Origin of the sequence: Halapricum hydrolyticum (genome assembly GCF_025517535.1) — an archaeon.
GTDB lineage: Archaea > Halobacteriota > Halobacteria > Halobacteriales > Haloarculaceae > Halapricum > Halapricum hydrolyticum.
Map to the genome: position 1 here is coordinate 1 of NZ_JAOPKC010000007.1, position 57,671 is coordinate 57,671.

The 57,671-nt window shown below is 57.6% G+C and carries 52 protein-coding genes and 2 pseudogenes (1 of these 54 running past the window's edge); 23 read left to right on the forward strand and 31 right to left on the reverse strand.

The features are described 5' to 3' along the window. Positions 1-84 precede the first annotated feature (84 nt). Together OB916_RS08130 and OB916_RS08135 are read right to left on the reverse strand one after the other, a co-directional pair. Positions 85-1,257 (reverse strand): annotated as a pseudogene (locus OB916_RS08130) (hypothetical protein); the annotation flags it as partial. A gap of 21 nt (positions 1,258-1,278) precedes the next feature. Further along, positions 1,279-1,698, reverse strand: a complete 420-nt coding sequence (locus OB916_RS08135) for a hypothetical protein (protein ID WP_390884058.1) — start codon at positions 1,696-1,698, stop codon at positions 1,279-1,281. Positions 1,699-1,918: 220 nt separating this feature from the next. Between OB916_RS08135 and OB916_RS08140 the strand changes: the two genes are divergently transcribed. After that, positions 1,919-2,185 carry a hypothetical protein gene (locus OB916_RS08140; RefSeq protein WP_315908801.1) on the forward strand — a complete coding sequence of 89 codons (267 nt, stop codon included), beginning with the start codon at positions 1,919-1,921 and terminating at the stop codon, positions 2,183-2,185. A 209-nt stretch (positions 2,186-2,394) separates the two neighbouring features. Here OB916_RS08140 and OB916_RS08145 read toward each other — a convergent pair whose 3' ends face one another. Beyond that, positions 2,395-2,562: a DUF1931 domain-containing protein gene (locus tag OB916_RS08145; RefSeq protein WP_315908802.1), complete on the reverse strand. Its 168-nt coding sequence runs from the start codon at positions 2,560-2,562 to the stop codon at positions 2,395-2,397. A gap of 143 nt (positions 2,563-2,705) precedes the next feature. Here OB916_RS08145 and OB916_RS08150 point away from each other — a divergent pair, with 143 nt between their 5' ends. The 4 genes from OB916_RS08150 (at position 2,706) to OB916_RS08165 (ending at position 7,267) form a co-directional block, all read left to right on the forward strand. Next, positions 2,706-3,428 (forward strand): hypothetical protein, encoded by a 723-nt coding sequence (locus OB916_RS08150; protein ID WP_315908803.1) that lies wholly within the window; start codon positions 2,706-2,708, stop codon positions 3,426-3,428. 56 nt (positions 3,429-3,484) lie between these two features. Continuing rightward, a complete protein-coding gene (locus tag OB916_RS08155; RefSeq protein ID WP_315908804.1) occupies positions 3,485-4,027 on the forward strand; it encodes a hypothetical protein in 543 nt (180 codons plus the stop codon). 336 nt (positions 4,028-4,363) lie between these two features. Further along, complete coding sequence (locus OB916_RS08160) at positions 4,364-5,587, forward strand: competence protein CoiA (RefSeq protein ID WP_315908805.1); 1,224 nt, start codon at positions 4,364-4,366, stop codon at positions 5,585-5,587. A 465-nt stretch (positions 5,588-6,052) separates the two neighbouring features. After that, positions 6,053-7,267 (forward strand): hypothetical protein, encoded by a 1,215-nt coding sequence (locus OB916_RS08165; RefSeq protein WP_315908806.1) that lies wholly within the window; start codon positions 6,053-6,055, stop codon positions 7,265-7,267. A 57-nt stretch (positions 7,268-7,324) separates the two neighbouring features. Here OB916_RS08165 and OB916_RS08170 read toward each other — a convergent pair whose 3' ends face one another. From OB916_RS08170 to OB916_RS08205, 8 genes are all read right to left on the reverse strand, one after another. After that, the gene (locus OB916_RS08170) at positions 7,325-8,578 is read right to left on the reverse strand and encodes a tyrosine-type recombinase/integrase (RefSeq protein ID WP_315908807.1); all 1,254 of its coding nucleotides are present in this window, start codon (positions 8,576-8,578) and stop codon (positions 7,325-7,327) included. A gap of 27 nt (positions 8,579-8,605) precedes the next feature. Further along, positions 8,606-9,115, reverse strand: a complete 510-nt coding sequence (locus tag OB916_RS08175) for a DNA-binding protein (protein WP_315908808.1) — start codon at positions 9,113-9,115, stop codon at positions 8,606-8,608. Beyond that, positions 9,108-9,803, reverse strand: a complete 696-nt coding sequence (locus OB916_RS08180) for a nucleotidyltransferase domain-containing protein (protein WP_315908809.1) — start codon at positions 9,801-9,803, stop codon at positions 9,108-9,110. The genes OB916_RS08175 and OB916_RS08180 overlap by 8 nt, the downstream gene beginning before the upstream one ends. A gap of 100 nt (positions 9,804-9,903) precedes the next feature. Further along, positions 9,904-10,485: a DUF7342 family protein gene (locus tag OB916_RS08185; protein WP_315908810.1), complete on the reverse strand. Its 582-nt coding sequence runs from the start codon at positions 10,483-10,485 to the stop codon at positions 9,904-9,906. Between the two features lie 318 nt (positions 10,486-10,803). Further along, positions 10,804-11,211 (reverse strand): hypothetical protein, encoded by a 408-nt coding sequence (locus tag OB916_RS08190; protein WP_285254313.1) that lies wholly within the window; start codon positions 11,209-11,211, stop codon positions 10,804-10,806. Further along, positions 11,208-12,026: a ParA family protein gene (locus OB916_RS08195; RefSeq protein ID WP_179908262.1), complete on the reverse strand. Its 819-nt coding sequence runs from the start codon at positions 12,024-12,026 to the stop codon at positions 11,208-11,210. Before OB916_RS08195 ends, OB916_RS08190 begins: the two co-directional genes overlap by 4 nt. A 350-nt stretch (positions 12,027-12,376) precedes the next feature. Beyond that, positions 12,377-14,698, reverse strand: coding sequence for a DUF262 domain-containing protein (locus tag OB916_RS08200; RefSeq protein WP_315908811.1), 2,322 nt, complete (start codon positions 14,696-14,698; stop codon positions 12,377-12,379). 183 nt (positions 14,699-14,881) lie between these two features. Continuing rightward, entirely contained in the window at positions 14,882-15,988 is a 1,107-nt protein-coding gene (locus OB916_RS08205; RefSeq protein WP_315908812.1) for a hypothetical protein, read from the reverse strand. Between the two features lie 108 nt (positions 15,989-16,096). Between OB916_RS08205 and OB916_RS08210 the strand changes: the two genes are divergently transcribed. Beyond that, complete coding sequence (locus OB916_RS08210; RefSeq protein WP_315908813.1) at positions 16,097-17,002, forward strand: hypothetical protein; 906 nt, start codon at positions 16,097-16,099, stop codon at positions 17,000-17,002. 43 nt (positions 17,003-17,045) lie between these two features. Here the strand turns inward: OB916_RS08210 and OB916_RS08215 are convergent, their stop codons facing one another. The 6 genes from OB916_RS08215 to OB916_RS08240 form a co-directional block, all read right to left on the reverse strand. Next, complete coding sequence (locus OB916_RS08215) at positions 17,046-17,522, reverse strand: hypothetical protein (RefSeq protein ID WP_315908814.1); 477 nt, start codon at positions 17,520-17,522, stop codon at positions 17,046-17,048. A gap of 22 nt (positions 17,523-17,544) precedes the next feature. Beyond that, positions 17,545-18,120 (reverse strand): hypothetical protein, encoded by a 576-nt coding sequence (locus OB916_RS08220; protein ID WP_315908815.1) that lies wholly within the window; start codon positions 18,118-18,120, stop codon positions 17,545-17,547. A gap of 260 nt (positions 18,121-18,380) precedes the next feature. After that, positions 18,381-22,331: a helicase-related protein gene (locus OB916_RS08225; RefSeq protein WP_315908816.1), complete on the reverse strand. Its 3,951-nt coding sequence runs from the start codon at positions 22,329-22,331 to the stop codon at positions 18,381-18,383. A 17-nt stretch (positions 22,332-22,348) separates the two neighbouring features. Further along, positions 22,349-25,237: a DUF1156 domain-containing protein gene (locus OB916_RS08230; RefSeq protein WP_315908817.1), complete on the reverse strand. Its 2,889-nt coding sequence runs from the start codon at positions 25,235-25,237 to the stop codon at positions 22,349-22,351. A gap of 7 nt (positions 25,238-25,244) precedes the next feature. Then, positions 25,245-25,886, reverse strand: a complete 642-nt coding sequence (locus tag OB916_RS08235; protein WP_004594464.1) for a DUF7680 family protein — start codon at positions 25,884-25,886, stop codon at positions 25,245-25,247. Next, complete coding sequence (locus OB916_RS08240) at positions 25,886-29,185, reverse strand: ATP-binding protein (RefSeq protein WP_315908818.1); 3,300 nt, start codon at positions 29,183-29,185, stop codon at positions 25,886-25,888. The genes OB916_RS08235 and OB916_RS08240 overlap by 1 nt, the downstream gene beginning before the upstream one ends. 429 nt (positions 29,186-29,614) lie before the next feature. Between OB916_RS08240 and OB916_RS08245 the strand changes: the two genes are divergently transcribed. From OB916_RS08245 to OB916_RS08260, 4 genes are all read left to right on the forward strand, one after another. Continuing rightward, positions 29,615-30,523, forward strand: coding sequence for a hypothetical protein (locus OB916_RS08245; protein ID WP_315908819.1), 909 nt, complete (start codon positions 29,615-29,617; stop codon positions 30,521-30,523). A 100-nt stretch (positions 30,524-30,623) separates the two neighbouring features. Continuing rightward, positions 30,624-31,079, forward strand: a complete 456-nt coding sequence (locus tag OB916_RS08250; RefSeq protein ID WP_315908820.1) for a hypothetical protein — start codon at positions 30,624-30,626, stop codon at positions 31,077-31,079. A gap of 46 nt (positions 31,080-31,125) precedes the next feature. Next, positions 31,126-31,485, forward strand: a complete 360-nt coding sequence (locus OB916_RS08255) for a hypothetical protein (protein WP_103992933.1) — start codon at positions 31,126-31,128, stop codon at positions 31,483-31,485. A gap of 159 nt (positions 31,486-31,644) precedes the next feature. Then, positions 31,645-32,673, forward strand: a complete 1,029-nt coding sequence (locus tag OB916_RS08260) for a Cdc6/Cdc18 family protein (protein WP_310897866.1) — start codon at positions 31,645-31,647, stop codon at positions 32,671-32,673. Positions 32,674-32,691: 18 nt separating this feature from the next. Here the strand turns inward: OB916_RS08260 and OB916_RS08265 are convergent, their stop codons facing one another. Both OB916_RS08265 and OB916_RS08270 read right to left on the reverse strand, forming a co-directional pair. After that, positions 32,692-33,378: an SOS response-associated peptidase gene (locus OB916_RS08265; RefSeq protein WP_315908821.1), complete on the reverse strand. Its 687-nt coding sequence runs from the start codon at positions 33,376-33,378 to the stop codon at positions 32,692-32,694. A 312-nt stretch (positions 33,379-33,690) separates the two neighbouring features. Next, positions 33,691-35,007: an RNA-guided endonuclease InsQ/TnpB family protein gene (locus tag OB916_RS08270; RefSeq protein ID WP_390884060.1), complete on the reverse strand. Its 1,317-nt coding sequence runs from the start codon at positions 35,005-35,007 to the stop codon at positions 33,691-33,693. A 38-nt stretch (positions 35,008-35,045) separates the two neighbouring features. Here OB916_RS08270 and OB916_RS08275 point away from each other — a divergent pair, with 38 nt between their 5' ends. The 5 genes from OB916_RS08275 (at position 35,046) to OB916_RS08295 (ending at position 41,304) form a co-directional block, all read left to right on the forward strand. Continuing rightward, a complete protein-coding gene (locus OB916_RS08275; RefSeq protein WP_004514842.1) occupies positions 35,046-35,189 on the forward strand; it encodes a hypothetical protein in 144 nt (47 codons plus the stop codon). A 337-nt stretch (positions 35,190-35,526) separates the two neighbouring features. Then, on the forward strand, positions 35,527-36,366 hold the full coding sequence (locus OB916_RS08280) for a hypothetical protein (RefSeq protein WP_315908823.1): 840 nt from the start codon (positions 35,527-35,529) through the stop codon (positions 36,364-36,366). A gap of 2 nt (positions 36,367-36,368) precedes the next feature. After that, a complete protein-coding gene (locus OB916_RS08285; protein WP_299279652.1) occupies positions 36,369-36,674 on the forward strand; it encodes a hypothetical protein in 306 nt (101 codons plus the stop codon). A 2-nt stretch (positions 36,675-36,676) separates the two neighbouring features. Then, a complete protein-coding gene (locus OB916_RS08290; RefSeq protein ID WP_315908824.1) occupies positions 36,677-38,842 on the forward strand; it encodes a type B DNA-directed DNA polymerase in 2,166 nt (721 codons plus the stop codon). Between the two features lie 1,184 nt (positions 38,843-40,026). Beyond that, positions 40,027-41,304, forward strand: a complete 1,278-nt coding sequence (locus OB916_RS08295; RefSeq protein WP_315908825.1) for a Cdc6/Cdc18 family protein — start codon at positions 40,027-40,029, stop codon at positions 41,302-41,304. Positions 41,305-41,669: 365 nt separating this feature from the next. Here the strand turns inward: OB916_RS08295 and OB916_RS08300 are convergent, their stop codons facing one another. The 4 genes and pseudogenes from OB916_RS08300 to OB916_RS08315 form a co-directional block, all read right to left on the reverse strand. Beyond that, positions 41,670-41,993: a hypothetical protein gene (locus OB916_RS08300; protein WP_315908826.1), complete on the reverse strand. Its 324-nt coding sequence runs from the start codon at positions 41,991-41,993 to the stop codon at positions 41,670-41,672. A 65-nt stretch (positions 41,994-42,058) separates the two neighbouring features. Beyond that, positions 42,059-42,598 carry a hypothetical protein gene (locus OB916_RS08305; protein WP_315908827.1) on the reverse strand — a complete coding sequence of 180 codons (540 nt, stop codon included), beginning with the start codon at positions 42,596-42,598 and terminating at the stop codon, positions 42,059-42,061. A 133-nt stretch (positions 42,599-42,731) separates the two neighbouring features. Further along, a pseudogene (locus OB916_RS08310) lies at positions 42,732-43,658 on the reverse strand (DUF955 domain-containing protein). 491 nt (positions 43,659-44,149) lie between these two features. Continuing rightward, positions 44,150-44,914, reverse strand: a complete 765-nt coding sequence (locus OB916_RS08315) for a pirin family protein (RefSeq protein ID WP_315908828.1) — start codon at positions 44,912-44,914, stop codon at positions 44,150-44,152. A gap of 187 nt (positions 44,915-45,101) precedes the next feature. Between OB916_RS08315 and OB916_RS08320 the strand changes: the two genes are divergently transcribed. From OB916_RS08320 to OB916_RS08340, 5 genes are all read left to right on the forward strand, one after another. Continuing rightward, entirely contained in the window at positions 45,102-45,821 is a 720-nt protein-coding gene (locus tag OB916_RS08320; RefSeq protein WP_315908829.1) for an SDR family NAD(P)-dependent oxidoreductase, read from the forward strand. Between the two features lie 89 nt (positions 45,822-45,910). Then, entirely contained in the window at positions 45,911-46,894 is a 984-nt protein-coding gene (locus OB916_RS08325) for a glutathione S-transferase family protein (RefSeq protein WP_315908830.1), read from the forward strand. A 131-nt stretch (positions 46,895-47,025) separates the two neighbouring features. After that, on the forward strand, positions 47,026-47,709 hold the full coding sequence (locus tag OB916_RS08330) for a haloacid dehalogenase type II (RefSeq protein ID WP_315908831.1): 684 nt from the start codon (positions 47,026-47,028) through the stop codon (positions 47,707-47,709). A 97-nt stretch (positions 47,710-47,806) separates the two neighbouring features. Then, the gene (locus OB916_RS08335) at positions 47,807-48,457 is read left to right on the forward strand and encodes a HEAT repeat domain-containing protein (RefSeq protein WP_315908832.1); all 651 of its coding nucleotides are present in this window, start codon (positions 47,807-47,809) and stop codon (positions 48,455-48,457) included. Between the two features lie 5 nt (positions 48,458-48,462). Then, complete coding sequence (locus tag OB916_RS08340) at positions 48,463-48,921, forward strand: peroxiredoxin family protein (protein WP_315908833.1); 459 nt, start codon at positions 48,463-48,465, stop codon at positions 48,919-48,921. 76 nt (positions 48,922-48,997) lie between these two features. Here OB916_RS08340 and OB916_RS08345 read toward each other — a convergent pair whose 3' ends face one another. From OB916_RS08345 to merA, 3 genes are all read right to left on the reverse strand, one after another. Then, positions 48,998-49,774 (reverse strand): DUF63 family protein, encoded by a 777-nt coding sequence (locus OB916_RS08345; RefSeq protein WP_315908834.1) that lies wholly within the window; start codon positions 49,772-49,774, stop codon positions 48,998-49,000. Between the two features lie 60 nt (positions 49,775-49,834). After that, positions 49,835-50,074 (reverse strand): glutathione S-transferase N-terminal domain-containing protein, encoded by a 240-nt coding sequence (locus OB916_RS08350; RefSeq protein ID WP_315908835.1) that lies wholly within the window; start codon positions 50,072-50,074, stop codon positions 49,835-49,837. A 133-nt stretch (positions 50,075-50,207) separates the two neighbouring features. Continuing rightward, positions 50,208-51,665 (reverse strand): mercury(II) reductase, encoded by a 1,458-nt coding sequence (gene merA, locus OB916_RS08355; protein ID WP_315908836.1) that lies wholly within the window; start codon positions 51,663-51,665, stop codon positions 50,208-50,210. A 77-nt stretch (positions 51,666-51,742) separates the two neighbouring features. On the opposite strand from merA, the gene OB916_RS08360 reads away from it, so the two are divergent. Together OB916_RS08360 and OB916_RS08365 are read left to right on the forward strand one after the other, a co-directional pair. Continuing rightward, entirely contained in the window at positions 51,743-52,090 is a 348-nt protein-coding gene (locus OB916_RS08360; RefSeq protein WP_315908837.1) for a winged helix-turn-helix transcriptional regulator, read from the forward strand. An 82-nt stretch (positions 52,091-52,172) separates the two neighbouring features. Next, positions 52,173-52,433, forward strand: coding sequence for a MarR family transcriptional regulator (locus OB916_RS08365; RefSeq protein WP_315908838.1), 261 nt, complete (start codon positions 52,173-52,175; stop codon positions 52,431-52,433). A 17-nt stretch (positions 52,434-52,450) separates the two neighbouring features. Here OB916_RS08365 and OB916_RS08370 read toward each other — a convergent pair whose 3' ends face one another. From OB916_RS08370 to OB916_RS08390, 5 genes are read right to left on the reverse strand one after another with little or no spacing between them, the layout of a single operon-like run. Beyond that, on the reverse strand, positions 52,451-53,236 hold the full coding sequence (locus OB916_RS08370) for a sulfite exporter TauE/SafE family protein (protein ID WP_315908839.1): 786 nt from the start codon (positions 53,234-53,236) through the stop codon (positions 52,451-52,453). Beyond that, on the reverse strand, positions 53,233-54,501 hold the full coding sequence (locus OB916_RS08375; RefSeq protein WP_315908840.1) for a M20 family metallopeptidase: 1,269 nt from the start codon (positions 54,499-54,501) through the stop codon (positions 53,233-53,235). Before OB916_RS08375 ends, OB916_RS08370 begins: the two co-directional genes overlap by 4 nt. 17 nt (positions 54,502-54,518) lie before the next feature. Next, the gene (locus tag OB916_RS08380; protein WP_390884066.1) at positions 54,519-55,001 is read right to left on the reverse strand and encodes a dihydrofolate reductase; all 483 of its coding nucleotides are present in this window, start codon (positions 54,999-55,001) and stop codon (positions 54,519-54,521) included. Positions 55,002-55,053: 52 nt separating this feature from the next. Beyond that, complete coding sequence (locus tag OB916_RS08385; RefSeq protein WP_315908842.1) at positions 55,054-55,479, reverse strand: hypothetical protein; 426 nt, start codon at positions 55,477-55,479, stop codon at positions 55,054-55,056. Between the two features lie 48 nt (positions 55,480-55,527). Continuing rightward, entirely contained in the window at positions 55,528-57,225 is a 1,698-nt protein-coding gene (locus OB916_RS08390) for a glutamate synthase-related protein (RefSeq protein ID WP_315908843.1), read from the reverse strand. A 276-nt stretch (positions 57,226-57,501) separates the two neighbouring features. Here OB916_RS08390 and OB916_RS08395 point away from each other — a divergent pair, with 276 nt between their 5' ends. Beyond that, positions 57,502-57,671, forward strand: partial view of a hypothetical protein gene (locus OB916_RS08395; RefSeq protein ID WP_315908844.1) — the 5' portion only. It continues 235 nt past the right edge of the window; the window shows 170 of its 405 coding nt (coding positions 1-170); its start codon is at positions 57,502-57,504; its stop codon lies off the right edge, out of view.

A 57,671-nucleotide genomic window follows, 5' to 3' on the forward strand; every position in this document is an offset into this window, starting at 1 on the left:
TGTCGAACACGCGCGTGCACGACAGAAAGTCCGTAATCGGCATCATCTGTCCTTGCTACCGCCTACGTCACGCTCCTACTTCAACGTGCAAAGCTGAGTTACGACCTCGATATTGACGTTCTCACCGATGGTCCCCGCCGGAGAGGGCCGGTCAGTCCCCCACGTGTCGACAATCTCCGGGCCGTCCCGAACAGGCTCTGCACGCGGTCCAATTCGGGAGGGATACGCGTGGACGAACACAGGGATCGCGTCGGACTCTACTTCGGTACTAGCGGTTCGGTTGGACCGCACGAGCCCGTCCCAACTGGTGTCTCGGGCAGTGTAGAATCGCCAGACGCCACGAACTCTCGCGTCACCTTCCTCAGTAAGCGTGTACCCCTGCCAGGGGCGGGACTGGAAGATGGCAACGCCGGAATCCCCGTTCGGATATTCGGCGTAATAGGGGTACGCGGAGAGGTCGTAGACCTCAACGTCAAGTGAGTCCGAGACGTTTCGCCTCTCCTCACGGTAGACGACATCAACATTGGTTCCGTTGACAACGTCGGTCCGGGTCGTCTTCTTCAGTCGGACGTGGACCTCTGCTTCGAGGGTGAGGGTTGCGCTCCAGTCGTCGTCGATCTGGTAGTCGATCGCCGGCGTGTGTGATCCATCGGTCTTCGCGATGGTCTCCCCGTCCTTTTGCAGCCGAACTTCCTCGATCTCGTGATCCGTAAGCGACCACTGGATAGTGCTGTTACCCGAAGAGCTCCCGTTTGGGATACGAACGCGGTAATCGACGAACCCACGCATCGTGCCATTCGGGGCGATGTATAGTGGCGTTTCACCGGATTCGAGGTGGCCCCGAGTTGACGGCTGAACTGCGAACACTGTTGCGTGAGCGTCCTCGATGAATACGCCATCTTCGAGAGTTGAGTGGGGTGGATGGACGGACGTATCTGGTCCACCAGCTTCGAGATCCGCGAAATCGTTTCGAGTCCAGGTTGCGGCAGTCTCGGGCGGGCGCTTGAACGTAATATCCGTCCCGTTCGCAAGCTGGTGGATTGACGTCCGCTCGTCACCGTAGCGCTGGCGGTACTCCTCTTGACTGATGTAATTGTCCGCATCGCGAGACCAGAGTGTCGCTGACTCGTTCTCAGTGAGTCCGTTATCTTCCGTACCTGGTCGCGGCGGATTCGCCGAGACGATACCCGTGACTAGGCTAGCCACGCAGAGGGCTGCGATGAGTACGGTTAGTTCGCGTTGTTGTTGGGGTCTCACGATGAGAGAGGAGTGAATGGCTTACCAGGGGACGAGGTCAATACACTGCGCCAGTGGAAGTCCCATCATCGAGCCGGCGACGGTGTACAGAGGGCCGAGGATAACGAGAACCACAGCGGACTTCATTGCCGAGCGCTTGTGGCGCTTGAGCCCCTTCTTCTGATCTGGATTGAGCGTGAACATCTCGATGAGGGAGTCAGCTTGCCAGACGATGGCGAGACCGACGATGCCCAGCCCAGTAGTTAGCTGGAAGAACCCCTCAATCATTCCGGGAAGATTGTCAGCATTGCATACCGCGCTCTGTGATGTTTGTTGAGCGAGTGCTGGTTCAATCGCAATGAGGGAGAGGACTGCCATGGTGAGGGGGAACTTCAGTCCAACAGTACTCCATCGAGTGGTTTTCGGCTTTTCTTGCGGGGAATCGGTATCTGATACTTGCATACGTGTCTATGGTTAGCTGTTCCATCGTCCGATAGATCACGAGCTCGTACGGATGCGTGGAATCAGCGTTCAATTCTATCACAAACAGACCGGGTATATGAATCTGAACATTCGAACGTATTCTTGGGAATTTTTCTGTATCTCATAGCATCTGATAGAATGGGTAAGAAACGCATCGGGGGATATATACATCTCTTCGGACGACAGTGTAGGTATCCACATGTATCGGGAAGTTAATTGGGCAGTACCTGCCGACCCATACATTCTCGAAGAACTGGGCGAGTACGATGGCTGGCACACGGCAAAGAATCTCGAGATCAATACGGACTTCAGTCGCCAATGGATCTCTCAGCGCTGTCCGGTATTTGTTGATCATGAACTCGCTGAGCGCCACGAAGAGGAGCCTGCATACCGCCTCACTGAGTTCGGCGAGCAAATCCTCAACGGTGAAGCAGAGTACGAAGAGCTCAACGAAATAGAGGGCTGAGTCGTTCCTAACGGGTAGATTGGCGTGATTTCCGATCGTAGTTGAGACTGTAGAAGGTTCTCGCCCATAGAGGTTTAACCAACAACAGAGTTGTACCGCGGATTTTGTTGGTTAACTGGACTAATATCGAACCGTCAGATCTGAGAGATTCTGAATAGGTGCCTCAAAAAGCTACGTTCGAGTAACGAGTGAGCTCGCGAAATTCGGTGCTACAGATCGCGGGGCTGGACCGTCTTCCGGTCGTTGGCCTCGGCACGCTCTGCGGCGTCCTCGAGCAGTTCGGCGACCTCTTCGTTGAGGGCGTCGTAGAAATCCGCCGAGACGTTGTTGTCCGAGAGTGCGTCCTTCACGGCTGCTTTGACGATGAGGTCAGACATTCCATCGCGGACTTCTCTTGTCCACTATATAAAGGTTCGAAGATTTTACGCAGAATCTCGACCAGATACTGCCGATGGTACTGTATCCACTAGAGCGAACTTATAAAGACTATTTATACTACTCCGATAACAACACCCACACGATGAGTGATTCCGATGATTCACTCTTTGGACTATCTGAAGATACGCTCCGTGCGGCGACAGAGGCCCTCCCCTCACAGGAGGAAATGGAAGAACTGGTTCAAGCAGTACGTCAGGGCCAGGAACGATTAGAGCGATCAAGACAACACGCAGAAGAATACATCAACCTCGGTCCACCTTGGGACTACGACCCAGCGGACTACTCTCCAAGCGAAGAGGCTTCCTTCACAGCAATGAAGTGGACCTATGAAGGACGCGAATATCTCGAATCCACTGGGGTCCCAAATCTAAACACCATCGCAGAACGTATCGAAGAGGGATCTACGTCGCTCGCTGAAGAACTAGATGACTCTGAAACCGAGTACCCATACAAAGGGCTGCACCTGCTACTCTCCTCCCTTGATGGCCTGATCACCTGGCTCTGCGAGAACGACCCAGATATTGACCCTAACTTCTACAACGACGGCGGAAACCCCGTTTACTTCGGCGGACGAAAAAAATGTGCTCTAGAGAAATGGTACGATGAACACGCCATTTTCGGTGTCGAAGACGATGAGGGGGAGTCATTCAAACAACAATGGGACGACTTCTGGAATCACCGTCACCGAATAATGCACGGCTCACCTGACGCCTACTATGATGAAAACGTCGGCATAGCCACCCTATTCTTCGTCGGACTCACGGCTCACGTCGTAAAAGAGAGATACGATCAGCTAAATCAGTAAAAGAAATCGTTTCCCAGAGACCATAGGCTCTTATTTCACCGCTGATATCGCCGAGTATGAGTAACAGCGTGGAAGAGACAGAAAATCAGGAGGAGTCAAAGAAAGATTCTGACACCTCCTCAGAAGCTCGCCGCCACGCACTCGATGACGCTCGACGGGTACTCGATCAAGAACTCCAATCGCTAAACGATATTACTCAGAAAGCCTGGCGAGTCGTACAATTCAATGGACTTGTCGCTACAGTTTTCGCAAGCCTCGTACCCACCCAATCCAGTTTAACTCAGATAACAGTAATCTCAGGATTCCTACTCGGAGGGGCCGTTATCTCACTTGGCTATTCCACATACAGGGCCTTCCAAACACAACAACGAGAGAGTATCAGTACAGGCCCTGAAACCGATATGTTTCGAGCGGTGGCTGAACACGACTACGATGAAGTTGAATATCTTTCTCGTGCAATCAATATCCACTCAGACTGCTTCGACAAGGTACAGTCAAAAACAGAGGACAAGTCTGAAGATGTCGATAACGCACTCATCACATCGATCCTCGGCGTCATCCTTTTAGTGGCCGGGACGATACTCCTCTTCATACTATGAGTGAGGAAGGCAACTCTGGTGACTCCGGATCCTCTGGAGACGGAGAAGCCCCCGACCTGGGGCAGTTCGGATCCAACGAGACATTCAAGGGCAGCGACAGCCCCGATAACACACGGTCCGACGACTCATCAGACGAATAGAATCGCCGGAGATTGTTCTCTAGTTTTTGAATTCTGATTAGGAATACGGCCTGGAGGCAAGATCTGATCCGGGACATAGAACACTAAATACCGCTTAGAGAATCCCTCCATAGAGTCCGCTCTCGGAGTCTAGCTTCACTTATCTAGACCGATTAGCTGGGGGAGATACTTGCTTATTGAGATATTCTGTGGGGATATGCCCTTCCGCGGTCGTCGTGACGGTCGCCCGGTCGTCCCCGCCATTATCGACGATGGAGAAGAAGTCACCTGTCCGGTATGCGGCGGGACGATGTACCCGCGATCGGCGCCGGGCAAGTCTCGACACTTCTACCACGTATCAGACGACGCCGGCCAGCGCTGCTCGAATGGCGGCGAGTCAGAGACCCACGAACGCGCAGTCGCCCGTGTCGAGGTCGCTCTGCACCAGCAATTCGGAGAAAACGCCCGCATCGAGACGGAGGTGGACGTCGACGTGTCCGAGGTGCCGACACCTGTGACCGAACGCCGGGCCGACGCACTCGCGACCTTTGACGATTGGAATCCGTACTTCGGGGAAGGGCTTGCCGTTGAGGTACAGCACAGCCACGAGGACAAGGACGTCCATCAGGTGACGCATGACTACTTGGCTGCTGGGTACTCGGTCGTCTGGATACGCGCTGCATCAGTCCTTCTCGATACATTCAACTACGACACGATTGATGCCGAATTTGAGCAAGACGACGGTTCTGGATACGCCCAACGGACGAGCAAAGCTAGCCGATTTACGAACTGCCAAGCGCTCCTCTACGACGGCGAACACGCGTGGGAGCGCGTACCGCCCTATGCCCATCCTCGCGGACAGGATGACCTGATTACGTACGATATCTGTACTGCCCAGGGTTGCGAGCTACGCCGGATTCACGAGTCCGACGGCAGTTATACCTACACCGCGAGCGACGAGTACGGCCCCGACTTTCCCCTGAAAGCGCTCAAGAACGCAATTGTCCGTGAGTACGACCGAGACCCATTCTGGAAGTGGGCAGGAAGCCAGTACCATTCCGCACAGGTGGAGAAACTGCTTGCGACACGACCTGAGATAGAGCGCTGCCGGGGGCCGAAGGGGTTTCACGAATGGGGGCGGCGAGAAACGCTCTGGACGAACCATTCCGACCAGCCGTTAATCGAACTCCGCGAGTGTATGTACTGTCCCGTTCGGTTAGTGACGAACCACCGAGGGCGGTCAGGACACAGTACATTCTGTCTCTACGGTCGAGAGCCTGATCTCGACTGGGACGACGTGTATTTCCAAGCCAGTCCTCCCAGGTGTGACCACTATCTCTACGACGAGGACGCGATCGAAGATTACTGCCCAAAGTGCGGCGCGACAATGGAAACTCCCGATACAACGCTCCGCGACCACACGAGTTGGATTCCGCCGTAAAGGGAAGCTGGCCCTCATCCGAATTGTACGGAAAAACGGAATCCAGAATCGATTAACCGAGTTCGGGCTAGACATACACGGGCGAGAGACCCTCCTGGACGAGTCTGCACGAAACACACTGTACAGAGTTCGCTTCGACAGACCTCAAACGTGCTGACCAAGATGATCTACTCGATCTGCAAGGGTCAACGGAACAAGGGTTCGTTACGTATCTAGAGGAGAGGCCCGTCGAACGGGACTTCAGAGAAATGTTCTGATCAGTCACGAAGTTCGGCAATTGACTGACCGACCTCACGCACGTGCTCGCTTCGCTCGAGGTCGAACTCCTCAGCGAGGTAATCAACCGTCTCTTCGAGGTTCATACTGGAAAGAAGTCCGTCAGGCAGTATAAACCTAGAGCTGAAGCGCCCATGTAGCCCATCAGGGGAAGTGTCTTTTTACGCCGTACTACTTACCCTTCTGGTAATGAGTGAGGAAGAAGACGAGGAACCGAGCAGTGAAGATGATTTTGAGGATTTGATGGAGGCGATTCAGGAGGAGCGCCAGGAGCGTCAGGAGCAGGTGTCGTTTGAGTGGGTAGAGACGGTTCGTGAGGCCGGCGAATTATGGCGTGATATAGGAGATGTAGAAACGGTTGCTGACGAGACGGACTTGTCTGTGGAGACGACGAAAGAGGCACTCACGGTTTACCGTTTGATCTTCGAGGATCCCTCGGATGTGGCAACGAAGGCGTCGAGGCCATCACGAGCGTACTTTTCTCTGGAACGAGAGTTGAAGGAAGAGTTCGACGAGGAGAATGATGATGAGCCAGTTGAAGATCTGCTTCGAGAGTATGTCGGTGCGCTATACTTGGACCACGATATTGAGGATTTGTCGGTAGGTGAGCCACCAGAGGAAGAGACGCCACCGCTACCCTTTGATTGGGAAGAGTTGGATCTGGATATGAGTGAGATAGTTTCAAGTATTGAAATCCCGGCTTCCACGGTTGCTGCAGTGGCTAATATTTCGGACATCCACGATACGGTTCTTCAGAATCAGACTTCTCTTTTAGCTGGCGTCGTGGGTTCAGAGCTGTTTCGAACGGAAAAGATGGTGGCAAGTGCCCTTCAGCCGATTATTGCTCAGCAGGAGATGGCACTCGCACGGAGTTTGGCTCCATTGACTGCTGTCATTGAGGAACAGCAAAATATGGTTGCTCAATCAGCTGCATTGATGCTATCTGATGTGATTGCAGATATCCGGGTTCCTCAGTCTGTATTGGCTGATTTGGCGGCGATTCAACCGTCCGTAAGTGCGGCAGCTGCGGCCAGTAGCTATCCGTCTTCCCAGTTTGTTAATTCAACATCGACGACAAGTGTAGACGCTGAGCCATTGGAGGCTACTGCCGAGGTGGTTCCGGAGACAGGCCCTGCTGAGGCGACTGTGGATGCTACTCTGCCGGATGCAGGTAGTTTCTCTTTTGAGTTGGCGTTGGAGGTACCAACTCAGATTACGTATTTCATTTTAGCAGGTTCTGAGACCAGAGAGTGGTTTAATGAGCAGCCTACAAATTACCAGCGGGCAGTTATTGGAGGGATAGCGGGGTATATTGCTTACTCGATGACGTCGAAGTGGGGTGCTGCAGGTTACGCTGCCGCGGTTCTGACTCCGTTGATCCGGCAGATGCTCAAAAACGAATAGCCCTCGATTGGTCATCTACCCTGTCTTCTTCAAAAACGGATTGTGTTGAGAATGCGGCTACAATTGTGTAAGACTATCAATCTCTTCTAGTGCTTCAGTTGCGACGTCACCGAGTTCACCAGCTTCAATATGTGAGTACCGCTCTCTCACCATCTCCTCAGAGTTGTCTAAATACCGGGCAGCGACGGTGTAACCAAACGCACGAACAAGTACCTCGCCCATTCCACGTCGACCACCGTGCGGAGCAAGATAATCGTGTTTCGGATGGTCGATGTCGATCTCTGCGTTATCCGAGAGTCGCTGAAGAATCGACCGTGCTCCATCCGTTGTGATCGACGGCGGCCGAATATCCTCTTCAAGCGCTAGTATGAAGTCGCGAGCGTATTCGCCACGTCGCTCGTCGATTGCATTCGGGCGTTCCCCTCGGTCAGCTAGATCATCCTGTACGAGTGTTGCAAGCGTCCGTTGGTCGAACGTCGGAAACACCGGCCAGCGCTCCGTCGGTGGGTCCATCAGACGGCGATAGCTCCGCAGCGGCGAGATCACTGGGTCGGGGAGACTCGCGGCGTCCCACTGCTGTTTCTTCCGGTAGACGTCCATACTCCCGTCGTCGAGGGAGAGGTCCTCCCAGCGGACGCCGCGCCGGCGCGGGTCGTTCGGATCCCGGAGCAGTTCCCCGACGCGGACAGCTGTGTACGCGAGAACGAACACCAGCGCCCGGTCACGAGCCGCCTTCAGCGCTGCGTAGCGCGCTCGCTGCTTGTCGAGGGGGTCAGTATCCTCCGGGAGTGTCGTGTACGCCTCGACGGCGTCGCGAGCCCGTTCGTCGACGTAGCGGGTGAGGGCGTGGCGCTGTTCGGACGTCCAGGCCTGCTGGTCGCCGGGCTTGCGGCCGTCGTCCTCCGGCAGCGGCGCCATCGCACTCGCCCGCTGCGCGTAGTGCGCTTCGAGATATCCCTCGTTGACACACCACCCGCACCACGCAGAGATATAGCGATAGTAGGTTTGTACCGTGTTCTGTTTGAGTCCTCGATCGCCGGCGAGATGCCGGGCGTACTCCCGGAACACGCGTTCGTCGAGGTCCTCGAAGGTGGGGTCGCGGTCGACGTCGTCGGGGACGATCCCGGTCCAGTCGTCGCCCCCGCGGTCGCCGGCGGCCCACTCAGCGAATCGTTCGAGTTCGCGGGCGGCGTTGCGTCGATAATTCCCACCGTCGCCTCCACGGCCTTTCCCCTTGTCCTGGAGGTAGCGCTCGAACGACTCGGAGAGTGAGGTCAATGGCGTCCGTTCCGTCGGTGTATTCCGGTCCATAGTGCTCTCCTGAACTGTTGAACGTAGTCAGTCACACAGACAGACGCCGCCTTCCCGAATCTGGCTCACTGCGAACTGATGGACAGCGTCGGCGAGGTCAGTCATTGCTTCCGCCTGCTCTTCGGTTGGACGCCCCCCGCCGTAATAACTCTCTGTCCGGTTCTCGCTGTAGAGGTCCTTCATCGCCTCTGCAGTCTCCCGCTCAAACAGCCCGATCTGGTGGGCACGCTCGTAGCTGAACTGGTGGTCCTGAAAGTCCTGAAGCATATCGTTCGTCATCGCGAGCGCGTACGCCTCGATCGACCGTTCGATCGCGCCGAAACAGACCTCGATGACGGCCGTGTAGTACCCATCCTGTGACTGGAGAGTGTCAACGACCTCGAGGAGGCGGCACGCTTTCGTCAGCTGTGTCTTCCAGTCTTCGTCGGCACTAATCCCGTCCTCGAACGCTATTCGACCGCGTCCGACCATCTCGAAGGCATCCTGTGCACGGTCGAGTGCTGCGAGCACAGCGGTCGGGTCCGAGCCGTTACTCATCAGAGGCTCCTTCCTCCAAGAGGAGGTTCTCGACGGTTTCGAAGTCATTCGTCTTGTAGACCGGAATCCCTGAAACGACGATCTCTCGGATGTCTTCGGTGTACGCCGGGATCGCCTGGACGGCCTCGACATCGATATCGTAGGCGTATCGGTCACCATCGAACTCCGTGTCTTCGAGGTCACGGGCAATGGTGTTCGCTTCTCGTTGGCTTTCGGCCCGCCCAGACCGTGTTAGCACCCAGAGATCGATATCGCTCCGTCGGTCAGCCTCGCCCCGAGCCACACTCCCATAGAGGATGATGCCGACGACGTCGTTGATGTTCTCACGAAGCTCCGTAACCGCAGCTTTGACGGGTTGATGATACTCTGGTTGGGGGATCCGGAGGATCGGATCGTCTGGAATCGACAGGCGCTGTCTGTTGATCTGGACGAGTCGCTGGTTGCTTTCGGGCGATTCGACGACCAAGTCGTTCGCGCTGAGAACGTTTACTGCCCGTCGGACGGACTGGTGTGAGTGACCGATCTGTGTCGCGAGTTCTCGCAGTGAGAAGTCACTGAATCGGTGGTTTGTTAAAAAGAGAAGGACGTCGCTCGTCGCCTTGTGTTTGAATAAAGTCGGATCTAAAGGGGGTATTGAAAGAGAAATAGCTACTCCAGACGAATTCGTACTATCCGTCTCGCGGTTCATGTGCCGTATCACGGACCACTACTATAAAAACATTATACGTGAGTCGGGATCAGCCTAAATATTCATCTGCCAGCAATGGACGTGCGGAGAACGAGGTCCGTCACCTCCGGGCCCCACCACGTTCGGTCGCTGGGGCTAGAAAGTCCCACTCTCGGATGGCAAAACCCACAATTTCGATTCGCCGTTGGAGCTGTTCCCACTCGCGCGCGATCTCTCGGCGACGATCCTCTTCGGTGACGTCGAGTACCTGGTCAGCGATCGTCCCGCGAAGTTGGTTCGGTGACTCGACATCAAACTCGTCCTTCCATCCTCGGATCTGAGCGTTCATCTCGGTGAGCCGTTCGGTGAGGTCTTCGACGGTGTGGTCGCTGTCCCGAAGGCGTATGGCCTCCGTGAGTGCTTGACGACGATAATCGGGGAAGTATGTCGTGTGGCCCCCGGTGTCGTCACGGTGGAGGATGTCGTCGTCGACGAGATGTTCGAGGACGCGCTTGGTCGGCCCGTGTGACCAGTCTGCTTCGGAGGCGATCCAGTTTGCTGTCCGCGGCTCTGAAACCTGTCGGGCAACCATCCGCACCCGGTCTTCACCCGTGGGTTGGCGTTCCATCGGACCCTCGGAAATCGATTCACCTCCAGTCATACAACCCCGTTCGTGCTGTGTCATAAAATAGGTCACAGGCATTTAGTCTATCACGAGGACTGCCCTCGCTATCTCCGCGGACTTGGCTGAGGCGACCCAGAGAAATCTCGAAACCCGTTCTTGGCGGGTCTACCCCGGGGGAAGCGTCTTTCTGAGCCGATTGCAGCATCCGTGCTTCACCGACGGCGTCGGGGTACTTCAAAGTGGTCGTGATTATTGGCATAATCAGGACCACTTGTTGTTTTCGAGCCATCGGGAGAATTCGGGGGTCTAGAGTCTCTTAGCGCCGGAACTCCGCACTACAGTAGAATGTATAGCGTATATCGCTATACAAAAACTCGGGCCTCGCTCTGCGCGAGGTCATTCGTCTCCGAGTTCCGAAAGCCGAGCCTTTATTTCCTCGGCATCCGCCTCAGAGAGCGCCTCAACACCAAACTGAACGAGTAGCGGGTAGAAGTGGCGGTTCTTCTTGAACTCGTCCTGGCCCGCCTTGCGGAGCTTTAGCTGGGACTCGAGGTAGGTATCCTCCATCTCGTCGAGGACATCGTCGGGAATGTAGATCGTCCGCCCATTCCACTCGTCCTTGATGTTCGTCTTCGTTTTGCTCGTTTCGTTCGTTTCACTCGTTGAAGTCGATTCGGTCGTTTCGGTCGATGAACTTGTTTCCACCGTTTCACTCACCTCGCTCGTTTCGCTGGAATCGACCTCATCGTCCTCCTCTTCGTAGTTGCCCTCGATGCCGGAAGCATCACCCCAGCCGTCGCTCATGCTTTCACCTCCTCAGGCGCAGTCTTCTCGAACGTCTCGTCGAACAGGTCGGCAATCTCGTTGAACAGGTCGCGTGCATCCTCGACGCGCTGGTTCTCCTTGCCGAAGCCGAAGACGGACACCCCCTCGCCGATCGACTGGGAGAGGTCGGTCCGCTTCGGGATCTCGAACACCGGGAGGGAGTACGCCGACTTGATCTCCTCGATGGTGTCGCGGTGTTCAGCGTTCTGCTCGACGCGGTTACAGACAATCGCGAGCCGATTGATGTCTCCGTACGCCTGTTCGAGGGAACTCAGCTGCTTTGCGAAAATCTGGAGGCTGTTGGCGTTGAGCTTCTCGGGAATGACGGGGATGACGACGTTGCCGGTTGCGACGAGGGCGTTGTCGGTGAGGACGTTCAGGGATGGCGGCGTGTCGACGATGATGTAGTCGTAGTCCTTCTCGAGTTCGTCGAGAGTCATCTCCAACCGCTCGCGACTCTTCGGCGCCTCAAGCAGCGTCTGGATGTTCTTGTTGTTCGCGAGTTTCTCGCTGGCGGGAAGGATGTCGAATTCCTCGTGCTCGACGATGATGTCGTTCACCGACTCCATCTGGTCGAAGTCGAGGACGTCGAACAGCGTTGTACGGTCGGTATCGTAGTACAGATCGTTGTAGCCAAGAGAGCACGTGAGCCCTCCGTGGTAGTCGATGTCGACCAAGAGGACGTCGTGACCTCGGGCGGCGAGTGCGCCGCCAGTATGAATGACGTCGGTTGTCTTCCCCGCGCCTCCCTTCTGATTCGCCACCGTGATTCGTGCGGTATTGGTGTCGGTCATTGTCTTCGTTTCTCTCGTTGTGTTCGTTTCGTTCGTTTTGGTCGTTTAGTTCGGTGCGTTCGGTGAGGGTGTTTCACTCGGTGAGAGGATTACTACGATGTTAAAACCAACTGTTCGTTTCGCTCGTTGAACTAATTGCGTTCATTTCTGTCACTCAATTCGTTCCGTTCGTTTGGAGAATTCAATTCATCAATCTCATTTACTTCATTCCATTCATTCTATTCGTTTCGTTCGTTCCTTTCGTTTCGGCCAAGGAGGTCGGCACCCTCTGTGGGGATGGCGAAGCTGGATAGGATAGTCAGCTGAGAAGGCTTCGACAGATACTCGCAAAACCGACTTCTCAGAGGGGGTTAAAGCGATCGGACGGACAGACGTTTCTCAAACTCTTGGTCCGTCTTCTCTCGAATTTCGTGGCGTACCTCATCTTGGTCGGATTCAATCCCGAACTCGTCCTCAAACGAATCGAACCCAAGCGTCGACAGAATATCCAAGAGGAGCTCGATTCGTCGATCCTGCAGAGTCTCGTAGGTCCAGAAGGAGTTGAAATACGCCACTACATCGGCGTCCACATTCGAAACGTCACCGCCATCGTGCTGCTCACGGAGATTGTCGAGGGAGTCGCGATCGACGTTGCCGTATTCGGCCGTGAAATACCGATTGGGGTAGATACTGGCGAAACCGTCGATCTCGGAGTAGTACTGCGTCATCTTCTCGGCGAGTGGCCGATTACTCGCCCCGATATTATCGGTGTCACGGAGCAGGAGGAAGTTCCCGATATCGTCGATGAACCCCTGCGTGATGAACTCCGAGATATTGTCTTTCAGTCGCTCCTCCTCTTCGTCGAGATCAGAGCGCTGCACCAGCTCGATATAGCGTTCGATCTCTGACGCGATCTCGATGTCCGGCTCCGAGTCGAGTTTGAAAAACTCCCGAAGCCACGTCGGGTCTTCCGGGTCGCTGACGGGAGTCTGCGGGAGGACGTGTTCGAGATGGATGTTCCCCATGTTCAGGTCTCGCTCGACGGCACGACTACTGTCGTCGAAGTGATCCTGGGCGATCTTCCCGAAGAGCAGTCGCGCCGTTCCGGTACTCCAGGACTGCGTCTGAACGACCGTATCGACGAACCGGTCGCCGAACAGCGTCGGCGTAGAGGAGCGCATCTCGGTGATGAGGTACTCTCGAGAAGCCTCGTATACACTATCTGGAGTGGCGTCGGCAGTTGGTGCGAGATTGAACTCCTCGACGGCCTCGATGAAGACCTCGCGGAAAATACTCGGACGTTCAGAGATGAGGAGGCGTCGCAGGTTGAGTTTCTCGATGGTCTCTAGTACGCGGTGGAACTGTGCTGCATCCCGTTCCGATTCAGGATTGGTGTGATAGTAGAGCGCCAGGACGAATGGCCGCCACTGGTCCATCTGTTGGTTATTGAGGCGAACAAGGATTTCCCGACACTGCTCTCGGTGACTGGCTAACTCAAGGTCCTCGGCGGCGAGCTCCGTGGTTGTGATATCTTGGTAGTAGTCGACGAGGTCGTGCGCGTAGTCGAGGAAGGCCTTCGCTTCATCGAGATTCCGAAGGCGCGGGACGACATCCGAGTCGATGTTCCTCGTGTCGAAGGCGTTGGTCAGTTCGGCGCTGGCGTCACCAATCCTGTCGATGCCATCGTCGACGATACTCAGATAGATCGAGAGATAGTCGTCGATGGCGTCACCATCGGTTGCGAACGCCACCACGATGTCCTCCCACTTGTCGACGTACTCGTCTTTCACGTCGGTATCGAAAAACGCGTTCACGACCGCCGCCCTGATACGGTCGATCTTCGTCAGATCGACGCCGCGGTCGTTCAAAATCTCGAAGATCTGCATCCGGAAGTCCGACTCCGCCTCTCGAATCAGGTACTCCCCGACGTGGTAGGAGTTGTAGACGTAGTTAAGGATATTCACGAGCGCTCGCACAGTCTCGTCCGGCGTCTCGGCGTCGGCGACGACGCCGCTAATCTTCTCGTCGTAGAACTCGTAAGCGTTCAACAACCGCCGGTGTGAGCGGTACAGTTTGAAGAACGCCCCTGAGGACAGCGAGTCAGTATCCAAGTCCGCGAGTTCATCGTCCGTGGTACCGAACCGGTCCAGACATTCCGAGACTTGTACTGCATCGCTGTTGTTCCCGTGAATGCTGAAGTCGGCCTCGTTCTTGAGGTAGTCCACCTGGGCGGAGGGCCCCATCATGAGGGCTTTGAAAAATTCAGCGTCGTGTTTGTTCAGCGTGAGACGAGGCTCACGTTTGCCGAACATCTCCTCCACATAGAGGATATCGGTGATTCGCCCGATCCCGTAGTCCCGAAACTCCGCCAGGGTATCGTCCTCGATAGAAGCTGGGTCGACGTCCTCGAGGTGCTCCATAAGGACGCGCAACAGCAGGTGTGTCGTCGTCAGGCGCTGTTGGCCGTCGATGACCTCGTACACCTGTTTGTCGTCGTTGACCGCGAAGTACATCGAGCTGAAGAACACGTCCGACACTTCGCGTCGGTCAGCGACCAGGTCGGCATTCACGAACTGCTCGATGTCCGACCAATACTGTTCGTGGTGGATATTCTTCCACGAGTACAGTCGCTGGTACTCTGGTACGTTGAACTTCTGATCGGTGAGGACCTCCCCCAGAGTCCGTTTCTCCATCTCGAAATTCTCGGCCGTAATCGGCCGAACTACCTTCCCATCACCGACATTCCGGGTATCGAGATCTCTGCCATCGTAGTCGATGTACTTATCATACAAATCGTCAGCCTCGTCCGACATTATTGACTGCTGTTTGTAGTCCGTCCATTTACCGTTGTGGGCGGGTTTCCGGGCCGCGTCAGGTCATCCCAACAAGTTAGCCAGTTCGTGGAGGTTCTCTTTGAGATTACGCTGGAACTCGGTAGAGACGGTAATGAATTCGCCGTCGTCGCTGTGTTCCTTGTACTTTCCCAGCGAAAGGGCGAGCTCCCCGCTCGGGGTTGCAACGAGCTTGAAGATAACTGAAGTGCTCTGTAAGCCGGTTTCCAGCCACGCCTTTTCGATATCTGCCCATTCGCCAGCGGAGGTATCTGCTGAATCAACCTCGTAAGCCAAGCTGTGAACCTTCCCCCGATTCCGAGAATGTCCAGTCTGAACTGGAGCGAGCACGTGTTCAGTACCGCGGACCTGCTTCCCGAGCTGAAGCATCGTCCGCCCGTCAGGCGTCTCGGTGAGTTTGAACCACTTCTGGTACGGGTCATACGAGGCACTCAACCACCAGAATCCGAGATCGTTCCAGTCCGATTGCCCTCCCTGATCGAACTTCCCGTACTCCCATGCTCGACGAAGACCCTCGCTGTGTTCAGCTAGATATTCTCGCGGCAGGACGACGTCCATCGAGGGATTGGCTGGCTTTGATTGTCGGAGCCAGTGGATGACGCCGTGATACCCGTCGCTGAAGTCGTGTTGGACCGCGTGAGGCCAGGTCGGGAGAATGCCAGAGAGATCGACGTTGAATCCGGAGAAGTCCTCTTCTCCCAACCAGAGGACGCTGTACTCTGCAGCAAGATACTCAGCGGTTACTGCGTCGACATCCTTGTCCTCGTGTTTGTGCTGTACTTCGACGCCGATGCCCCGGCCTTCAGGAAATCGAGGCTGAGGAAACTCAACGAGAATATCGGCACGCCGTTCTCCCAGTTGCTGTTCTAATCCTATTGTGGCGTCGGGATACTCGGTCGTGAGCTTCGAATACGCGATTGACTTCATCCGCAAATGAGGTGGAGATTCACCGCCACAGTCAGTCTCCTCTTCAGCAGCGTGGTAGAAATGCCGCGCGACGAACGATCCCTTCCGGCGATGGGAGTCGCGAATTTTCAATTGATCGCCGCACTTCGGGCACTCGAGGAGATCCCCTTTCTGTACCTGATTCGGAATAACCTCGGTACCGTCGTGGAGGGCCAAGAACGGCATACTAGTTGTCGCAGTTTAGCAGCCCACCTATAGAATAATACCCCTGTTGTGCCCCTCGCTTGAGAGGTATATCTATTTAATCCGAGAGTCAGTCAGCCAACAGTGAGAATGGTATCAGTCTCACTTCTCGAATTTGCCAACACCAATCGACTCATCTACTTCAAACCAGAAACCGACATAGAGGTATTTGACGATGACGAGGAAGAGTGGAATCCGCTGTTCAAATCCTCATACTCACTTTCAGCACTCATTGAAGCGCTCAAAGCGAACAGAATAGAAGCTGGGAACGTCCGCTTCGAGGACTCGGTCGCCCAGGAGTATCTTCACCACCTCAAGGAAACAGGGATTGATGACCAGCTGCATCACGAGGACCTAATGAATCGTGACCGGCTCGTGGCGTTTGCTGACGCAGGATACACAACGGTCGACGACCTCCTGGGGACAGCGGATCCGATCGATATCTCCAAAGATACCGGTGTGGACCGCGATGTCGTCTCCAGTATCGCGACGAACCATCTCGACGGCTTCTCGACAGGGAGTTCATTCGGTGATACAGGCCCGCTACAACAATTGAATCCAAAAGATTCGTTCACTGGATGGGACCTCGTGGAGGCGTCCTCAAACCGGATTCGATGGGTTTCAGCCGGGCGATTCAACCTTACCATCAGTCCGGCGCCGGACGGGAGTACTACAATCGCGTGCAACGCACCAGAAGCAGAGCGGAACGCCTGGTATCGGAAAGGCCGTTCAATCGAAGCGGGACCTGATGAGTCGTTAACCCCCGAGGAAGCCCTAGAACAGTCTCACGAATGGTTGAAAGCGCATCAGCTGGAATACGAGGACGATCTCGCCGAACTCCCTCGAATCGGGGCGGCGACCAAGGATTACCTCGCGCTCGAATACGGGATCACATCACGAGAGGAACTCCGAACATTTGCAGAGGACCAACCTGATGAGTTCGACGACATCTTTGGCTCTCCTGGAAGTGACCTCAGAGAAGCACTGGAACGGTAACTCGGCCACCGCACACCCTTCCGATGTCTATCGAGAACAGATGTCACAAGAGAGACGCAGCAATCTGGAGCAAGAAGCCGAATAAGAGGAGAGAACTGCCAGCCCGAAGAGACCACTCGCGGGCCCGCTGTTCAAGCTGGTGAACGTGGCGTTCGATATATCGATCGACGAGTGTTCGAGAGATTCGTCCGTCGCGAGCGTGAATCGAATCCCCATCGGTGTGATATCGAACTTCGACAGCGTCGGGCTCATCCTCCAGGCTTACGACGACGATCTCCTTTATTGGGCCATGTACCTCGACTCGCCCGTCGAGTGCCTCACATACGGCCTCAAATCCAGAATCATCCGAGGTCAGTTTCCCTTCGCTCAGGAGAGTTACCCGGCCCCGTTCGATTTGTTGGATTTCATCCTCAGGTGTTTTGTATGCCCGAAATTGTTCGAACTCAGGAAGGACGACCATTAGGGCACCAGCAGCATCTAGGCCTAAGCCTACGGTAGCAAGCGTTTCTATCCCGACCATTTGTTGATTCCAAAAGATTTCATCAGTTTTCAAGAACTTCATTAACAGCTGGGATCAATTCAGACCGATAGCCAGCAGACACAAGGAGCTCCTGGATGTGCTCAAACTCCTGCTCTCCATCTGGAGAGTTTGTCAGGAGTAGTTCTTCGATCACCTGCTCACCGTCATCGCAAAGAGCTACAGATTGGGCGAGAGGAGTGTCCTCAAGTGGATTTCGTCGCTCATCAATCACAATCGGCTGCCACCCGCCCTGGTACTGGTATCGGTAGAGGGTGATAGTGCGGACGGTGTCATCGTCGACAAAGAAGCTCGTTTGCTCGCGCTTGCTGGCGACCGCGATCTTCCCGCTGTCGAGATCCGCAGCAAAGTCCTCGAAATTGTGAAACTCAGCAGGAACCGGCCCATCGACGACGTGAGTGATGATTCCCGGCCAAGTGAACCCAAAGACACGCTCGAAGAAGCTGACACTATTGTCATCGGGAGAATCAAACACGAGAAGAAGATCGCCCAGCTGGAGTTCTGTACCGTCTACGCTGATATGCGACGAATATGGATAGGCGTCGCCGTCGTCGAGGACTTCAATATCCGGCTTCGGCATATTGTCCGAATCTAATCGGAGCCACAAAGAGATAGCTAATGGAGCACGCCAGATTTCCCCGAGCACTCAAAAAGTGTATCTCTCCCACCATCCGGACCCCTCACGGCGGTTGAACGACGTCGTATCCTTCTCGATCAAGCAAGTCAACAGCTAACTGTTCCAGTCTCGTACCGTCCCCGATAGCGCGGAGATTTGCTTCAAGAGCAGTATTTGGCATCTATTGGTTCATCTGGGAAGTCCATGCTTACAAAACTACCCAGCTACTGTGGCTGCTTTGTTGACTTCTCTCGGTTATCGAGGAATTGATCACACCACGTCGGAAGGGAATCCATCGGTCCATTTTCAGTCACTGTCCCATCGCCTGCAATCCGGGTAAACACGCCGTCCCGCCCCCATGCACACACGACTGGCTCTTGGTCTTGATCGGGTCGAGTTACGATTCGCTGTTGGAGTCGCGACGGATCCTCACTCGCATCCTGGAGTACTGTGAGGAGCTGCACGAGAAGTGGATGACCTGGCGCAAGATGCTGAACGGATGGGAACTCGTCAGCACATACAGCCGAGAACGTCACCGCCACTTCGTCAGCACCAGTCGCAATAGCCTGTGCAATCGTCTGTTCCCCATCCCCGGCTGGGACCTCAATCGGTGCGTCACCTACCGAGAGACGATATGTACTGTCCGCAAAGTCGAAGTCTCCATCATCGTACTCGAAATCAATCTCGTGAACCGGAGTGAATTCGACACCGGCCTCGGCAAGGGCGTCGTTATCGACCAACACTAACTGAAGACTCGGTGTCTCGAACGGGGGTTGATACTCGTACTCCTCCTCGCCGACGTCGACGAGATCCGGGTGACTGTAGGACTGCCACGCATCGAGTTTTGCTTCGTCGACGACATCCTGAGCGACGAGGTCGTCGACGTCCTCGAGTGACTCTCCGACATCGACGCGGTCGCCCTGATCGCGTTCTTCGAGTTCTTCAGAGAACTCGCGGTCAGCTGATTCGACCGCAGACTGGTCGTCAGCGCTGTCGGCGTTCAAGGTCGCATCTCGAATCTGTTGGCTGACGCCGGAGAGTATGGGTTGCATCTCACCGACGACGTTTTCGAAGAGGCCAATCCGGTCGTCAAGGCGATCGTAGATGTCCGTCTCAACCGTATCCTCGTAGCTGTAGTTGAGAATACGAATCTCGTCGAATCGTTGGCCGATGCGGTCGATCCGACCGATACGCTGTTCAACCCGCATCGGGTTCCACGGCAGGTCGTAGTTGATGAGCGCCCCACACTCCTGGAGGTTTAGCCCCTCACTCGCGGAGTCGGTACAGACGAGGATATCGACCTGCCCATCATCACGTGAGAATTCACGCTTCACGCGCTCTTTCCCGACGTGTTCCCACGTTTCAGAATCGGGGTCGTACAGCTCGCCGCCACGACCGGAGTACGTCGCGATTGTTGCACCAAGAAGGTCCGCGAGACTGTCCCGGATGAAGTCCATTGTGTCCGCGTACTGCGTGAAGACAATCACCCGGTTGTGGCCAGCACGGTCCAGCTCGTCGAGGTCGTTGTACAGCTGCTGAATCTTCGGGTCTGTATCAACCAAGTCTAAGTCGTTGACGAACGCTTCCAGGGCCTCGATTTCTTCCTCGATAAGCTGTTTCCCCTCTTCAGTCACGCTCGGGATGAGTTCAGAGAGGTCCAAGTCGTCGCTACTAGCGTCGAGTTCATCCAGAACGTCCCCGTCGTCGAGGTCCGCGTTTTGTAGCGTTTCGAGGACGACCTGCTCCGCATCACCATAGTCCCGATCACGAGCGCGTTCCCGTCCGGCAAGCACGGTTCGTTGAGCCCGAAGCGTCTCAAGCCGGTGTTTCAGGCTCTGACTGATCGCATAGACACTCGACGTGAGTCGCTGTCGGTACGTGGTCATCACGAACCCGATGGCGCGTGTTTGGGCTTCGTCAGTCTGTTGGGCTCGCTTGTAGAATTCACGTGTGTACTCGTCGATCTGGTCGTAGACCGCCCGTGCCTCCTCGGTGAGTTCGATTTTCCGTTGTTCGGGATTTCGGTTCGGAACGGTCGTATCGAGGAGACCGACTGCCTCGTACTTCCGGAGTGTATCCCGTGTATTCCGGTGAATGAGCGCGTCGACGGGCGTGGACTCTGCGAGAACATCGCGGATGACTCGCCAACCGCCCGGGGAAAGTTCGTCAAGTGCGTCCTGTCGGTCGCTGCGGGACGCCATCAACCACTCGTCGGCGTCTTCGGGATAGAGGAGCCGTTTGAGTTTCGTATCCTCGCTCGCCTCGAAGCGGTCGATGTCATAATCTGCCATCGCGTCGTCGACATGGTCGAGATAGCCGTCGTAGGCGTCTCCATAGGCTCGTGCGAGCCGGCACGCAGTCAGCACGCGCTCTTTGGCAATGGCACGGTCCTGTCTGTCCTCATTGATCTCGAGTTCGTCTGCAAGGTGCTGGAAGACTTTTGAGGAGAATGGTCGGTCCGTCGGGAGCCGGTCTTGGTGTTCCAGTCCATCGAGCGTGGCTTGCGTGTCCCAGGAAGCCTCCGCTTTGTCGGACTCTGAACTAGGGTTGACGAGAACCTCGTTGAGGGCCCGCGACAGCCCGTCTCGGGTTTCGAAGAACTCCATGAAGGTATCCCGGTTATCCCAACCACCCGGAAGATCCAGCAACTGCATCAAATCGTAGAGTTCGCCAGAGTGCAATTGCATCGGGGTAGCCGTCAAGAGGTAGTAGGCGTGCGTATAATCGCGAAGCTGTTCGAGAAGAGCGTAGAAATTACTGCCACGCCGGGCGTTGTGCGCCTCGTCGACGATGACGGCGTCCCACACGCCCATCCGGTCTTCCGTATCGTGGTCGCGTCCGCGACAGCTTGCCGGGATGACGTCTCGAGACCGGTCGGATACCCGGTCTAAGGGAGCGACCTGATCCCACCGATCGTCGAGACGAGCCGTGTGCCAGGACATAATGACGACCGTCGGCCCATCCAGCGGCGACGATGCATCGGCATCAGTCGACTGTTGTTCGTAGAGGAACCGCCAGATGGGGCTGTCCGTCCATTCGCGCTCCCCAGTGAGGTCGAGGTCCGTTGCCGATGGTGGATAGTGGTCGCGACCGCGGACGTCCCGGAATACGTGATCGCCCGCTGTGTCCCGGTCAAATCGGACGGCGTTGATGTTGAACTTCTCCCAGAGCTCTTCCTGCCACTGCCGCTGCAGACTCGCCGGAACCAGCAACAGCCCGGTTTCAAGCTCCCCGGTGAGTCCAAGCCGGGAGAGTGTAAGACCGGCCTCGATCGTCTTCCCGAGCCCCACCTCGTCACACAGCAAGAAGCTCTGTGGATATGTATTGACGAGTGTGTCCGAGACAACTCGTTGATGTGGCCACGGCGTGATCGTGCTCGCTTCCTCGGCCAGTGCGAGCCCACCCGGCGAGAGCGGTCCATCCTGTATGATGTTCGCTTTGTCGCGCTCCGTCGGCGGAGCTGTACCGTTCGCGATCTGAATCGCTTCCTGGAGATCGCTCTCGGTGTCTGGGGCTTTCCAGTCGATGATGTCCTCTTCGATCGCCTCGGGGAGGTCATACACTTCGACGAAGGGGTGTTCATCACTCCACAATCGCTCGAAGGTCTCCTCATCGCCGGCGACGTAGTCCGCCTGTTCAGGAACCCACGACCGATGAACTTTGAACCGCTCATAGTTGCGAGCCCAGCCGCCGACCGTCTCGTTGACGCTGCCCTCGAACGAAATCGTGTTTCCGTCGCTATCGTGGAAGAGTCCAACTTTCGGATGGAAGATCTCCCAATCGTGAGAGGGAGAGCGTGGATAGGCGACCTTGATGTGGATCCGGCCCTCGCGGAGGAGACGCGCAAGAATACGGAGGTTCGCATCCAGGCGTTCGTCATCGAGGTCCTCGAGGTTTTCCTCGAGGCGGTCGGTGAGCGTCTCAAGAACCGGACGGTCTGACTCGTAGAGTTCGGTGCCGACGATGAGACGCATTTCACCATCGTTCTCGACGAGGGCGTGAATGCCGTTGGCAGCAGCCGCGAGTGCCGTACTGGAGAAGTAGCCCGCAATCCGGTCGTATTGCTGGCTGCGTTCCAATGCGGGCTCGTAGAAGTCCTTGACGAGATGGGCGCGTCCCTGCTCGGGTTTGCTCTCGTAGATGGACTGCCACTCGCGGTCACGTAGATTAGTCATACTAGAGGAGTTTCGAGTTAGGCATGGTCACCGAGTTCGGTCTGTTCGGCCCTGTCTTCTGAGACGTCAGTGAAATCAGTGGGGGTGAATTCGAGACCAAGTGCGTCGTGGGTTCGACCTAAGGCGAGGTCACGAGCGGCTTCCCATTCCGAACTCCTCTGGGGAAGAACTTGCAGGAGAGCTTTCAGTGTTGCCTTGAAGCCCGCGTCTGTGTCGAAGTTGCGTTCTTTGAGCCAATCGATCGCGACGTCCTCGCCCTGTTTCTCGTAGACGTGCATAGCGGCGTGAACCGCATCGAGGGCGATCGTGTAGGACAGCGCTTCAGGATCGACGGGCGTCCGGTTAGATCTCTCTTCGGGTGGCAGAGTGATGTCTTGGACGCGGTCCTCATGAGTTTTCAGCTGAATATCCCCACGTTTCTTCCCCCAAATTTTCGTAGATCGCTTAATATCGTCAATGTCGACACCAATACCGAGCCCCAGCTGATGGCCGTCATCGTAATGGAAGGTGTCGGATTCGTGAACCAGCCAGGAGAGGATATACCACTCTGTAATGTCATCCAAGTCGTCTAGTCGCTCGCCTTCAAGATATTCCTCGACGAGGACTCGCGTTACGGCCTCGCGTGCTTCTTCTAGAGCTCGCCGTGGAGGAATCTCATTATCTTGGTCGTCGACGACAGGATAGGCATCTGCGTAAACTTGCAGTGTCGGCCCGAACGCCGAAATGATGACGTCTGTTTTCGTCAGAGAGAGGCCAGCATCAAGCAGGTCTCTCGCTGCCTCTTTCGCTACTTCACGGGTCTCAGCACGGACATCGCTCCACAGGGTTGGAACCGCTTCAGATTCCGTCTTACTATCGTGCGGTTTTCTCCCTGTGAGCAGCAGAGTACTGTCAGCTGAACCTCCACCACGGGTGTCGGTCCGCTGGGGCATCTCGCTAGTGATCGGGTGGGTTGATGTGATAGTGAACCCAGATCGAATCAGCGACTTTGTGAGAGTGTCCCAGGCACTAGACTCCTTATGGGTGAACATGACAGTCATCACACCGCCGGGCTCGAGAACACGGTAGAGTTCTTGGAAAATCTCCGCCATCTTGTTCTCGTAGTCCTCGGCAGCTAATTCGGACTTAGATTTGGAATCCGAAGCGACCTCCTCGTATTCGGCCACATTGGCAACCGCCTCTTGGCTTTTGTCAGTAAGGTCGTCAGTGAATACTTCTGGATGAATATCTTGGAGATACTCTTTGAGCCAAACATAACTCATATCAGACATTTCAGAATAGATGATGCTATCGTAGTATGGGGGGTCAATAATAATGGATTGGATAGAATCCGAGTCTATCGGTAGATCTGCCGCGTCCCTCTGTGAGATTTGAACATCATCAGCATCTTCATCTTCCAGATATGTGGCTATCTCTTCGTAAGAGTCTCGAACACGGTCGAGATGGTCCTGGTGGTCTTGGTTGCCTGCAGCAGGATTGTTCTCTACGAAAGCCCATTGGAGAGTAAAGTGCTTACCACCTAATGCATCGCCCAGAAGCCCATTACTTGTGTCTAGGGGCGAGAATCGTGTATTTCTGTCGATGACTTTGCTAGCTACCAAGGACAGTATTGTGAGCACCGCCTCAGCTTTCTGTTCATCATATTGGTTGAGTATCTCCTCCTGACACTGCTTGTATGCTTGGAGATATTCATACTGGGTTACAAGTTGTCTTGGAGTGAAAGCATCTCTCCACTTTGTAACGCCGTAAGGACCTGCTCTATCTTCATCGCCAATATATCGCTTGACGTCAAGGAGTGTACTTAGCTCAAAGTCTGTGTCAATACGATCTGCGGCTTTAGATTGTGCTTTGTAGTCTGCTTGTGTGGGTGCTCGCCAAGCAGTTCCACCGGATGATTTCTCATATTTCACCCCATAGATCTCGTATCTGAATTCGGAATCGCGAATTCTGTCTTGTATTGCATCCGATTCCATCACGATTCCACAATTCAGGCACTCAGCACCACTACGAGTATGGGGGCCGTCCTGCGGATTGTACTCAGATTTCTTGACATCGTCCGGTAGCCTAACGACCTCGTACTCAATCTCAGTCCCGTCCTCGGATACGGAAGGACGTGCTGCAACTCCTTTCGAGGAGGATCGCTTCTGTAGCCACCATTTCTTTGCCATAGGGATATCGCAACCACACTCCGGGCAGTCTACTGCATAGGTACAAGCATAGTGTGAGGGGGTCTGACGTTCACCCTCGCTGGGGAAATAAGGTTCAAGCTCCTCCTCAGCGAGTTCATCAATTCGGTCACCCCACCGATTGAGTTCGCTCTGGAGAGAACCAACACTCGGCGCATACTCAAGAAGAACCTTAAGCATCACAGTCGGGACGGGATTGAGTTCGTTCGCTGCTGTCGGTAGGCCATAGCGCAGAGATTCAAACGGAATAACGCCCCCACCGGCAGTCGGGTCTAAGACAGTAGGTAGCTCTCCGTCCCAATGCTCCCGAAGCAACTCGTGCATCTCCGCTTTCTCATCTGTAGTCGGTGTCCGAGTGTACGGGCGAGGATATCCGTAGTGGTCCTCTAAGTTTCCATCCCGATCATCTTCAGTACGCTTCTTTTCTGCCACGTATTCCTCAATATCGACGTCGATTTCGTCACGAGGCTTGATCTGCATCCAATCCAGCAGCGTGTTGGCGTCCACCTCTGGAGGAAGTATGGACGCAAGGATAGCCAGTCTAGAAGCTGGAGTTGGACGACGTGCAAACCATGGGTGAAGATACCGATGAGGCGGCATAAAGTAGGGGTTAGCCTCTTTCAGATTCTCGATGCCAACCGCCTTCAGGGGGAGGTTCCCCTCAATTGCGACACGCTTCAGCTCCGAATCACTGTCCTGGCTTTCGGGATTTTGGCTCATCGTTAAATCACTCAATATGGTCCGTCAGCAACACTCGAAGGGCCTTTTCGCCGTTCGGACTCGACGGAGACCGACACTTTGCGTACCAGTAGTAACACTCCTCATCGCTCATCCGTGCAACGCCGCGAGCCAGCGACCGCATCCGGTCGATACGTTGGATCGGCTTCACGCCACGGAAGGCAACAGCAAGCCGGACGCCTGCCGTTTCGGGTAGGAACACGAACCCAGCCCCGCCAGTGAGAACTTCTGATGAATCTCCTGGCGTGCCTTCAATCGCCTCCCGGACGACGTCCTGGAGCGCACGGACGCGGGTCGGGTCAAGCCGTGCGACCTTTGCGCCGGCCCACTCATCCCACGTCCAACCATCGAGCTTGGATAGGAGGTCGTCCCCAGCAATGTCCGAGACGAGATCCTCGACTGGTGTGATACTCAGCGAACGACCATCCCGCTCCAGGCGATCACGACGGGCTTCAGCCTGTTCGCGAGGGAGTAGTTCATGCAGCGTCCACTCTCCGCCGCCGTCTGTCTCTCGTCGGACGAGTGTGAACGTCGGGCGGCCACCGAACATACTCGTCCCGTAGCGAACCAGCCGATCCTCCTCTGTCCCCTCGGCGGGTGAGGTCTCAAATTCCGAACCGCGACTCGCCATCAGACCGTCACCTCCGAGCTCGCCTGAATCGGGCCACGCCCTTCGACCCGAACGTCGATGTTGCCCGCATCGAGGTCATTATCGAGGGCAGCGAGAAGGTCGTCACCCTCGTCAGTAATCGGTTCGGGCTCGTCAAACTGGAAGCGGAACTGGATGGTTTCTCGATCATCGCCGAACGAGCCGGGCTGGTCGATCACGTCCCGGAATCGGCTCGGTGACCCCGTGAATTCCGCGCTGTACGTCCCGTCGTCAGTCCGGGTTTCGTACTGCATTCGAACCGTCACCGAGTCTTCGCGGGCTTTGAATCCGGGGCGTTGACTGATGAACTTGGCCGCTTGGAAAGGTTCGTCCCCACCGACCTGGATGGTCACCTCTTCAAGCAGCGGCGTCCGGTCAGTTCCGGCCTTCGATTCCGCATCGCGACGAACCTCTGAGAACGCCCGCGAAGCGGACATCATCTTCTTGCTCGCCTCCCAGGATTCGTCTGGCTGGCATTCCTCGCAGCGTCCGCGTGCGTCCAGCAGCTGCTCGCTAGCGACCTCTTTTCCGCAGGAGCTACAGGTCGTATCGGACTGGTGTTCCTCACAGTAGTAGGGTTCGCTTCCTTCTGGGTTTTCAACCTCCGCCCCACACTCGGCACAGGTAGCAACCGTCTGTTCTGGCCGGTCGATTTCGTCGAGGTGGTCGTCGACGAGCGCGTCGATATCTCGATAAACGACGAATGCACTCCCGATTTGGACATCGCTGTCCCGAATCGAGGTCTCGACATCGGGAGATTTCGCGAACGGTTCCGGATGCGGCCACGTTTCAGGCTCCGCTGTCCCGACCCAGTACGCTGTCCCAGACTCGCCATCCCAGTATGCGTACCCGTGGTCACTAACGAGGGAGGAGACAGTCTCTCGAATCGGTTTTGTGCTGAAGAGGTAGTCCAGCCCCGGCTTCTTCGCGTATTGGTTGACCAGCGCTTCGGTGGACATAGCGTCCTGGGTCTGCTGCCAGAGTTTCTGTTGGACGTGAGCGGACCCACGAGCGCCGGCGTCGCGTTTCACGATCTTATCCTCGAGCGTTGTCTGGACAGCGTCGACCAGTGTCGTCCCGCCGTTGGATTCGGTCGCACCGATGGTGATGTGGGTAAGCCCGTCCCGGTCAGGGTAGTAGAGGTGCCGGTAGACGTTCCGAACGAGCTCTCCGAGCATCAGCTGTGCCTCGTCGCTCCGTTCTCGAAGCTCCTCGATTTGTTCCGAGGAGAGGTCGGCTTTCTGTTCGGGGCTATCAAGCAGGGCCTCTATAGCCTCGAGACGCCGAGCCTCGTCGATTGCCGCATCCATTCGATCAGCGTCAGGGGCGAGGAACAGAGCGTAGTTCTTGTAGATTCGCGTCTCAGTCTCTCCCTCGTGTTTTGCGGCTTGCTGCTCGTAGAGCTGAGTCACACGATTTGGCGGCGTATCGCCGCCGTCTTCGACAGCAGCGGTGTCCGGATGCATCACCGCGAGCTTCGGCGTATCCGGGGTATCCGGTAAGTCCGCCGGCGATTCAGGGAACTCCACCGGCTGGAAGCCACCATCGCCGATTTCCTTCGAGGTGAGACGGTTCTGGAAACGCGAATGAGCGCTCGCTTCGGGAGTAGACTCGATCCGCTGGTCGATGATCCGGATCAGATTTGGTTCTTGCTTGAATCGGAGGCGCTCTTCCTCGTAGAGGAAGTAACACGCGACGTCCATATCGTCGCCCCGGAGTGCGGATAGGGCGGCATCGTAGTCGTCGAAGTTCAGATCGGGGTGGCCGATAGCGAGGTTCAGATCGGCGTGAGTTAGGCCTGCAGCCTGTTCTCCGTATGCAAGGCTGTGCCAGAGAACTGTCGTCGTCAGATGGGTACCGAGAGGTGGGAGACCGTTTTCGGTCCATTTTCGGTCCTCAAGCTGGGCGTGCGCGGTACCATCGTCGTCGTAGATGTCGGCGGTCACTGCGGGACCGAGATCGACGAAGTCGAATAGGCGCTCACGAAGGATCGTCTGAATCCCACCGCCAGGATCGTCATCAGCGACTGTGAGGTCGTAGATCCGAATCCAGTGGCGGTCGTAACTGTCGGGCTGGTGATTCCAGAGGTAGTAGACGGCTCGAGCAAGCAAGCGGAGGGCATCACGCGTGCGCTGGAATCGAGGGATTGTATCGATCTTGTCCGTGAGAGCGTCGATTAAGGAGGGATGGAAGGGGTACTCGCGAGCGAGAACATCCACGTAGCCAGCGTCGGTGGCTTCCTGTGGATACTGCCGGTCTTCCTGATCATAGAATTGGAAGTATGAGTCGGCGGCTTCGCGCGCGGCGTTTTCTGGAACTTCCGAGAAGAGACGGTGTTGAAGGACTTGTCCGATCTCGTTTTCGTCGGTCGGTGTGACCGTCTTGTGCTGCCGCCGGCCAATCTCATTGACCTCCTCAATGTGATCACGGACGCCATCACGAACCCGGTCAGCCTGCTCACCAAAGGCCGTATCCGCGATAGAGTAGACGACCGTGACGTGCTCCGATTCGGCAGCCGCTTCGAGGAGCGCCATCACGAACGAAAGCGTCTGATCGGCGAGCGTCTTGTCGCCGACAGGCGTGCCCGCGGCTTTGTTCATGTAGTCGGCGATTTCGTCGATCAGAATGAGGGCCGGCTGGTCGTGCTGAGCGAAGAGTTTCGAGAGGGTCCCCTCACCGGGGGCGTCCCGGTCTTGGTCGTAGTCCTTGAGGTACTCGTAGCCATCGAGCCCATAGAGCTGGTACGCGAGTTCACCCCACATCGTCCGGGTATTCGGAGCATCCGGATCGTCGTCGGCATGGCGGGCATCCTTGCTATCAGCCTTCGTTCCGATGAAGACCCCCGTCGCAATATCGAGGCCCTCTGCCACCGCATCTTGATAGTCGGCCGCAAGCTCCTCGTCGCCGTCCAGCAGGTAGTGCGAGAGGTCGTCAATATCTACGGGGTTCTCAGCAAGATGGTAAGAGGCGATGAGGTCGTGCGTTTTCCCACCACCGAACCGTGTGTCGAGACAGAGAATGCTCGAAGTATACGAGCCGGGGTCGTACTTTGTGGTCGCCAAGAAACGCCCCGTGAGATTGGAGAGCAGCGTGCGGAGGCCCTCCGTGGGATAGGTCATATCGTAGAACGAGTCGGGGTCTCGATAGACTGGTGCTGCCTTCTCAGGGTTGTGGACGACAGTCGAGAGTTTCGCAGCGAACTGTTCCTCCTGGAGCGAGCCGTCTAAGACGTCGTCTCGTGGCTGACAGCTTTCGAAGAGAGAGGGGTACTCACTACTCATCGATTTCCTCCGTGGGTGAGGAATCAGCTTCTGGTTTGGATACGATTACGAATTCACACTCCGTGCTGTTCTCGATAATCGCCTTGGCGATCCCCTTCGACTCCGCGACATCGACCTTGATAGCGTCCCCAACCTCCGCATCGAATTGGTCGAGTTCGGGTCCCGACAGATTCACCCGACCCGATTGGCCGGTGTTCTGTCCAATTGTCTTCTGAGTCATCTGGATAGTCACATCACCTAGCGGGAATGTTATAACCTTTACTTAGTCTAAGTCCCCGATTTGTAGTATGTGGGTTCTTCTATAGCCCCTCCCCCCACTACCCCCTGAATACTAAGTGACTGGGGGTAATCGGTCTACTCACAATGCAAATTAATCGCGGTCCTCGCGACCACCGGTATGGGACGTACTGGGAACGTATCCCGGAGTGTATGCCGAGGCACGTTCCGCTAGCAGAACTGGAAGACTTCTCCATACCCCGTAAAGAGAGGGGAGTACCCTCTAGAGAAGAGTTCCCCTATCCAGTAGTCCCGGTCACCGACCAATACCAGTTACATCTGTTTCCGGCACCTGACCATATCCGGCCGATGCTGGTTCGGCTCACCGATGGCGAAGTGCTCACCGATGGTCACGAACCGTACGGATTCTGGTTGACCGTCGATGGGATTGCCGAAGCCCGAGAGACACTCATCGCACAGGCAGAGAACTATACGAACCAGACGGCCCCTCAAGAACTCGGAACCGCCCTCGAAGACGCACTCACCACAGATGAACTGCTACACGACATCTTCTCAGAGCAACTCACTGAGAAGGTCCGTCCACCGACCGTTCGTTGGCTTCGTGACCGTACAAAGTCTGTCAGCGCAGACACTGTCGAATACACCGGAGGAGCGTACGTCAAAACGGAGTGGACCATCGAGTTGAAACCTGAATCAAACAGGGGGGAGCGATCCCCACGGACACTCGAGTTCCACACCGATGACCTCATCCAGCAGGATTCGCAACGGTTCACGGTTGATTACCGGCAGCTCTTCCGCCAGCAAATTCGATGCTCAAACACCTGGTGGACGGATCTCAGCAGATACTGGATCTCCTCGGCAACGGTCGAAGATATTGTAGACGACGATTATCCCACAGAAGACGAATCTGCATTCTCGCTCCGCCAATCGGGAAAGGCGAAGTACCACCTCGTACGGAATGAAACGGGGACGACCGTCTGTGGTCATGAAGCCCGTTCAGGCGACACCCGGCAATTCTCCCTAGATACGCTCCCGATGCCAGCGGCACTCTGCAATCATTGCTCCAGAGAAGTCAAACGACACCTGATTCCCAGAGAATAGCTGAACACGATAGAATCCGGCGATCCGCAACACCTGTTTAAACCAGCCAGAAGCGGTACAGCACCAGAATATTATGACGTTCCAGTCGTGGTATCTTCGTATGAGTATTCCCGATCTCGCCCCGATACGGGAGTCTCTTGATGCCAGAATCGAGGAGCTGGAAGAGGAGCAAAAACGACAGGAAGAGCGGCACGAAGGAGATGGAAGCACACCGGCGGTCTGGGACAAGGTGGAACCGAAAATTCGGAGGGATGTCGTGGAGGATTGCCAGGAGGATCTTGATGGCGTGGACGAACAAGACGAACTTCTCCGAATATTGGCAGAATGGCGCCGTAACGAAAATCGAGAGTGGGAATTCAACAGGAACAGTTCCACGGTAGAGAACGAACGAAACAACATCAAGACGGCTGAAATTCGGATCTGGAAGGAGGAGCTCATAGAACTAATTCCCGAGGCCGAATTCAAGACCTGCGGCCTCTGTGAGTCTCTTCAAATGCCAAAAAGCGACCGGCGAAAGAGTCGAGGGTACGTATGGGAATGTCCTGACTGCTTCTAGTCTGGGCCCACGAACATCTATTATACTGACGACAAGAGGGGGGAGTATGGGCGCATCTGATTGGGCTGGCAGGATGTGTATGCGACTAGAAGAGGAGTTTGACATAAGCGAGGACCGGGCCCTCCGTATCACGACACTCGTTCGGCTACTCCGAGGGGAAGGATATGAGGGTGTCTTTGGCGAGTACGGAAGCGAACGACACCAGAAACTCCAAGAGCAGCTGATCGACGAACTCGATAAGTCACTCCTCGAGCAGTCCGGCAATACGATCGAAGAACGGTGGAACAACTTGATGGATGAGCTGGACTGTCAAAGTCGCGCAGACAACGGAGTATACCTCATCCCCTGGAGTGAACACGAAGCCGACGACTGGCAAAATCCCGGTGTGACGAGTTCCCGCCCGTGACCTGATTCCGGAAATCCCGGAAACCTTGAGTTTCCACGAACAGGAATCGCGTTACTGCGCGAGGATTTAGTTAGGTTCGAGGGAGCTAAATGGGGTGTTTCCGGAAGCAACCCGGTCACGTTTTTAGTACTAGCCAGAAAACCAGTCTATCAAGCAACGATGATCCGCGATGCTCGCGTTCTCCGCGCCGGGTTCGTCCCTCGGGAAGTTGAGCATCGCGACGCCGAAGTCAACCACCTTTCCAGCGTTCTCGAGCCCATCACGAACGGAGAACCCGCCGACACCGCTATCGTCACCGGACCCAGCGGAACGGGGAAGACGTGCATCTCGAAGTTCGTCACGGAACGACTTCGAGAAGAGGTCCTCGACGTCGAGGCCATCTACGTCAACTGCTGGCGTAACTACACCCGATTTCGGACGCTCTACCAGATCCTCGACGACCTCGGCGCGACCATCGATATCCACCGGCAGTCGACGCCCCACGACGAACTCGTCGATCGCCTCCAGCAGCATGACGGCCCGCGAACCGTCGTCATCCTCGACGAGGTCGACCAGCTCGAAGACCCCAGCGTCATTTACGACCTCCACAGCCTCCCGCAGTTCGCAATCATCTGCATCGCGAACAAGGAAGAGGAGCTGTTCAGCCGCGTCGACGACCGCCTCGTGAGCCGACTGCGCTCCAGCGAGCACGTCCGGATGGACAAGTACCACGACGAGCAGCTGTACGACATTCTGAGTGCGCGGGCGAAGTGGGGGCTCGACGAGGACGTCATCACCGACGACCAGCTCTACCGGATCGCCGACGCAGCCGCCGGCGACGCCCGCCTCGCAATCGGCATCCTTCGAACGGCCGCCGGCAAGGCCGATCGCGAGAACCACGAGCGCATCACCGACGACATTCTCCTGGACGCCGCCGAGGATGCTCGGGCCCAGATCAAGCAGAAGAGCCTCGACTCGCTCACGCCGCACCAGCGCGTCGTCTACGACATCGTTCGCGAGCACGGCCCGGTCGGGCCGAGCGAGATTCACGAGCGCTATTCCGAGGACGTCGATGATCCGCGGACGAAGCGGACAATCCGCACGTACCTCTCGAAAATGGAGCAGTACAACCTCCTTGAGGCGGAAGGGACGAGCCGAGACCGAGAGTACTCGCTCGTCGATTCGGCAGCTGCGTCGCCGATGCAGTGACCGTGACCCCGTCAGCTATCAGGAACTGAACTCGCCGAGGCCCGATTGCTCGTGGTCCAGCGGCTCGATGACCTGAGGATCGTCGTTGCCAGGGTTGTTGACCCGCGTCGAGATCTCGTAGGCGTCCAAATCGTCCTTCGGATACGGCTGGCACAGTTCCTTGCGGGTGTCCGGGTCTGCGGTGAGCCAGTCAGATTCCGCGTCCTGCGGGAGGACGACCGGCATCCGGTCGTGGATTGAGTTCATCAGGTCGTTTGGCTCCGTCGTGAGAATCGTGACGCACGAGATCCTCTCGTCGTCGCCTTCCCAGACGTCCCAGAGCCCGGCCATCGCGAATACGGGGTCGTCCTCCCGGTAAATCCGGTAGGGCTGCTTCGACCCGCCGTTCGGCGATTTCCATTCGTAGAACCCTGACGAGGGGACGAGGCAGGGACGTGATTCCCACGCCCGCTTGAACGCGCTCTTCTCGTCGGCAGTCTCGGAGCGAGCGTTGATGATGCCCTCCTCGGGCTCGTCCGCCCAGAACGGAATCAGCCCCCAGTGGTAGGCGTCGATCTCGTCAGAGGCCTCGTTCGTGATGATGTGGAGGTCCTCACCAGGTGCGATGTTGTATCGGGGTGTGTACCCGCCGTCCGCGACGACCTCGGCGTCGAAGCGAGCCTCGAGGTCTGCTTGGTCGATGAAGAGCGAGTTCCGGCCACACATACCGAGGAGTTCGGAGGGTAGCATCTTCAACGTAATCGCACAGGAATCGCGTCAGCGCCGATGTTCTTAACCAACAAACAGCCCCGGAAAATCCGATGTGTTGGTTAACTGAGCGCCAGCGGAGATAGTCAATCGTCCGCAAAACACGACGACCGAGATCGGGCTGCCATCTATCTCGTTGCTTTCCTGAACCGCGGAAGCACTACGGCGAAGCGTATCGGGACTGGGGACAACTAGTACACTTGCCCAGATCGCGCCCATTGACATCCTCCCATCCTTAGGGGAATGGGATTCCTCCGGTGGGGATATTGGCTATGCCGCACCCACGGAGGCAAGTTTCCCCGTGCGGGTACTCCGGTTTGTGCGCTCCTCGTTGGGACTGGCCCTCTCGGGAGAGCGTGATAACTCCGACCAGATGTGGTCGTCCCACTTGAGGCGCACAGGCCGTGCCATCGACCCGACGTCCAGATTCACGCCAGCCTGTCGTTCGAGGAATGTCCGTGACGCACCGAGGTCGGCGTGGCCCTCATAGCCACACGAACAGCGGAACACGTCGCCGTCCCGCTCCGTCTTCTCTCGTTCGCCACACACTGGACACTCCGCCGTCGTGTATGCTTCTGAGCGGACTTCGACCGTGATACCGTACTCCTCGGCGGTCGTGGCGAGACGATCGATGAACGAGCGATACGCCCAGACCTGGTGGGTTTTCTCGTTCACTTCCGCGCTCCAGTAGTCCACCAACACGTCCGTAAGGTCGCCGACGTACACCGTATCGACACCTTCGTCGTATAGTCGCTCGATCAAATTCCGCACGAGAGCGTCTTGGGCGTGGTCGCGGCGGCGCGTTCGCTTGCGGTACAGGGATCGAATCCGATGACTGCTGTTTCGGCCCTCTCGGAGTTTCGATTGGAGCCTCGCGATTTCTTCGGTGGTTTCACGAAAGCGGGCGAACAGGTCGCGTCCCTCGTAGAGATACTGCTGGCCGGTGGTGGTGGTACAAGCGACGAGGTTGTTCGCGCCTACATCCAGAGCAGCCGATTCGTCGGCTAGTGGTGAATCCTGTCGAGAATCCGGGACAGTGACAGGCTGAATGGCTCTGAACGTGTCGTCGATCTCGTCGAAGTACAGTTCCAATCGGCCCTGTTCGCCGTCCCACTTGGGAGCGCCACAGACTTCGAGCCGTAGGCGGTCGTAGTAGCCAAGTCCGTACTCCTCTTTCAGGTCTTGGCCGACCGGGATTTCGAGGCGACTCCGTTCACCAGTTTCGATGGTGTAGGAGTCATTACGGATGTACGTCCGCAACTCTCTACCGGCCTCCTCGTTGCCCCAGTAACCGGGAGGGGCTGTGTCCTCGCCATCTTCGCAGGCGGCGAAGAACGACCGCCACGCCTCGCTGTTCTTACGGATGACTTGTTGGGCAGTAGCGGAGCCGAGGACACCGACGTACTGTTTGCGGTAGTCGGCAGTATCCCATACGGAGTCGCCGTCGAAGAAGTTCTGGCGGCGCTCGTAGTTCAGTTCGTTCCAGAGGCTGGCGGAGGCGTCCAACAGCTCGCGGAGCAGCTGCTCATCCTGCTCGGAGAGCGGTCGCACCGCGAACGTATTGGTTCGCCTCACGACAACAGACATTTGTTCTTGAATGTCTAAATGTCTTTTGGACACAAACGATGCGACCGAACATCGACATCTCGCACACACTGAATGGGCGGGTGAAAGACTACGCCGAACAAGAGGACAAGGACCTCGAAGAAGCCTATCAAGAGATTATCGAAGCCGGTCTAGAGGCGGTGGAACATCCAGACAAGCCGTAGCACCTGGATTGTGGGGCCGTGTTGTCGCTCAGACCCAGCCTGGAAGGATGGGCCCACTCGCTACGAATCATCCGAACCAAGGTCATTCTGGAAGCCTTCTCGGAAACCTTCGGACGATCGCCAAAAGCCAGCGCCTGAGTCCGATGTACCGCATTACTCAGTCATTTCTTGGAAATGCGGAAGCGACACGCCGCGGCTTATCTGGTACGTGGCCATCTACTGGAGTATGCCCGACCGCTCCACATCGACGTCGAACCGATTGGCGGTAGACCAGCCAACACGGAGCGCTGACCGCAACCAGAATCTGGCTAATCAAGCCGATCCCGCGACGGACGGAATGCTGCTACCCTCCCTTGAGGACGGTATCACACTCCTCGATGTCGACGGTGATCGGGGTGTTCCGATCCTTCAGTCATTGGTACTCGATCATCTCCTCTTGCACGACGGGCCCGCTTTCTGGATTGACGCAAACGGCCATGCGACGACGGCCACGCTGACGCAGATAGCCCCCAGTCAACGGTTACTCAACCGAATCCACGTGGCACGCGGATTTACCGCCTACCAGCACTACGGCGCGGTCTGTGATCTCCCGGCAGCGGTGAACAAGTCGATCCAGAGGTCCACCGTCGATGCCGGGGCGTCCAGTCGAGTGGCGCCAGGTCGTGACGAAGACACGTCGCCCCACACGCCCGCCCTCATCGTCGCGCCGGCCGTCGACGCCCAGTACCGCGCCGACGATACCCTTGGCGAGACCCACGCGAAAACCCTCCAGGCCCGAACTCTCGCCCGGTTGGCGACCTACGCCGATGGGTACGACATCCCGGTGCTCGTTACGCGAAACGAACGAAACGAATTCACCGAGCCAGTCGCGACGGTCGCCGACCATCACCTCGAGTGCGAGCAAACTCGGATGGGCCCACGGGTCGTCGGCGAGGACTTCGAGACGCTCGTCTATCCCGTCGACGACGGCGCGTATTACCAGACGACGTTCGCGTATTGGCGGCAGCTGCTCGCGGCACGCGCCACGCAGGTCGGCGAGGAGCCGACGACACCGGGGCCGTCGACGCCGACCCCGGAGGGCGTCGGAACGGGCGTCACCGCTGACGGTGAGGCGGTGGCGGCCACCACGGATCCCTTGCTCGATGCGTGGACGGCGAGCAGTACAGGAGGCCGATAGCGATGGGGCGTACGAACCCGACGTACCGAGATGCGCTGCGAGTCATCGAAGAGCGCTGGGCCGAGTTCCGCCGGGCACTGCGGCGTCGCGACCAGCCGCGCTTCGACCGGCTGTTCGAGTACGCCCGCGAGCACGCCGACGCGAGCGGGCTGTTGAACCACCAGAATCCGCTGCTGCCGGCGCTACTCAGCATCGATCTCGAACAGGAGGCCCGCCTCGACGACCACGAGGAACGTCTCGAGGAGCTCGAAGCCGCAGTCACAACGAGCGATGACCAGGAGGCCGCTCCACCGGACGCGAACCCGTGACGATGCCGTTCAGTATCGACTTTCTGGACGACGGCCGCGTCTTGGAGTGGGAGGCAACTGCCGACGGCGCCGTCGCGACCGAGCGCAATGACTACACTCCGCGCTTCTACGTCGCCGCTCGCGACCCAGCGACCGACCTCGATCTCACGACCCTCCAGTCAGTGTACGACCAGCACCCGGACGTCGTCGCGACCGAGATGGTTACGCGACGTCCCGGCTTTCGACGAGACGGGGAACCAGTCCTCGCCGTCGACGTCGCCCATATCGACCGCGTCACTCCACTCGCTCGGCAAGCGCGCCAGCTGTCGGAATATCCAGTCGGGGATCTCGCCTGTTTCAACGTCGACTTCTCGCGAGAGTTCCGGTACTGTCTGGAGACCGGCGCCGATCCGACGCCGGCGAGCGAACTGTCGACGCTCCGGCTCAGCGTTCCGGTGACCGAAACGAGCAACGACGTCTATGGGCAGCTGTCCGTCGCCGGTGACGCCGTCACCGGCTCGCCGACGGATCTCCTGACCGCCGTCCAGGGGGCGCTCGAATCACACGATCCGGACGTCCTGATCTGCTCGACGAGCGAGATCGTCCCTACTCTGTACGAGATGGCGACGGACGCCGGCATCGACGATTTCTCGCTGAGTCGGTGGCCGGACGTCGACTACCAGCAGCTCGCGAGCCGGTCGACGTACTCGAGCTACGGTCGCGTCGGTCACTCGCCGGCGCGGTACAACGTGCCCGGCCGGGTGATTATCGACGAGTCGAACACGTTCTTCTACGGGGAGACGAACTTCGACGGCGTCCTCGACCTCGTGTCGCGCTCGAACAAGCCCGTCCAGGAGCTCGCGTGGGCGTCGATCGGGAACGTGCTCACGGCGATCCAGATCTGCGAGGCCCACGACCGCGGTGTCCTCGTTCCGTGGAACTCCTGGCGCCACGAGTTCTACAAGCCGATGGGGACGCTCCACGACGCCGACCGCGGCGGGTTCATCTTCGCGCCCGAGGTCGGCCTCCACGAGAACGTCCACGAACTCGACTTCTCCTCGTTGTACCCGAACATCATCTGTACCCGGAACGTCTCGCCGGACGTCATCCGGTGTGACTGCCACAGCGACCGCGAGGACGTCCCCGGCCTCGGGTACTCGATCTGCGACGAGCGGGGTTACCTCGTCGACGTGCTACAGCCGATCATCGACGCTCGCGACGAGATCAAGGCGGCCATCCGTCGCAAGAAGGAACGAGACGACCCCGACGAGGACCGGCTGGCAGAACTCGAGGGACGGTCGGGAGCGCTGAAGTGGATCCTCGTCGCCTGCTTCGGCTATCAAGGGTTCAGCAACGCGAAGTTCGGTCGCATCGAGTGCCACGAGGCAATCAACGCGTTCGCTCGCGAGATTCTCCTGACGGCGAAACAACGACTGGAAGCCGGCGGCTGGCGCGTCGTCCACGGTATCGTCGACTCGATCTGGGTGACCCCGCATCCCGACGTCGACGACGATGACCGCGAGGACCTCGAGACGCTCGCGACGGAGATTACGGAATGCGTCGAGATTCGGCTCGAACACGAAGCTCACTACGACTGGGTGGCGTTCGTGCCGCAGCGCGAGAGCGACGCCGGCGCGCTAACGAAGTATTTCGGGAAGGTTGCGGGCAACGACGATTTCAAGATCAGAGGCATCGAAGTCCGGCAGCGCTCGACCCCGCCGTTCATCGAGGCCGTCCAGCGGGACTGTCTCGGCCGGCTCGACGCGACTCGATCTCCGGACGCCGTACTCGACTGTCTCCAGGATGCTATCAAGCGCCTCCACGCTGGAACGGTGCCGGTCGAGCAGCTCGTCGAACGGAATCGTGTCTCCAAGCCGCTGGAGGGATATACGCAGAACACACAGAACGTGGCGGCGCTGAAGCGGGCTCGAGAGCAGGACCTCGCCGTCCACCCGGGACAGGACATCGAGTACGTAGTCCTCGACGAGGAGAAGAGCTCGCGAGAGCGAGTCGCGTTAGCCCACGAAGAGATAGAGTCGTACGATGCGTCGTACTACGAGGCGCAACTCGTCAGAGCTGTCGAGAGTGTGCTGGCACCGCTTGGCTGGGATCGGACGGAGATTCAACGCGAGATCGCGGAAACTCGGGAAACGGATTTGGCCGCCTTCACCGAGATTGAGAGAGGTTAACCAACACTATCGAGGTATCGGGAGATTTGTTGGTTAATGCTGAGTGGAGACACGGAAGGGAGCTGGAGAGAATACCTCACCCACACACCCCTCGTCCAGAGTGAAAACCAATCAGAGGTGTGGGGTGAGGTCCACGGGAAATAGGGGTTCTCGTGAGAGAAGATCAGCAAGAATCACGGAAAGACTGCTTGAGACGAGAGAACACGGAAGAAATGGAACAGCGAACACGAGCAGCGGTTCGAAACCATCTGGACGAATGCCGCCTTCGTCCTCCTTTGTGTGCTGAATGCACTTGGGGAGTGGTAAGGGGCAGGTAGTAATAAAACTTCTAGGTAATACTATGTAGATTGGTATGTTTAGAGGATCCTCGGCTGTGTGACGACTGCTGTTAGAGGGATACACATCTCATGCCTTGTGATTTCGGCACTTCCCTGCCAACTCGTCGTGTGGTTTCCGCCCGGTCAACCGAGGGACTCTCGTAGCGTTTCACTCTGGACGAGGGGTGTGGGGGTTCGATCCCGTCGTCAGTGTATTATGAGATGTTGAAGGAACAATCGTTATTCTGACTATTCGCTAACCAGCTAAGCGGCATCAAAGCCGAAATCGGGATTGGTATCTCTCGATCTTCCTCGTCAACCGGAATCAAGATCTCAATCCCGACAGTTCCGGTTGTACCCTGCTTTGCTTCGGTTGGAGATTTGGCCAGCGTCTTCACTCTTGACTGGGGGTGCCGACGAACGCTCGTCACCATCACTCGAGGTTTACTTTCCACCCCAGCTCGTCACACCGGCGTTTCACTCTGGACGAGGGGTGTCTGCCGTGCGTCAGACACCCAGTGCCGATGTGTCCTCTCATAGAGATGATTGATTACCCGGCTCGGGAGATACACTCTGGATGGGGGGTGTCGTCTCAACCAACTACGCTGCTCACCGGGTGGAGGGCTATTCACTCTTGACCAGGGGTGTGTCAAACCCGCTCCAGTCCGGCGTTTTCACTCTGGATTAGGGGTGCCGGTCTGCGACGGTAACGAACGCTTCGAATCCGATTTCACTCGGGACCGACTCGACCCTTTGTGAGGATGATACGGCAGCGACAAAACATCAGAAGACGACCATAGCCCGATTTACACTCTGGTCGAGGTAGCCAAATCATTAAGTAGGTCCCATCCGCGATGTCTGATATTGATGGCTGAGGAACCGTCCCAACTCTCTGACTTCGACGGCCGCTACGAGGATCCCGCTGACGATCCCCTCTTCGACTTTGATGAAGACGACCCCGACCGAGCCAACATTTTCGCTCGCAAGGAGCTGCTGAAGGTTGGTCACGTCCCTGAAAGCGGACGTATCGTCGGCAGAGATGGTGAGATCAAAGCCGTTGCTGCTGAACTCAGGCCGATCGTTCGTGGTGATCCGCCCAACAACGTGATTATTTACGGGAAAACGGGTACGGGGAAGTCACTGGTTGCCCGTCACGTCACCGAACGAGCTCGGCGAGCCGCGGAGTCGAACGGTGTGTCTGTCGGTACGGTCTACGTCGACTGCGCGCAGCATAACACACAGACACGCGTCGCGAGGACGGTGACTCGTTCACTCAACGAGACGGACGAGACTGACTTCGATATTCCGCGCGCAGGGATTGGCAGCGGTGAATACTACGACTATCTCTGGGAGATTCTGGATACTGCCTACGAGTCAGTCATCATCATCCTCGACGAGGTGGACCGACTCGATGACGATGATATTCTTATGCAGTTGTCGCGGGCCCGCGAATCGGGGAAAGCGGACTGCCACCTGGGCGTTATCGCAGTCAGTAACAAGATCGAGTATCGCGACCAGTTGAACGAGCGCGTCAAGTCCAGTCTTCGTGAGGAGGAGTTCGTCTTCCAACCATACGACGCGAATCAACTGCGCGAGATTATGAAGCACCGACGGGACGCGTTCCACGATGGCGCTCTCTCGGATGATGTGATCCCGCTGACCGCGGCACTAGCCGCCCAAGAACACGGTGACGCCAGAAAGGCAATCGAGATTCTTCGTCACGCCGGCGAACTAGCCGAGCGAGAAAACGTCGAGACGGTCGTCGAGGAACACGTTCGCGATGCCCAGGAGTGGGCCGAAATCGATCGGTTTGAGGAGCTGCTACGCGGGTCGACGACCCAGGTCAAATTCATCCTCTATTCTCTCGCGCTGCTCACCGAAGAGAATCCGAACGAGGATGGATTCTCTACCAACCAGATTTACGAACGGTATCAGGCGACGACAGAGAAGGCTGACGCGAAGACTCTCAGCGAGCACCGCGTCTACGAACTGTTGAAAGAGCAGGCGTTCCTCGGTGTCGTTGAATCTACTCGGACCGGTGGTGGTCGGGGTGAAGGCAGTTATCTTGAGCACCGGCTGGTGCAGGATACCGGTATCGTGCTGAAATCTGTCCTCCGGGACAGCCGGTTGGAAAACTTGGCCTAGCTCCCGGTTCGATCGCTCACCACACCCCTAGTCAAGAGTGTATCTCTCGATACGTCGGAAACATGGGGTAGGTGATCCGAGGTTACCTTCTATTCCGCAACTATCGACTTTGGCCAGGTGACGAAACGAAGGAAACGCGGGGGGTGTGGCCCCTTCGAAGTCAGCCGCACCCTCTCCACCTACATCCAGTTACGACGGAAACGTGGGGTGGGTATGTTCTCTACGAGTTTCACCTGTCTGGGCTGATCGGACCCATTCACACTGAGGGGTGTGGGGTGGGTTGAACCCATTCACACTCTGGGGGGTGTCGCCTGCTACGTGTTCAATGGTGCTGGAACAAACATTCAGCTATGGTTCTATCTCGTCTACTCGTCGGGACTGACGGGACCTTTGTACTGGGAACGGATCTTCTCTCCTTCTCGCCACTGCCAGTAGTAGTAGCGGTTGTCATTGATTTCCTTGATCGTGATCGTCGCCTTCGACGGGACGTCATCGGGAAGGTCCTCTGGTCGCTCTTCGACCTCCTCATCCTCATCGTTTTCAGCTAGCCGTGCCTCCCGCTCGCGATGTTCGGCAAGTTCCTCGGCGAATCGAGCGACTTGTCGGAGTACCTCCGGGGATTGCTCATCGAGCTTCGAAACGATGTCAGCTGGGACTTCTCGAGGTGGATCTGGTGGAGAATAGGACATAGGTCACGACTCTATTAACCAACGTTGTGGGCCGATATCTTAGAACTGTTGGTTAATTCTCCCGTCTACTCAATCGAGAACTCCTCGATAACCCCCACCGTAGTTTGGAGTTTCTGCCGTTCCTCCACGCGTTCTTCGATCTCTTGCTCCAGCTTACGAACTTCCGCTGAAAGCTGTTCGATCACGTCCGTCGTTTCCGGGAGACGGCCATCAGGACGAGGGGCGTTCCCTCCCCGAATTTCGAGATCGGCTCGCCGTAGATGCTTACACCCACCGCTTGGATTCCGCTTCGTGAAATCTGGACACGTACACGTCTTACTCGCAATGTCGACCTCGTAGATGTTCCCTGACTCCGATTGCACCTCGTAGATTCCTCCCTTCTGGAGTAGCGAGACGTCCATCTCTTCGGTTCGAGCTCGCTTTGTGCGAGGCTCGAGTTCCTCCTGAGACGGGTCTTCGCCAATGGTGGGTTGTTGGATAGCTTCAGTAGGTGTCGAAGCTGCAGGAGTCGATGCTACAACTCCACCATCAGGAGAGTACACCCGCTCTTCGTGTTCTGTTTCGTCTTCGTTCCGTGTCTCGACGTCGTCAGTTCGTTCAGTCATGATTTCGGCTGAATCGACGTGACGAGTTCGCGCACGCCGTCGCCCTTCGACGGTGTGAAAAACCGTTTCCAACGCACCCGGAACTTCACTCGATTAGTTTCGACTGTGAGAGTTCCAGAGTTTGTCTGAATCGTTACTCCACGAGTGATCCAATGATCTCCTGAGCGGTGGAACTGATTCGACCGAGGCGCTCTTGAATTGCTTTTGAGTCATCGCCCTGTCACGCAGCGAGATAAAACGCAGATCTGCTCGTGTCGAGTCCGAAAAATCGACCGACAATGTACGCGACAGCTTCTGCTTCGACTTCTCGTTTTGCCCGCTCGGGTTCCTCCCCGATCTCGAAGTGGAGCAACGCGTGGGCGTACTCGTGGATCAGCGTGACAGCGAGATCTGCCTGGTTCGCTCGGGCTTTCGCTTCGACAACTGGGTTGAGGTCGTGTAGGCTCCGGTGCTTACAGACTCCCTTCGCGTCGCCATGCTCCCACTCGTCAGCATCGACGATGCGTACCGACACACCAAGTTCATCAGCTACTCCTTTGAGCGCTGGCACCAGGTCGTCGGCGTCGCCCATCGCTGCCGTCTCCAGTTCAGGAAGCGGTTCTCCGTCGGTCTGGGAAACGTCGAAGACTGGTGCTGGTTTGAACCCGACGAGGCCTTTCGACCACTCATCCGACGACGTCTCGTTGTACTCACAGCCGATTTTCTCGTGGTAGCTGGGCGAATTCTCACACTCGGGACATCGCTTGGTGATGATTGGAGCCCAGATCCAGATGGCCTGTTCGCCTTCCTGGACGTGCCGATCGAAGTCGTTCCGCCACGTGTTGTAGCCTGCGACCTTCGTTGCCTCTGGATGCTGGAGCTTGATCAGGAGCGTATTTCGGTGCGAATAGTCGTGGAAGCGACTCTGGACGTCTAACCACTCCTGGAACTCCTCACTTGCTTGTGCATCGTCGACGCGGTCGACGAGGTCGTCGATCCACGCTTCGATGGTACTGTGCATCTCGTCGTGTCGGGTATCGGTCTCCTCGAACGAGACCGACGAATCACTACTCGTAGCCATGGTTTTCAGGACTTGAATTATCGCAACTGCGCCGATTCAGATCGCGCCGCACCCCTTGGGGGCGCAAAAAACACGTCTCAACGACCCCGATTTAATACAGGGCGGCTATCTGTGAATGGTGTTAATAACCGCGCGTACATCGGGGAAGCCAGGATGAGACTCTTGAGTACACTCCGCAGGGCTGTCGAGGGAGAAACATCGACCCTGTGGGAATGCCGAAACTGTGGGGAGACACTCTCAGAGGACGCCGATGAGTGTCCAAGCTGCGGTGTCGAGGATATCGCCTGCTACGAGTTCTGATCAGCGAAGATCGGCCTTCTCATCAGCGAAGCCGACCGTGACGAGGTACTCGAATTACGCGTCGAACTGGTGGACGTTGCTGGGCACGTCAATCGCGAGCTGCCGCATCCATTCGATAGCCCACTAGAACGCGGGATCAGTGCCACCCTTATAAGGAAAAATCCGTCATCGGTGGCCGGCCTCCCGAGGGCTTAGCGGCCGATTGTGCCTTGGCGCGTGATCGGTGCGTCAGGGTTGATAGTAAACGCGACGACCGTGGCGTCCTCGGCTGCAGTGACGGCCACGTCGTCGTCGCCGATCACGAGTGCGCTCTCGGTGTACCTGACTAGCTCATCACCGACCTCAACTGCGCCGTCGAAGACGTACAGGTAGGTGTGCCAGCCCGGTCGCGACGGGAGCGTGGTCGTGGCGCCGGCGTCGAGGCGGCAGTCGTAGAAGTCGACGTCGTTGCGGACGTACAGTGGGGCGTCAGTTCCTTCGGGGCCGAAGAGGTGCCGCCACTCGTTCGCAACGGAATCGGGAATCGACTCGTGTTGGATGTCCGGGTCGAGATCGAGGCTGTGAGGGCGGACGAAGATCTGGAGCATCCGCAGTGGTGGATCACCGGCGAGCGTCTCCTCGGCGTGCCAGAAGCCGCTGCCAGCATTCATCACCATCAGGTGGCTGGGGTCGGTGACGAGTTCGTTGCCTTGGCGGTCATCGTGGCGCATCACGCCGTCAGGGACCCACGAGATAATCTCCTCGTTGCGGTGCTGGTGCATCCGGATGAGCGTGCCCGGGTCCATGAACGACTCGACGACGGTTGCGAGCGGGCCGTAGCCGTGGTCGTCGTAGTGGGGGACTGCCCGTCCGGGGAAGTTGAAATGGATTCGGAACTTGCCCTGATTCTGCGAGATGTCCGTTCGCGGCGCCGTGTGGATGCGAGGGTACGTCTGTGCCGAGGGCGAATCGTCCATTACCAATTCGTAGTTTCTCAGCCGCTATATGGGTTCTGCGCGAGGTCCTCGATGTAGTACTCTCGGTGAGACGGTGTAGGTTCGTTTCCAACCTTCACCATCTGTATTGTATAGATACCAGTCCTCGCTGTCGTTGAGTAGACGGCTGTCACCACGGCTTTGGTGAACCCGACTCATAGATAGCTGTATGTCTCGCACTGCAGTCATAGCTGGTGTCGGTCCGGGACTCGGCGAATCGCTCGCACGAAAATTCGCAGTCGAGGGCTGCCAGGTAGCACTCTTTGCTCGGTCGGAGGACTACCTCGAGGAGCTCGCGGACGATCTTCCAGATTCTGGTGAGGGCCTTGCTGTCCAGACTGACCTCACCGACGTAGATCAAATCCGGGATGGGTTTGAGGCGGTTCGCGAGATGTTCGGCCCGGTCGACATCCTCGTTAATCACGCCAGTGCCGCCTCCTGGAAGGGACTCATGGACGTGGATGTTGAGGAATTCGAACGGGCGTGGGCGGTCAATGGGCGAGGTGCGTTCGTCTGCTCGCAGGAAGCCGTTGGCGATATGCTCGAGACGGGCGGTGGGACGGTCATCTTCACGGGTGCAACCTCTGCCGTCCGGAGTCTTGGTGGGGCGATCGGATTCACGGCCGCGAAGTTCGCCGCCCGCGGGATGGCGATGGATATCGCCCAGGAGTTTGGCCCCGAAGGAGTTCACGTCGCGCACGTCGTCATCGACGGGCAGATCGACGCACCGGGCGTTCGTGACCGATTCCCCGACCGCGAGGATGAGACCTTCCTCGACCCCGACGAGATGGCCGAGACCTACTGGCACCTCGTCGAACAGGATGACGTCAGTACACAGCCGTTCGAGGTCCACATCACGAACGGCCCGCAGAACTCCGAGTTCATCTGACTGAGATGGGAACGGAGCCACCCATCGGTTGTGTTGGTTGAGCACGACTGGGCGGCAGGATTGTATGCGAGAAGCCCCTCCACAGTCATATGGGTCGGAATATGCTCGTCGACGGGGACTGGAAGACGGATATCGGACCGTATACTGACGAGAGTGGCGCATTCGATCGGGCTGAAACCTCGTTCCGTGATTGGATCCAGGACGCCCCGGATACCAAATTTCAGCCGGCGGCCGGGCGGTACCACCTCTACATCGCGCGGAACTGTCCCTGGGCACACGGTGCCGCGCTCACGCGCCGCCTCGCTGGGCTGACCGATGTCGTCTCGATGGACATCGTTGACCCGTGGCGGGAGGACGAGGGCTGGGAGTTCACCCCCGAAAAAGACGGCTGTACTCCCGACACAGTCAACGGCTGTGAATACCTCCGGGACGTGTACGTCGCGGCCGACCCCGAGTACACCGGTCGAGTGACCGTGCCAGTTCTCTGGGACCGAGAGCACGAGACTATCGTCAACAACGAATCCATCGAGATCATGCGGATGTTCGCCACCGAGTTCGACGACTACGGCGACGAGGGCCGTGAGCTGTATCCCGAGGGCTATCGCGACGAGATCGACCGGATCATCGATTCAATCTACGATTCGATCAACAACGGCGTCTATCGGGCCGGCTTCGCGGAGTCACAGGAGGCATACGACGAGGCCGTCACCGACGTCTTCGACGCGCTGGACCACTGGGATGAGGTCCTCGGCAATCAACGCTACCTCGCCGGCGACCGGTTGACGCTTGCCGACGTACGTATGTTCCCGACGCTCATCCGATTCGACGAGTGCTATCATACGGCGTTCAAGTGCAACCGACAGTACATCCACCAGTACGACAACCTCTGGCCGTACCTGCGAGACCTCTACCAGACGCCAGGGTTCGCCGAGACGGTGCGGATGGAGCACATCAAAGACGACGGCTACTACCAGGGGGAAATTACGCCGATCGGGCCGGGACTCGATTACGAACAACCCCACGACCGCGATCAACTTTCAACTCCCGACGAAACCACGGCCCGACCGTCGTAGCCACGGCTCCGGTCATATTTCGAACGCGTATCGTTTGGCGGCTATCGCTCCTAGTTCCTCGAACGGTTGAGCGCGACCACCACTGTCTCTTTCCGGAGTGTTATGCTATTGACTCACAGTGTAGGTGTTACATGGGATTCGACCCCGATCAGGTCTCGACGGTCACCTTCGACTCGTATAGTACACTCGTAGACGTTGATGCCGCAGAGAAGGCACTCGCCGCGCGTGTCGACGATCCGCAACCGGTCTCGAAACTCTGGCGTGCGCGCTCACTCGAATACACATTCGTCGCCAATGCTATCGGTGGGTACCAGCCGTTCTATGAAATGAATCGGGACGCGCTCCAGTACGCGCTTGATGTATATGGTGTGGACATCTCCACGTCGGAGCGCGATGAGATCCTCGCTGTATACCACGAACTCGATGTGTTCGACGACGTCAGGGACGGCATCGAGCGGCTCCGTGACGGTGGATACGACTGCTACGTCGTGTCGAACGGGAATCCGGAGATGTTAGAGTCGATGGTTGACCACGCCGAGATCAGCGATATCATCGAAGACACGATCAGCGCTGATGAGGTCCGGACGTTCAAACCCGCCGCAGAGATTTATCGACACGCGGCCGCACGCACCGGCACGCCGATCGACGGAATCGTCCATGTGACTGCTGGTTGGTTCGACGTTATGGGTGCTCAACACGCCGGAATGCAGGCCGCCTGGGTGGATCGCAAATCAACACCGTGGGAGCCTTTCGGTCCCGACCCCGATCTCACAATCCAGACCTTCTACGAGCTGGCTGAGACGCTCGGCGTTTGATTGCACTGAGTGATCAACCCCGCTTCGCCGGCATCTCTGTGGCTGTCTCGGTCTCCCTGTCGCGTATCCTTTTCTGGGCCGGCCGCCTCGTGGGTGTATGAACGATACCGAAGCGAGCTCCTCCGATGGACTGTCCGTAGAGGCGGTACTCGACCGTGTCCGGACACACACATTCCACCCTGTTGATGAGACAAGCTTCACAGTCGATCGGACGCTCGAAGAGCACGGTATCGCTGATCTCGACGACGACGATTGGCGAGTCCGACTGCTCGCCGTCCGCGACCTCGTTCGGCTCGGGGACGCTAAAACGTCTGAAATCGCCGTCGGTCTTGAGGACGACGACGTACAGGTACGCTACGTCTGTGCAACGGCGCTGGGAATCCTACGATCCCAGAGCGAGGTGGAGTCGCTCGAACGGGTGGTCCGCGAAGATCCGGACGCACTGGCACGATCGCAGGCGATCGTCGCGTTGGGGCAAATCGGTGCCACCCAGTCGATGGACTTGCTACGTGACCGGCACGCGAACGACGACTTGAAAGACGTCCGTCATCAAGCCGAACTTTCGGTCGACCGCATCAAAAAGGGCGAAGTCGCAGAACCCGAGCTGGAGGCAGCGTACCGAAATCTCGACGAGGATACGTTCGAACAGCTGACTGTCGGTGAGGCTGCGCCGTCACTCGTACTGCCGGATACTGACGGACATGGGACCTCGCGGATTCGATCGGAGACAACGAGTGGACGGTCCTAATCTGGGTGTTCGCCGACTGGTGTCCGGTCTGTCACCGCGAGTTCGACGAACTGCTCGAGCTTCGCGAGGAACTACAGGAGGCAGATATCAACGTGGCGACGATCGAGTGTCACGGTCAGTATCGCGGCCGCGTGATGGTCAGTCGGGAGCTTGAGCCGGAGTACTGGTTCGCCGAGGAGTCGTTTATTGAGTCGTATGCCGAGGAGATTTGGTGGCCACACCTTCTCGATCGTGCAGGGGCTGTTGGCGCGAAATACGGCGTCGATCCGATGGCTTACGCCGTCCACGCCGAGTATATCAATCGACCTGCGACGATCATTCTCGATCCGACTGGGACTGTTCGATTCGCCTATTATGGGACGTTCTGGGGGGATCGTCCGTCTATCGAGGAGACCCTGGGGATGATCCGGTCTGAGGAGTTCGAGTTCGAGCATCCGGAACGACGACAGGTGGTGTCCGAGTGACTACCCACGCTAGCGGAGCGTGCAAAACCATCTTATCGTGACGACTTACGGTAGAGCGAGACCGGATGCGAATCGTTTAGGAAATCGCAAGCGCGAATAGTGTGAGATTGTGGATGGCAGGAACGAGGCCAGCACCAGCTGCCACCACAAGCAGCGCGACGGTCTCTCGGCCAGCCGGGTTCATGCCGGGGTCAAGCGCTCTCAGGATGAGCAGGGCAACCGCGACTTTCACGAATAAAAAGAGGACGACACCGGATACACCAGCTCCCTCCCCCATCTGAATGAGTGCGGCAGAGATCGGATTTCGTTCGGTCGTCCCGAGTTTCTCGAGCCCGATGCCTGTTGTCGTCGCATCGAGGACGTGTGCAAAGAGTACCCAAGCACCGAGCCAGCTGTGGGTGGCTCGATGTCCACTCGGGACTGTCCGCAGGACGAGCAGGGTGACTCCGACCGCTAGTACGACCGCCACACCGTTCCAAACGAGAACGCGCGGCTGGGGTGTTCCCATCGTGAGGACAGTCCCTCCCCCGACGACCAGGGCCATGAGGACGCCAGTCCCGGCAGTCCATCGCGAGCGCTGCTGGATTTCGACGAGGTCAAAGATGACCCACAGACCAGCGACGAGCGCCCCAACGACGAGGTACACCGTTGGACTCTGGAGGAAACCCGCGGGAAGTCCCGAAACGGACGTTGAGCGACCGACAGCAACCGCAATACCGATGACGGCGAACCACGGAAGCGTCGCTCCAATCTCCGCTGTTGTCACAGCGACTCTTCGGCGATGAAGAACCCACGCTACCCCAGCGACCAAGACGCCGGTAACGGCCAACGCGATACTCGTCTCGTTCAACACGGAGATGGCAGGTTACTGCGTTCAGAGAGTTCTACTGATTGATGGGTTCCAGTACCCACGTCAGGCGTACGTGTTCTCGAGGTGAGCGACGATGTCATCGCTCTCGGCCATGCCCTCGATTCCGTGTTCCGGATCGACGAGAACCGGAACACCGGATTGACCACTCACCGATTTCACTTCGGACCGGAGGAACCGGAACGGAGGAACATTGTGGGTCTCGTATTCAAGCTCAAGCTCGTCGAGCTTGCGCTCCGCCTTCGCACAGTACGGACAACCGGGGAGCCGATAGAGTTCCAGCATCGAATCTCAATCGAGAGGAGGTGGAGCTATATTAAAACCTCGTCGCGGATCCGGAATGCAGTCGCACAAGCGTCGACACAGCCCACTTGCCCGAAGGAAGGAGGCCGAACTCCAGAAGGTTTGCTTCCGGGCATCACTCGATACAACAGCTCATTTTCGACGTGTCCCTCCGGAACGCCTGACAAGCTTGTTTGAACGCCTCGCTGAACGTCGGGAAGGGGTGGACGGTGTCGATGATGTCGTCGACGGTCAGCCCGAACTTCACCGCCAGCGTCGCTTCCATAATCATGTCGGCGGCACGGGGACCGACCATGTGGACCCCGACGATCTCGTCGGTCTCGTGATGCTTGACGACCTGGACAAGGCCATCCGTGTTCTTGACGGCTTTTGCCCGTGGGACATCCTCCATCTGGATAGTCCGACAGGAACAGGTCCCGTGTTCGTCCATATATTCGAGTTCGGTCGTCCCGACGGCTGCGACCTCCGGGCTGGTGAAGACGACTGCTGGGACCGCATCGTAGTCGATGCTGACGCCCTCGTCGCCGAAGGCGTTCTTGACGCCGTGATTCCCTTCTTTGGCGGCGACCGTCTCTAGTTCGGGCTCACCGATCACGTCGCCGGCAGCGTACACGTCGGGATTGGTCGTCTGGAAGTGCTCGTCGACGTGGACAGTCCCGTCGTCGTTCGTCTCGACACCCACCGTTTCGAGTCCGATGCCCCCGCTGTTTGGCTGGACGCCAGTTGCGACGAACAGTGCGTCACCGGTGACTGTCCGCTTGGTGCCGTCGTCGTCTGTCTCGACGGCGACGCCCGACTGGACTGCTTCGGTCCCACCGTCGGCTGCTGGCGTTCGCACGCGCTGGAAATCGTTGCCGGTGACCACGTCGATCCCCTCGTCTTCGAATGCGCGCTGTATCTCTCGTCCGAGCTGGCCTTCCATCGCCGAGAGCACGCGCTCAGAGCGCTGGAGAATGGTGATGTCGACACCGACTCGGTGGAGGATCTGACCCCATTCAAGCGCGATGTAACCGCCACCGATGATGACGATGTTCTCGGGGAGATTGCGTTCCTCGAGAATGGTTTCGCTCGTGTAGTAGTCGACATCGTCCAGCCCGTCGATGGGTGGTGCCCAGGGTGAACTCCCCGTCGCGACTAGCGTTTTCTTGCCGGTGATCTGGGTCCTCTCGTCGGGGCCGTCGACGATCTCGATGGTCGTGTCGTCAATCAGTTGGCCGTAGCCCTCGTAGATATCCGTCTCGAAGTGCTCGGCGACGTCGACGTAGTTCTCCTGCCGGAACCGCTCGACTAGAGCGTCGGTGCCGTCGAGTGCCTTCGCCCAGTCGACTGTCGGCTCGTCGTCGCTGTACCTGACCGCCTCGAACGGATTCTCCTGCGGAGCGGCAGCACTCTCGCCGACAGCGAGGAGGTGTTTGCTCGGGACACAGCCGACGTTCACGCACGTCCCGCCGATTGGGAGTCCTGTATTCACCATTGCTGTCGAAAGCCCTCGTCCACTCGCTTCCGTGATGGCAGCAAAGGCAGCGGCTCCGCCGCCGAGAATCACGAGATCATACGAATTGTGCTCCTCCATCTCGTCACAAGTTTAGAACGCGAAGTAATTGTACTGTGGAGTCCAAAGCTATGGAGTAGGTCGGAGGCCACGAAGCTATGGCAGATTCAACATCATCACCCGCCCCTACGTGCGATGTCGACGGAACGTGCTACTGTCCGCTGACCGGTGTCATCGACACGCTCAGCCAGAAATATGCGATGCAGTTGATTAGCATCATTGGCGCTCACGAGTCACTCCGGTTTGGGGCGATCGAGAAGCACCTCTCGAGCGCCAGTACCTCGACCATCTCGAAACGGCTCGATGAATTCGAGGAGGCCGGACTGGTCTCTCGGACTCAGTATAACGAGATTCCACCCCGTGTCGAATACTCGCTGACCGACGACGGGGGCGAGGTGAGAACTCGGCTCGAACCCCTCTTGGAGTGGGCCTCGACGGACGAGTGATCGATGACCAACGAACGGTTGTGTAACCGCGTTGCATCTCCGGTAGTCGGTTAAGATGATTCCATCCCATTCTCTGATATTGATGCCAGACCAGTCGTCTTTGTCCACTCAAGCACCTTCGACTGCCCTCCACGACCTCCCGCCGAGTGCAAAACTCGTCGCGAAAACACTCGAATATGTGGGCGATAGTACGCAGTCGGAGCTCGCCGACTCGACACTTCTTCCAGCGCGAACCGTTCGCTATGCACTCACCCAACTCGAAGAGAACGGGCTCGTCAAGTCGCGTATCTCGTTTATGGATGCCAGGCAGCGTATCTATTCGCTTGAAGCGGATCTGGACTGAAATACTGACATCGCTATTCACAGTATTCCGGCGCCGCCGCCTACCAGACGGATTCCAACCACGGTAAGCAGTCCCAGCACGACGAGTCTGCGAGAGCGCTCGCTGGCGGTGATTCGAAGGCGCTTCCCGACTGCGACTCCGATGACGGCCGGGATGGCAGCGGCGACGGAGGCGAACAGAACAATTCCGCTCGGATATAGCCCGAACAGCCCCGCCACACCAACGCGGATTCCGTTGAGTCCCAGGAATACGAGCGCGACGATGCCGACGAATAATCCGTGTGAGAGGTCGAAGCTCCGAAGATACGCGATGAGCTGTACACCGACGTTCGTCCCGCCGAACAACAGTCCCGAAATGCCGCCGACACCGAGCATCCCAACTCGCGTTTGAGCGAACGTACCGATCCCACCTGACGACCACTCTGGGAGGGGGATCCGTCGCTGAGCGGTCGCGACGAAGCCGAGCGTCAATACTCCGAGGCCGACACGCAGGGGGCCGGTCGGAATACTACTGAGGACGGCCATCCCGACAACTGTGCCGACCAGTGCTGCACCAATGAGTGGTCCAAACCGTCGACTACAGGTTCGAAGCTCTTCCCGGGAGAGATCACGTACCAGCGAAAGATTCACCGCGAGAATGGGGATAATCATGAACACGACTGCCGTCGCCGGATCGATCACTGTTGCAAGCGCCATTGTTCCGACGAGGGCGAATCCGAAGCCAGCCAGTCCATTCGTCGTTCCGGCGATCAGAATAACGAGCGTCATCAGCGCAACTGTCGTCCCCCCGATAGCTGCAATCATCCGTCAGTACTCGTGAATTGCTCGTAGAGGACTGGGAGTGTTCCGTAGCTGATAGCGTTTCGAACCAGGGCCTCGGTCGTTGTGTATTCATCAGTTCCGTGCGCTGTCTGGGTTCCGAAGCCGAACTCGACCGTTGGAATCCCCTCGTGCCGAAGCACTTTGGCGTCACCGCCACCGGTACCGCTCCGCCGGTAGACTTGGTCGTCGACGACGTGGTCGGCTGCTCGCGCGCTCGCTTCGACGATCGGACTCCCGAGCGGCTCGTACGACCCACGGGTCCACGAGATATCGGTGATCTCGATGCCGTCCATCCCGGCCAAGCAGTTCCGGATCCCACTGAGCGCGTCTCTGGTGTCGACACCGGCCGTCAATCGAATATCGACTCTCGCGCATGCCGAGGCCGGGACCGTGTTGATCGCCGTTCCACCCTCGATGATGCCGAGATTGATCGTCGGATACCGGTACAAGGTGCGGGTGGCCTCAGCTCCGGCTTCCGGTTCGTAGAAGTCGACGGACTCCCCGATGATCTCGTCCATCGCTGAATCGACCGAGAGTTCCCGTTGCCCGAACTCGTTTCGTAACTGCTCGACTGCCGTAGTCAGGCGATCGATCGCGTTCTCCCCGATCATCGGTCGCGAGCCGTGGGCAGCCGTCCCGGACGCTTCGAGCGTGAGCCAGATGTTCCCGCGATCGGCCACCGAGATGGAGTATCGTCCGTTCCGGGAGGTAGTTTCACCCACGACACAGGCGTCGGGGTCGAACTCTGTCGTCTCTAACAGCGTCGTGAGGCCGGCGTCACCGCCTGTCTCCTCGTCGCTCACGAACGCGAACTGGAGTGTCACTGGCGGCTCCGTCTCGGTCCGAGCGTACGCGAGTGCGACCTGCAACATCGCGGCGACAGCCCCTTTCATATCGGTCGTCCCGCGTCCGTAGAGGCGTTCGCCGTCTCGCTCCCCGAGCGGTTCGTACGACCAATCGCCCTCGTCGAACGGAACGGTATCGAGATGGCCGTTGAAACACAGCGTGCGGTCGGTCTGTCCGGGAAGCGTGGCGATGAGATTCGGCTTTTCAGGGTCGACTTCAAAACGCTCGACGGACAACGCCGATTCCTCGAGCGTGGTTTCGACCCATTCGACGATATCGACAGTTCGTCCGGGTGGGTTCTGGGTGTCGTATCCGACGATGGTCTCGGTGAACTCGAACAGTTCCGTACGATTCTCGGAGAGGTATTCGGCAACGGCCGCGGGCAGATCGGACGTATCCATCGTTGGTATCCGGAGTGTTAGCTTTGTTCTCGAACCCACTCTTCGAGGGTGAACTCGTCATAGGGGGTGCGGTCCACGAGGGTCCAGTCATTGGTCTCCCAGTCCGGAAAATACGTGTCCCCGTCGTACTCGCCGGGAATCCGGCTGAGTATCATTCGGTCGATAGCCGGCTGGAAGAGGTCGTAGATGCCCGCTCCGCCGATGACATAGGCATGGTCGCTCCCGAGCGATTCGACTGTCGCGATCGCATCGTCGATGCCCGACACATGGTGCGCCGATTCGACATCGAACGCCGATTCCGACCGGCTCAACACGATTTGTGCGGTCCCCGGGAGGTCGTCACGCATTGAGTCGAACGTGACTCGCCCGAGGATTACGGGTGAATCCGCGATCCGATCTCTGTACTGTTGCTTGTCGGCTGGGATGCTCGGCCACGGGATCTCGCCGTCCCGGCCGATAACGCCGTTCTCTGCCACTGCAGCCACTGTAATGAGTTCTATATCCATGTTCAATCGGTGGTGACTCCGCGTATTTCCGGTAGGTTTGCCTCTATCACGACCGCTTGGCGTCCGATCTGTCTTGGCGGACTGCTGGGTGAACAGCAAGCACTACGATCGCTCCGGCGGTTGCGAGGTTCAGATAGATCGTCGGCCGATCGAAGCCGGCAGCCACCTCCACGAGTACCCAGATTAGCATTGCAACGGCGACGCCGACGCTCGAAGTCCACCCCCATCGGCGTCGCGTGTAGAGCGCGTAGCACACGACTGCCGGGACGAGTCCGAACACCACGAAGAGGATGATGCCTGGGACCAGGAAGTCCCCGAACGGCGTCCTGTCGAGTGGAACCGACGAGAGTCCGACAATCTCTCCGGAGGGGGCCATCAGCAATGCCACACCGCCGATTACGGCACGGACCGCCAGCTGGCCAAGCACCGCCAGCAGTACCCACAGGATAGCTGGACGGCCACCCACTCGCATTATTTGATTTCTGTTCATGCCGGGAATTCAAGCGTTTGGACGTCGGTCTCACGGTTCCGTAACCCCCGCATATTCGACGCCGGTCAGGTCGGCGATATCTTTTTTCCAGGTCGTTAGATCACGACACTCGAACCCGGAGAGACTGTCGTGTCCACAAGCACGAGCCATCACCTTCATCAGTTCGACTGTCGCTTCGAAGAAGTTCTGTAGACCGTCGGCAGCCGAGTCGATGACGAGACGGTTTCTGAGGTCTTCCCGCTGGGTAGCGATCCCAACGGGACAATTGTTCGAGTCACAGGCTCGCATCCCGAGACAGCCGATTGCTTGCATCGCCGAGTTCGCGACGGCGACGCCGTCCGCTCCGAGCGCCATCGCCTTGATGAAATCCGACTCCGTCCGGAGGCCACCCGTCGCGATGAGCGTCACGTCCGACCGGTTGCGTCCGTCTAAGTGGCGACGTGCCCGGGCAAGAGCGGCCATCGTCGGGACCGAGATATTGTTTTTGAATACGTCTGGTGCCGCGCCAGTACCACCCCCGCGCCCGTCGAGGATGAGATAGTCGGCACCAGCATCCAGCGCGAAGTCAATATCCTCCTCGACATGCTGGGCGGAGAGTTTGAACCCGATCGGGATGCCACCACCGACGTCGCGCACCCGGTCGGCCATCTCGGCGAAATCCTTGGGCGTTTCCAAATCTTGGAAGCGCGAGGGACTCACGGCGTCCGTTCCCGGTTCGAGATCGCGGACCTCGGCGATTCGTCCCTGTACTTTTTCGCCGGGGAGGTGGCCGCCGGTCCCCGTTTTTGCACCCTGTCCGGCTTTGAAGTGGAACGCCTGGACCCGTTCGACGAGGTCGATGTCCCAGCCGAATTTCCCTGTCGCGTACTCGTAGAAGTACCGGGAGTTCGCTTCCTGCTCCTCGGGTAACATGCCGCCTTCACCGGAACAGATGCCCGTACCTGCCTGGTCTGCGCCTTTCGAGATTGCGATCTTCGCTTCCTCACTGAGCGCGCCAAAGCTCATGTCGCTCACGAAGATCGGGATATCGAGGTGCAGTGGGTTCTCTGCGTTCGGACCGATCACCAGCCCCGTATCGACGGCTGCCTCGTCGTCGAGCGGCGTCCGGGCGAGCTGGGCAGTCAGGATCTGCAGGTCGTCCCAGGACGGGAGCTCTGAGCGCGGAACGCCCATCGCCGAAACGTCCCCGTGTTCACCGATTCCCTCGGGTCCCTTCTGGGCGAGGCTCTGGATGTAGTGTGTGTACGGCTCTTTGTCGTAATCGGGCTCGCCGTAGAACTCGGGGTCGACCGAGCCGCCGTCGATGTCGTCGGTAGCTCCCTGCATTGCCCCGTCGTCGCCGTCTCCAGCTTCGGGCGGATCGTACGGCTGTGGATTCTCTTCCGCCCAGGCCGTAACTTCTGACGCGTCGACGAAGACGGCGTCCTCCTCCTTGTCGACCCACGCTGTGAATTTCTCGAGAACTTCCGAGTTGTCATACTCGCTGACGCCCGTATCGTACCGATAATCCCAGCCGTGGACGCCGCAGATGAGGTTGTGTCCCTCGACGTGGCCGTCACCGAGGAGTACCCCGCGATGCAGACAGCGGCCATACAGAACCGACACCTCGTCGCCGTACCGAATGACGACGAGATCGATGCCCTCGACGCGGGCATGCGTCGGCTCTCGGTCGGGGAGGTCACTCCAGACGGCGACCTGTTCTGCTGCCTGCTCGTCGGAGTGACTCATCGGTTCCACACTCTGTTCGTCCGAGTCCGGATTGACTGTCCGATCCGCTGCACGGCCCGTGTTCGGGACCGGTGTCTGTCGGTTGCGTCGGACGGATTTGTTCGATTTCGATGCACAATCACGTCACCCCGTGAGATCGGTAGTCGGGCTATTGACGGCATATTGTCTCTGGTCGCGCTGACGTTTCATCCGGAAGTATTAGAACGTCCATGTGTCCGTGTAAGCGAGTTCCACGGCCGCGGTGCTCCTATCTATTAGGGGGGTGAATGAGGGTGTATGGCATCCGATTACCCGGACCGTCAACCAATCGACGAGATAGAATCGACCGTCGGCTCGATCAAGAAGATGCTCATGGTCGGTGCCGTCTTCGCCGCCGTAGGATACCTGCTGGTCGGCGCGGCACTGTTCTTCGAGCTGACCGAGTTCCACCCGCTACTGGAGAACTT

Coding starts and splice junctions, on each gene's coding strand:
- OB916_RS08255 (WP_103992933.1), top strand. CDS start 31,126: ATGGGCGCATCTGATTGGGCTGGCAGGATGTGTATGCGACTAGAAGAG.
- OB916_RS08140 (WP_315908801.1), top strand. CDS start 1,919: ATGTATCGGGAAGTTAATTGGGCAGTACCTGCCGACCCATACATTCTC.
- OB916_RS08250 (WP_315908820.1), top strand. CDS start 30,624: ATGAGTATTCCCGATCTCGCCCCGATACGGGAGTCTCTTGATGCCAGA.
- OB916_RS08210 (WP_315908813.1), top strand. CDS start 16,097: ATGGTATCAGTCTCACTTCTCGAATTTGCCAACACCAATCGACTCATC.
- OB916_RS08195 (WP_179908262.1), bottom strand. CDS start 12,026: ATGACCGACACCAATACCGCACGAATCACGGTGGCGAATCAGAAGGGA.
- OB916_RS08175 (WP_315908808.1), bottom strand. CDS start 9,115: ATGAGTAACGGCTCGGACCCGACCGCTGTGCTCGCAGCACTCGACCGT.
- OB916_RS08180 (WP_315908809.1), bottom strand. CDS start 9,803: ATGAACCGCGAGACGGATAGTACGAATTCGTCTGGAGTAGCTATTTCT.
- OB916_RS08320 (WP_315908829.1), top strand. CDS start 45,102: ATGTCTCGCACTGCAGTCATAGCTGGTGTCGGTCCGGGACTCGGCGAA.
- OB916_RS08215 (WP_315908814.1), bottom strand. CDS start 17,522: ATGGTCGGGATAGAAACGCTTGCTACCGTAGGCTTAGGCCTAGATGCT.
- OB916_RS08315 (WP_315908828.1), bottom strand. CDS start 44,914: ATGGACGATTCGCCCTCGGCACAGACGTACCCTCGCATCCACACGGCG.
- OB916_RS08190 (WP_285254313.1), bottom strand. CDS start 11,211: ATGAGCGACGGCTGGGGTGATGCTTCCGGCATCGAGGGCAACTACGAA.
- OB916_RS08350 (WP_315908835.1), bottom strand. CDS start 50,074: ATGCTGGAACTCTATCGGCTCCCCGGTTGTCCGTACTGTGCGAAGGCG.
- OB916_RS08145 (WP_315908802.1), bottom strand. CDS start 2,562: ATGTCTGACCTCATCGTCAAAGCAGCCGTGAAGGACGCACTCTCGGAC.
- OB916_RS08280 (WP_315908823.1), top strand. CDS start 35,527: ATGCTGCTACCCTCCCTTGAGGACGGTATCACACTCCTCGATGTCGAC.
- OB916_RS08390 (WP_315908843.1), bottom strand. CDS start 57,225: ATGAGTCACTCCGACGAGCAGGCAGCAGAACAGGTCGCCGTCTGGAGT.
- merA (WP_315908836.1), bottom strand. CDS start 51,665: ATGGAGGAGCACAATTCGTATGATCTCGTGATTCTCGGCGGCGGAGCC.
- OB916_RS08265 (WP_315908821.1), bottom strand. CDS start 33,378: ATGTGTGGCCGGAACTCGCTCTTCATCGACCAAGCAGACCTCGAGGCT.
- OB916_RS08275 (WP_004514842.1), top strand. CDS start 35,046: ATGCGACCGAACATCGACATCTCGCACACACTGAATGGGCGGGTGAAA.
- OB916_RS08300 (WP_315908826.1), bottom strand. CDS start 41,993: ATGTCCTATTCTCCACCAGATCCACCTCGAGAAGTCCCAGCTGACATC.
- OB916_RS08295 (WP_315908825.1), top strand. CDS start 40,027: ATGGCTGAGGAACCGTCCCAACTCTCTGACTTCGACGGCCGCTACGAG.
- OB916_RS08230 (WP_315908817.1), bottom strand. CDS start 25,237: ATGAGCCAAAATCCCGAAAGCCAGGACAGTGATTCGGAGCTGAAGCGT.
- OB916_RS08170 (WP_315908807.1), bottom strand. CDS start 8,578: ATGGACCGGAATACACCGACGGAACGGACGCCATTGACCTCACTCTCC.
- OB916_RS08290 (WP_315908824.1), top strand. CDS start 36,677: ATGCCGTTCAGTATCGACTTTCTGGACGACGGCCGCGTCTTGGAGTGG.
- OB916_RS08225 (WP_315908816.1), bottom strand. CDS start 22,331: ATGACTAATCTACGTGACCGCGAGTGGCAGTCCATCTACGAGAGCAAA.
- OB916_RS08285 (WP_299279652.1), top strand. CDS start 36,369: ATGGGGCGTACGAACCCGACGTACCGAGATGCGCTGCGAGTCATCGAA.
- OB916_RS08200 (WP_315908811.1), bottom strand. CDS start 14,698: ATGGAGAAACGGACTCTGGGGGAGGTCCTCACCGATCAGAAGTTCAAC.
- OB916_RS08260 (WP_310897866.1), top strand. CDS start 31,645: ATGATCCGCGATGCTCGCGTTCTCCGCGCCGGGTTCGTCCCTCGGGAA.
- OB916_RS08155 (WP_315908804.1), top strand. CDS start 3,485: ATGAGTAACAGCGTGGAAGAGACAGAAAATCAGGAGGAGTCAAAGAAA.
- OB916_RS08135 (WP_390884058.1), bottom strand. CDS start 1,698: ATGCAAGTATCAGATACCGATTCCCCGCAAGAAAAGCCGAAAACCACT.
- OB916_RS08330 (WP_315908831.1), top strand. CDS start 47,026: ATGGGATTCGACCCCGATCAGGTCTCGACGGTCACCTTCGACTCGTAT.
- OB916_RS08270 (WP_390884060.1), bottom strand. CDS start 35,007: ATGTCTGTTGTCGTGAGGCGAACCAATACGTTCGCGGTGCGACCGCTC.
- OB916_RS08375 (WP_315908840.1), bottom strand. CDS start 54,501: ATGGATACGTCCGATCTGCCCGCGGCCGTTGCCGAATACCTCTCCGAG.
- OB916_RS08325 (WP_315908830.1), top strand. CDS start 45,911: ATGGGTCGGAATATGCTCGTCGACGGGGACTGGAAGACGGATATCGGA.
- OB916_RS08165 (WP_315908806.1), top strand. CDS start 6,053: ATGAGTGAGGAAGAAGACGAGGAACCGAGCAGTGAAGATGATTTTGAG.
- OB916_RS08185 (WP_315908810.1), bottom strand. CDS start 10,485: ATGCCTGTGACCTATTTTATGACACAGCACGAACGGGGTTGTATGACT.
- OB916_RS08245 (WP_315908819.1), top strand. CDS start 29,615: ATGCCGAGGCACGTTCCGCTAGCAGAACTGGAAGACTTCTCCATACCC.
- OB916_RS08385 (WP_315908842.1), bottom strand. CDS start 55,479: ATGCGAGTGGGTGGCCGTCCAGCTATCCTGTGGGTACTGCTGGCGGTG.
- OB916_RS08220 (WP_315908815.1), bottom strand. CDS start 18,120: ATGCCGAAGCCGGATATTGAAGTCCTCGACGACGGCGACGCCTATCCA.
- OB916_RS08305 (WP_315908827.1), bottom strand. CDS start 42,598: ATGACTGAACGAACTGACGACGTCGAGACACGGAACGAAGACGAAACA.
- OB916_RS08205 (WP_315908812.1), bottom strand. CDS start 15,988: ATGCCGTTCTTGGCCCTCCACGACGGTACCGAGGTTATTCCGAATCAG.
- OB916_RS08150 (WP_315908803.1), top strand. CDS start 2,706: ATGAGTGATTCCGATGATTCACTCTTTGGACTATCTGAAGATACGCTC.
- OB916_RS08360 (WP_315908837.1), top strand. CDS start 51,743: ATGGCAGATTCAACATCATCACCCGCCCCTACGTGCGATGTCGACGGA.
- OB916_RS08365 (WP_315908838.1), top strand. CDS start 52,173: ATGCCAGACCAGTCGTCTTTGTCCACTCAAGCACCTTCGACTGCCCTC.
- OB916_RS08160 (WP_315908805.1), top strand. CDS start 4,364: ATGCCCTTCCGCGGTCGTCGTGACGGTCGCCCGGTCGTCCCCGCCATT.
- OB916_RS08370 (WP_315908839.1), bottom strand. CDS start 53,236: ATGATTGCAGCTATCGGGGGGACGACAGTTGCGCTGATGACGCTCGTT.
- OB916_RS08335 (WP_315908832.1), top strand. CDS start 47,807: ATGAACGATACCGAAGCGAGCTCCTCCGATGGACTGTCCGTAGAGGCG.
- OB916_RS08235 (WP_004594464.1), bottom strand. CDS start 25,886: ATGGCGAGTCGCGGTTCGGAATTTGAGACCTCACCCGCCGAGGGGACA.
- OB916_RS08240 (WP_315908818.1), bottom strand. CDS start 29,185: ATGAGTAGTGAGTACCCCTCTCTCTTCGAAAGCTGTCAGCCACGAGAC.